Origin of the sequence: Rhodovulum steppense (assembly GCF_004339675.1) — a bacterium.
Taxonomy (GTDB): domain Bacteria; phylum Pseudomonadota; class Alphaproteobacteria; order Rhodobacterales; family Rhodobacteraceae; genus Rhodovulum; species Rhodovulum steppense.
In genome coordinates this window covers 109,620-165,989 of record NZ_SLVM01000001.1, presented here as the reverse complement: position 1 = coordinate 165,989, position 56,370 = coordinate 109,620, and the positions used below count along the sequence as shown (strand labels likewise).

Here is a 56,370-nt window from a genome sequence, read left to right as displayed (position 1 = left end):
GTGGGCATAGCCCATCTCGTTGTCATACCAGGCATAGACCTTGAGCTGGGTGCCGTTGACCACCATCGTCGATGGCCCGTCCACGATGCCCGACCGCGTGTCGTTGACGTAATCGGCCGAGACCAGCGGCCGGTCCTCGTAGCCCAGTATGCCCTTCAGCGGACCCTCGGCGGCGGCCCTGAACAGCGCGTTGACCTCATCGGGCGTGACCGGGCGCTCCACCTCGAACACCGCATCGGTCAGCGAGGCGTTCAAGAGCGGCACCCGAACCGCATGGCCGTTCAGCCGCCCCTTGAGTTCGGGATAGATCAGCGTGATCGCCGTGGCGCTGCCCGTTGTCGTCGGGACCAGCGAGTTCAGCGCCGACCGCGCGCGGCGCAGATCCTTGGCGGGCCGGTCCACCATGGTCTGGGTGTTGGTCACGTCATGGATCGTGGTGATGACCCCGTGCCGGATGCCGATCGCCTCGTGCACCACCTTGACCACCGGGGCCAGGCAGTTCGTCGTGCAACTGGCCGCGGTCACGATCCGGTGCCGGGCGGGGTCATAGGTGGCGTGGTTGACGCCATAGACGATATTCGCCGCATCCCCGTCCTTGACCGGGGCCGAGACCACCACCTTCTGGACGCCCGCCGCGAAATAGGGCGCAAGCGTCGCCTCGGACTTGAAGACCCCGGTGCAGTCGATCACCACATCGACGCCCGCCAGCGGCAGGTCCTCGATCCGCGACGCCCCGACAAAGGGCAGCTGCACGCCGTCCACGCTGACGCTGTCGGCGTCATGGCCGAAACTGGCGGGCCAGCGGCCATGCACCGTGTCGAATTCCAGCAGATGCGCGTGCATCGCCGGATCGCCCACCGCGTCGTTGATCCAGGCGATCCGCGCGCCGCGCTCCAGCAGGGGGCGCAGTGCCAGCTTGCCGATCCGGCCCAGCCCGTTCAGCGCGTAGACCGTCATTCCGACAGCCCCGCCACGTCGCGGGCGATGTCGTCCACCGCCTTTTGCAGCGCGACGCGGTCGAGCGTGGCGAAGGGCAGGGCGGCGAAGGTGACGATACGGTTTCTCAGCGCGCCATAGGCGTGCTGAAAGGCCAGGCTTTTCTGCGCATCCGTCCCCTCGGCCTTGACCGGGTCGGGCATGCCCCAATGGGCGGTCACGGGCTGGCCTTCCCAGGAGGGGCATTCCTCGTTCGCGGCCTGGTCGCAGACGGTGAAGACGAAATCCAGATGCGGGGCGCCCGGCCCGATGAACTCGGCCACGTTCTTGGCGCGCAGCACCGAGACATCGTGCCCCTTGTCGGTCAGCACCTTGACGGCAAAGGGGTTCAGTTCGGAATTGGGGATGGTGCCGGCCGAGAAGGCGGTGAACCGATCACCCGCCTCCTTGCGCAGGATCGACTCGGCAAAGATCGATCGGGCGGAATTGCCGGTGCAGATGAAGAGCACATTGTATTTCCGGTCGGCCATCGGGGCGGCTTCTGTCTGGAGGGGAGAGGCCATGGGCGAACAGAGGTCCGGCCGCCCACGGCAACAGTCGAGGAACAGGTAATCGAAGGTGTGTCGCACTTCGGTGACATTGATGGCGTAGCGCAGCGACGTGCCCTCGCGTGTCTGGGTCACCAGCCGGGCCCGCATGAGGGATGCCAGATAGGCCGACAGCGTCGAGGGCTTCAGCCCCAGGGCCTCGGCAATCTCGCCGGCGGCCACCCGGTCGGGATAGCGCCGCGTCAACAACCGGAAAATCGCCAGGCGATGCGGATGGGCGAGGGCGGCCAGGCGGACGGGAATCTTTTCTTCCATATTTCGAGAATATCAGAAATATAGATTTGGGCAAGCGGCCTCAGTGGCCGCGATCACCGTCGCCTTGCCGGTCGCGCCGACGCCCCTGCGTCAGAACGGGAAGAAGAGCGGGATCACCAGCACCGCGATCACGGCGAAGATCACGTTCAGCGGCAGCCCGACCTTGATGAAATCGCTGAACTTGTAGCCGCCTGCGCCATAGACGAAGGTGTTGGTCTGATAGCCGATGGGCGTGGCGAAGCTGGCCGAGGCGGCGAACATCACCGCCATGACGAAGGGGCGCGGATCAAGCCCCAGCTCGACCGCCAGCGCGATCACGATGGGTCCGATCAGCACCGCCACGGCATTGTTCGACACCATTTCGGTCAGGGCACTTGTCAGCACATAGACCGCGGCCAGGATCGCCAGCGGCCCGAGGCCGCCGACCGCCAGGACCGCGTTCTCGACGATCACCCGTGCCGTGCCGGTTGTTTCCAGCCCCATCGACAGCCCCAGCATGCCGAAGATCAGGAACAGGATGCGCCAGTCGATGGCGTCGAATGCCTCCTCGGGGTCGACGCAGCGGGTCATCATCACGATCACCGCGCCGATCACCGCCAGCCCGGCAATGTCCATCACGTCGAACGCCGCCAGCCCCATCACGCCCAGGATCGTGGCAATGGCAATCGGCGCCTTCGCGCGGCGCGTGGCGCGTTCGGACGGGGCGGACAGGTTGATGATGCCGCCATCCTCCATCAGCCGCTGGATGCCCTCGGGCGGACCTTCCAGCAGCAGCGTGTCGGCGAATTGCAGCCGCAACTCTGGCAGATCTTGCGAGATGTTCTGCTCGGCGCGGTGCACGGCCATCAGGTAGACGCCGTATTTCCGGCGCAGCTTCAGATCCTTGATCGGCCGACCGCGCAGATGCGATTTCGGGCCGACGCTGGCCTCCATGGTGATGGTCTGCTCGGCGGTCACGGGGGCAAGGCCCTGGTCGTCCATGTCGCGGAACTCCACCTGGCCGTTTTCCTTCAGCCCCAGGATCTCGCCCGTGCCGGTCTTGAGAACCACCCGGTCGCCCGGTTCCAGCGCCAGTTCGTTCATCGTGCGCCGCATCGAGACCTCGCCGCGGACCACGTCCAGGATGCGCGTCTCGGACCGGTTGAAGGGCAGATCCTTCAGCGTCTTGCCGACATATTTCGACCCTTGCGGGATCAGCAGGCGCGCCATGAAGCGCCGCTTGCTTTCCTGGCCCAGAACGCTTGACAGCGAGGCGCGGTCAGGCAGCAGCCAGCGCCCGGCAATGACCATGTAAAGCATGCCCACCGAGGCAAAGATCAGCCCCGGCAGCGTCATCTCGAACATGGTGATCGGCGGCTGGCCCGATTGTTCGGCCACCCCGCTCATCAGGATGTTGGTCGAGGTGCCCACCAGCGTCAGCGTGCCGCCGAAGATCGCCGCAAAGGATAGCGGGATCAGCAGCCGCGAGGGTGCCACGCCGACGGACGCCGCGACCGAGATCATCACCGGCGTCAGCAGGATCACGACGGGTGTGTTGTTCATGAAGGCCGAAGCCCCCATCGCCCCCACCATCATCAGCAGCATCGCGCGCAAGAGCGAGCCGCGCGCCTGCCGTTTCAACAGATCGCCCAGCATCGCCACGACGCCCGTGCGTTCCAGCGCGGCCGAGATGATGAACATCATCGCGATGGTGATCGGGGCCGAGGAACTGAACACCTTCAGGAAATCGCGGGTCTCAAGTATCCCCGTCGCAAGCAGCGCCGCAGACGCACCCAGCGCCGTGACCTCGGGCGGGTAGACCTCCTTGACGAAGCTCAGGAATACCACGCCCAGCAGCACAAGGACGAAGATCTGCTCAAGGCCCATCGGCGACTCACTTTTGCGGCAGCGACAATCCCTGCGAATAAGCTACGGGCGCGGCGGCGATTTCAATCGCGAACCGTCGCCATGCCCGGTGCAGCCGCACCGCTGAACCCTACGCTGCTCACTCTGCGGGCGTCACTCGGCCGCCTGTGCCGTTCCCGCGCCCGCCCGGTAGTTCAGCACCGGCGCCAGCCAGCGTTCGGCCTCGGCCACGGGGATGCCCTTGCGGTCGGCATAATCGGCGACCTGGTCGGCCTCGACCTTGCCGACGCCGAAATAGCGCGCTTCGGGATGGCCGATGTAAAGCCCCGAGACCGAGGCACCGGGCCACATCGCCATGCTGTCGGTCAGTTGGATCCCCACCGCGGCCTCGGCATCGAGCAGATCGAACAGCGTGCGCTTCTCGGTATGGTCGGGCTGGGCCGGGTAGCCCGGGGCAGGGCGGATGCCCGCATAGGGCTCGCCGATCAGGTCTTCGGGCGCAAAGGCTTCGTCGGGCGCATAGCCCCAGAATTCGCGCCGCACGCGTTCATGCAGCCGCTCGGCCAGCGCCTCGGCGAAACGGTCGGCCAACGCCTTGACCATGATCGCGCTGTAATCGTCATGCGCCTCTTCGAAGCGTTTCGCGATCCCGATCTCCTCGGCCCCGGCGGTCACGGCAAAGCCGCCCACATAATCGGGTATGCTGCCTTCGGGCGCCACGAAATCGGCAAGCGCGAGGTTCGGCACGCCATCGCGCTTTGCGGTCTGCTGGCGCAGGCTGTGGAAGGTGGCCAGAACGGCGCCCCGCGTTTCATCGGTATAGACCCGGATATCGTCGCCGACGCTGTTGGCAGGCCAAAGCCCCAGCACGGCGCGGGGCCGGAACCAGCCTTCGGCCACGATCCTGGCCAGCATCGCCTGCGCATCGTCGTAAAGCGCACGCGCCGCGGCGCCCTTTTCGGGATCGTCCAGCAGGCGGGGGAATACCCCGCGCAATTCCCAACTGTGGAAGAAGGGCGTCCAGTCGATATAGCGGGCAAGCTCCGCCAGATCCCAGTCGTCCAGAACCCGCGTGCCCAGCATCGCGGGCCGCACCGGCGCATGCCCCGCCCAGTCCAGCCGCAGCGCATTCGCCCGCGCCGCCGCCAGCGGCAGCCGTGCCTTGGTGGCCTCGCCGCGGGCATGTTTCTCGGCGATGTCGCGATATTCCTCTCGGATGCCCGCCACATAACCCTCGCGCTGGCCCTCGGACAGCAGCGACGAGACAACGCCCACCGCGCGGCTGGCATCCGTGACATAGATCGCCTGCCCGCGCCGGTAGGAGGGCGCGATCTTGACGGCCGTATGCACCCGGCTGGTGGTCGCGCCCCCGATCAGCAGCGGAATGTCAAATCCCTCGCGCTCCATCTCGGCGGCCATGTGAACCATCTCGTCCAGCGAGGGCGTGATGAGCCCCGACAGGCCGATCACGTCCACCCCTTCCTCGCGCGCGACCTTGAGGATCTTCTCGGCGGGCACCATCACGCCCAGGTCGATGATCTCGTAATTGTTGCAGGCCAGAACCACGCCGACGATGTTCTTGCCGATATCGTGCACGTCGCCCTTGACGGTCGCCATCAGCACCTTGCCCGCCGCCTGCCGACCGGAGCCCGCCTTTTCGGCCTCCATGTGGGGCAACAGCACGGCGACCGCCTGTTTCATCACGCGGGCCGATTTCACCACCTGCGGCAGGAACATCTTGCCCGCGCCGAACAGGTCGCCCACCACGTTCATCCCCGCCATCAGCGGGCCTTCGATCACGTCCAGCGGGCGCGTGGCGGCCAGCCGCGCCTCCTCGGTGTCGGCCTCGATGAACTCGGTGATGCCGTTGACCAGCGCATGTTCCAGCCGCTTGTCCACGGGCAGTTCGCGCCAGCGCAGATCCTTTTCTCGCGCCGCGCCGCCGCCCTGGCCGCGGTAGCGTTCCGCGATCTCCAGCAGCCGCTCGGTCCCGTCCTTGCGGCGGTTCAGAACCACATCCTCGCAGGCTTCGCGCAATTCGGGGTTGATCGATTCATAGACCGCCAGCTGACCGGCATTGACGATGCCCATATCCATCCCCGCCTTGATGGCATGGAACAGGAAGACCGCATGCATCGCCTCGCGCACGGGCTCGTTGCCGCGGAAGCTGAAGGACAGGTTCGACACGCCGCCCGAGACATGCACATGCGGGCAATCGGCGCGGATGCGGCGCGCGGCCTCGATGAAATCGACGCCGTAATTGTCATGCTCCTCGATGCCGGTGGCCACCGCGAAGATGTTGGGGTCAAAGATGATGTCCTCGGGCGCAAGCCCCGCGACCTCGGTCAGCAGCCGATAGGCGCGGGCGCAGATCTCGACCTTGCGATCCTCGGTATCGGCCTGGCCCGCCTCGTCAAAGGCCATCACGACGACCGCCGCGCCATAGGCTCGGCACAGCCGCGCCTGTTCCAGGAATGCCGCCTCCCCCTCCTTCAGCGAGATCGAGTTGACCACGGGCTTGCCCTGAACGCATTTCAGGCCGGCCTCGATCACCTCCCATTTGGAACTGTCGATCATAACCGGCACCCGCGCGATATCGGGTTCGGCGGCGACGAGGTTCAGGAAATCGACCATCGCGGCCTTGGAGTCGATCAGCCCCTCGTCCATGTTCACGTCGATGATCTGGGCGCCGTTCTCGACCTGATCGCGCGCGACATCCAGCGCGGCGGCGTAGTCCTTTTCCTTGATGAGCTTGCGGAACCGGGCCGAGCCGGTGACGTTGGTCCGCTCGCCCACATTCACGAAGGGGATGTCGGGGGTCAGCGTGAAGGGCTCCAGCCCCGACAGCCGCATCCGCGGCGCGATCTGCGGCACGGTCCGGGGAGCAAGGCCCTGCACCGCCCGCGCGATCGCGGCGATATGGTCATAGGTCGAGCCGCAGCAGCCGCCCACTACATTGACCAGCCCTTCGCGCGCGAAATCCGCGACCAGCGCCGCCATTTCCTCGGGCGTCTGGTCGTATTCGCCCATCTCGTTGGGCAGCCCGGCATTGGGATAGGCGCAGATCAGCGTGTCGGCGATGCCCGCCAGTTCCGCCAGATGCGGGCGCATCGCATCCGCCCCCAGCGCGCAGTTCAGCCCCACGGTCAGCGGCCGGGCATGGCGCACCGAATGCCAGAAGGCGGTGGGCGTCTGGCCCGACAGCGTGCGCCCCGACAGATCCGTGATCGTGCCCGAGATCATCACCGGCAGCCGCAGGCCGGTTTCGGCAAAGACCTCCTCGCAGGCGAAGATCGCGGCCTTGGCGTTGAGCGTGTCGAAGATCGTCTCGATCAGGATCAGATCGACGCCCCCCGCGATCAGCCCGCGGATCTGCTCGCCATAGGCCACCCGCAGATCGTCGAAGGTGACGGCGCGATAGCCCGGATCGTTCACATCCGGGCTGATGGATGCCGTGCGGTTCGTCGGACCCAGCGCGCCCGCCACGAACCGCCGCCGCCCGTCCTCGGCCGCGGCGCGGTCCATCGCGGCCCGCGCCAGCCGCGCGCCCGCCTCGTTCAGCGCAAAGACCCTGTCCTCCAGCCCGTAATCGGCCTGTGCGATGGTGGTCGAGGAAAAGGTGTTGGTCTCGACGATATCCGCCCCGGCCATCGCATAGCGGTAATGGATGTCCTCGATCACGTCGGGCCGGGTCAGGTTCAGAAGGTCGTTATTGCCCTTCTGCGGCTTGTCGCTGTGGACATGACAGGCGCAGCCGCCGCCGCAGCCGGTGAAATCGCCCTCGCTCAGGCCAAGCTTCTGGATCTGGGTGCCCATCGCCCCGTCCAGGATCAGGATCCGTTCGCGCGCGGCATCGCGGATCGCGTCGAAGACGGGCGACAGGACAGGACGGGCGGGGGAGGGTGCGATCTGCGTCATGGCTGGCATCTAGAGCCTTGTTGGACCCGAGTCCAATTCATCTTCGTCACGATGATTATGAACGCGCCGCAAGTTCGCGCCCGTACGCGTGATCGCAGCCGGACCCGCTGGCGCATGCCGATGCCGTGCATTGCCCCGTGTTGCGGTATCCTGGCCCACGGGCGACGCGAACCGGGGAAGGCGCCGCCCCACGACGCGCCCCTTGGCTTTGGTCATTCTGGCCGGGACCCATGCGGCATTTCGGGATGTGAGCGGCAGGGTCGCCCCCCTGTCTTCAACGCCGTGTCCCGGATCGACGAAGACAGGACTGCGGCTCGGCACGACATGACCCTAGAGCCGTCGCCCGCGTCATCGAGACGCCCAAGGCCCGGCCGGGCGCCTGGTTCGGCCTTCATGCGTTTTTTTGCTTGATCTCGCCCCGCCACTTTCATAGAGACTGCCGGGCGGTGCCGAAGGGTGCCGCAAGGTCGGGGCCATAGCTCAGCTGGGAGAGCGCTTGCATGGCATGCAAGAGGTCAGGGGTTCGATCCCCCTTGGCTCCACCATACCGCATTTTCGGCATTGCGGATCAGTAACTTACAGGAAAAGAAGGCGTCTTGTCCAAGGCAATCGTGCTGAGGTGTTGCAGTGGAGCGCCTCAAGAAGATGCCCGTACATACCCGACTCTTCTGTCGCGGAGCTGCCTACTACCACTGCGCAGTGCTCCCCCAAGACATGGCTGACACCAACGGAAAAGCGGAGGAAACCTTCTCGCTGAGGACTCGCGACGAAGCCGAGGCCGTGCGCCGGGTGCGCGTCGCCACCTTAGAGGTGGACAGGAAGTTCGATGACTGCCGGCTCAGGCTGGCGCATCGGCAGGGACCGATGCTGAGGGTTCTGACCCCCGACCGTTCAGTCGCTAACCCTATGATTTAGAATAAAATGGAGGCGAGTGCCGGAATCGAACCGGCGTACACGGATTTGCAATCCGCTGCGTAACCACTCCGCCAACTCGCCAAGCCAGCAACTTGCTTAGTTTTGTGCTTGGCGGGCGTCAAGCGGTTATCGCTCGGGTCACCGCTTTCGCGCCCGGGTTCGGAGTCTGGAGCGGCTGACCGAAGCCGGGCCGCGCGCTTTCGACCGCTGACGGGGTTACTTCACCTTCAGCGGCAGGCCCGAGACCACGAATTCCACCTCGTCCGCTGCCTCCGCAACGCGCTGGTTCAGCCAGCCCTGCGCATCGCGGAAGGCGCGTGCCAGCGCGTTCTCGGGCACGATCCCCATGCCCACCTCGTTCGAGACCAGCACCACCGGGCCTTGCTGGCGCGCCAGCGCCGCGACCAGCGCCGCGGCCTCGGGCTCCCAGTCGCGGCCCGCGAACATCAGGTTGGCCAGCCACAGCGTCAGGCAATCGACCAGCCGCGGCCCGCGCCCGTCGCTGCGCGCCAGCGCACCGACCAGGTCCAGCGGTTCTTCGACCGTGACCCACCCCGCGCCGCGCCGGGCGGCATGGCGGGCGATGCGCTCGCGCATCTCGGCATCATCGGGCCGGGCGGTGGCGATATAGACCCGCTCGCCCGGCAGGGCAGAGACCCGCGCCTCGGCCCGGGTGCTCTTGCCCGACCGTGCGCCCCCCGTCACCAGAACGATATGACCCATGGTCCCCTCCGCATGTTCGGGCCGTCCGTTAGCCCGCCCCGCCGCGCCCCGCAACCGGCTATCCGCCGACCACCCGCGGCAGCCACAGCACCAGCGCCGGAAAGGCCAGCAACAGCCCGACCCGCAACAACTCCGCCCCGAAGAACGGCGCAACGCCCTTGAAGGTGTCGATCATCGGCGTGCCCCGCGCCATGGCCGAGATCACGAAGACATTCATCCCCACCGGCGGCGTGATGAGGCCAAGTTCCACCACGACCAGCGCGAGGATGCCGAACCAGATCTTCAGATCCTCGGTGCTCATCCCGAAGCCCGCCCCTTCGGCGCCCTGCCACGGCCCGCCATTGATCTCGACCAGCACCGGCCAGAAGAACGGCACCACCAGAAGAATCATGGACAGGCTGTCCATCAGGCAGCCCAGCAGGATCAGCGCCAGCAGCACCAGTACCAGAACGGTCATCGGCGCCATGCCCGTTGCCAGAATCCACTCGGCCGCGGCCTGCGGCAGGCCCGCGCGGGACAGGAAGATCTTCATCAGTTCCGCGCCCAGCAGGATCAGGTAGATCATCCCGGTGATCGAGGCGGTCTCAAGCAGCGCGGCGCGCATCTCGCCCAGCCGCAGCCGCCCGCGCAGCGCGCCGTAAAGCCAGACCAGCGCCACCCCGACCGCGGCCCCCGGGGTCGGGTTATAGAACCCCGCATAGATCCCCCCCAGCACCAGCGCAAAGATCCCCAGCACCGGCAGGACGCCCAGCGTGGCCGCGCGGAACTCGGCCCGATCCGCCGCCCCCGCCGCAGGCCCCGCGCCGGGGCGGATCGCGACATAGGCGGCGATGGTCAGCAGGAACAGCACAACCGCCAGCGCGGCGGGCAGCATCGCGGCCAGGAACATCGTGACGATATTCGCCTCGACGAGGATCGCATAGACGATCAGCACCACCGAAGGCGGGATCAGGATGCCCAGAACGCCCCCCGCCGCCAGCGTGCCGGTCGCCAGCGCGCCCGAATAGCCCGAGCGCTTCAACTCGGGCAGCGCGACCTTGCCCATGGTGGAGGCGGTCGCCAGCGACGAGCCGCAGACCGCCCCGAAGCCCGCGCAGGCCGCGATCGCCGCCATCGCCGTGCCGCCGCGCATCCAGCCAAGCCAGGCATTGCCCGCCCGGAACAGCGCCGCCGACAGCCCCGCGCGGGCCGCCAGCGCGCCCATCAGCACGAACATCGGCACCACCGACAGGTCGTAGATCGAGAACTGTCCCCAGGCCAGCGTCTTGAGCTGGTTCAGCATCAGCGCAGGCCCGTTCAGCGCCACGATCCCGACACCGCCCACCAGGATCATCGCATAGGCGATGGGCATGCGCAGCGCGATCAGCACGACCAGCGCCGCAAGCCCCGTCAGCCCCAGCGACAGCGCCTCAGCCATCGGCGCCCCGGCGCGCGGCGCGTGCATCCTCGAACAGCGTCACAAGGCTTGCCAGCGCCAGAAGCGCCAGCGAGACCAGCACCGGCACGAAGGCGATCCAGACCGGGAATTGCAGGATCGTGGTGGTGCTGCCATAGGCGCGCTGGTCGGCCATGCCCTGCGACATCCGCCACAGCAGCAGCGCGGCAAAGACCAGCGCAACGGCAGAGGCCACCAGCCCCAGCCGCGCCACCCAGCGCGGCGAAGCGCGCATGGTGAAGATGTCGGCGCTGACATTGGCGCGGGTCAACTGGCACCAGGGCAGGAAGGCAAAGACCGCAACCGCAACGCCAACCTGCGTCATCTCGAAATCGCCGGCAAAGGGCTTCCAGACCACGCCGCCGACCACCGAGACCACGTTCATCGCGATCACCGCGACCAGCACCAGCCCGCCGATCAGCGCCCAGCCGGTGACCAGCGCCGCGACCAGCGCGGCGAAGCCCCGCCGCCCGGCCAGCGCGGCGTCGCTCATCACTCGGTCCCGTGCTTCGCGATCAGGTCCCGCGCCCGGTCGACCAGCGCCGTCCCGTCGATGCCCCTGGCCGAGACATCCGCGATCCAGCGCTCCACCACCGGCTCCAGCACCGTGCGGAAGGCGGCGGTTTCCTCGTCGGTCAGGGTGACATGGCTCCTGCCCGCAGCCTCGGCCATGGCGATGCCGCCATCCTCGGTGCCGCGCCAGATGCGCCCCAGTTCGGCCAGCCAGTCCGGCCCCGAGGCATCGCGGAATGCCTGCTGGATCTCGGGCGGCAGGCTGTCCCAGCGTGCCTTGTTCATCGACATCTGGAAGGACAGGGTGCCCAGCCGGGTGCGGTCGGCCAGTTCGACATATTGCCCGGCCTGTTCCTGCAATTTCAGCGCGGGCACGATCTCGAACGGGATCAGCGCGCCCTCGACAACGCCCTTGGACATCGCCTGCGGCAGGTCGGGCACCGGCATCGCCACCGGTACCGCGCCCAGCGCCTCCAGCACCCAGGCGCCGGTGCGGGTGGGGATGCGCATCTTGCGGCCCGCGAAATCGGCCGGGCTGCGGATCTCGGCATCGCGCATCACGATCGCATGGCCGGCATGGACATGCAGGAACATCACCTCGACACCGGGGAAATCGGGTTTCAGATCGGTCTCGAACATCTCGTGCAGGGCAAGGTTCGCCGCGCCGGGATCGTTGAGATAAACGAACGGCAATTCAATGACTTCGGTCCGCGGGAACAGCCCCGGCGTATAGCCGTTCGCGGTCCAGACCAGATCCACCACCCCGTCGCGCACCTGGTTGATAAGTTCCGGCGGGCGCCCGCCCAGCGTCATGGCGGGGTAGATCTCGATCTTCACCTTGCCGCCGGAATTTTCCTCGACCGCGCGGGCCCAGGGTTCCAGCGTCTCGGTCTGGGTGGGGGAGTTGGCGCCGAGGAAATGGTGCAGCTTGAACCTGTAGTCCTGCGCAAGGGCCGCTCCGGTCGCCCAGAGCGTGGCGGCGCTCGCGATCAGCGCTGCGACCAAGTGATTGAGTTTCATGGATATCCCCCCTGTCCGAAGCACGGTTCGGCGCGGGCCAGGCCGTCCGCGCGCGGTCCCCTCGGGCGTCCCCTGTCACCCCGCTCTCGCCTACACCGAGTCCGGTTTCCGGTCAACGCGGGCTGCGGGACAATGCGAAAAGGGCACCCCCGAGGGGCGCCCTTTTGCTGAATTCTCAATGCCTTGGCGATCAGGCCAGCGAGATGTTCGTCGCGCTTTCGCGGCCGTCGCGGCCGGATTCGATGTCGAACGTCACTTTCTGGTTGTCGGCCAGGGTGCGCAGGCCGGCGCGTTCCAGGGCGGTGATGTGGACGAACACGTCCTTCTTGCCGCCATCGGGAGCGATGAAGCCGTAACCCTTTGTTTCGTTGAACCATTTCACGGTGCCAGTGGCCATCCGTCTGTCTCCTGTCATCTGCCGCTCGCGGGAATGCAGCGGTTCGGCACGTCAGTCGTCGATCGAGGTACTGACAGCCGTGATCGGAAGACAGTGGTCGAAAGTCGTAACGTCGCCAGTGTGTTATGGGCCAAGAGGCGAGTCGATGCAAGGAAATTAACACCGCAGCCCCGCATATCGGATTTCCATATGAATTCCATATGAATTCCATATGACCCCCGCACGGTCCCGCCGCCCGGCGTTAACCCTTTGCGGGCAGTCTGGCCCGAAGGAAAGGACCCGCCATGACCGACACCGACGACCCGCTTTTCGAGCAGGACCATTTTCTGGACCCGCACCCGATCCGCCCGCGCGACGACCGCAGGCTGGGCAAGCGCGAGCTGCGCGACCTGGCCGCCGCACAAGAGGCGGTGATGCGGCTGCACATGTTCGTCTATGGCCGCGAGATGGAGGCGCTGCACGTCCCCGACGCCTGGCACATGCTGCCCGAGATCTACCCGAAACAGCCGAAGAAGGTGAAGGTCACCCTGCTGCTGGAGGAACCGGTGGCCAAGTTCTACCGCGCCAACGGGCGGGGCTACCAGGGGCTGATCAACGACGTGCTGAAGGCCTATGCGCAATTGCGGCTGGCCAAGGTGATCGAGGGGATCGAGGACAAGGGGCCGAGCGGGGAGCCGGTGTGAGGTGTTGCTCACGCCGTTTTTAAATCACTCAAGGATTTCTGATGGAACATCCTGCTCTTGACGTCTGGATTTTTCTTGCCGGGCGTCACAGATTTCCAACGGGAGAGAGCGAGTGTATAGGTGCAAGAGGCGCCGAGATTTGCAGACCTCTCTGGCGCTTGGAATAAAGCGCATGCCTCTGTCCAAGAACGACCCATCGTCATCGTTATGCCAGATTCGTTCGCCCAAATATCTAATGAGGTCCGATTCGATGAATCTTCGCTCCCCGTCGATGAGAGTTTGTCCTACTCCGTAAGCAAATATGTCCGCCAAAAATAGAAGTGGTTCATCCTCTTTGGATTTTTGCTTTATTTCGCAGCATGGGAGGCCTTTTAACTGCCCAACTTTTTGGTTTAATGGCTTTTTCCTGCATTTTGAAATATACTCATTAAGCTTTACCATATCGATTTCGGAATGCTGCTCTGCAGTTATTTCCGCTGATGCCATTTTCAGGCGAGCGTCTCTGTCATTCCATGTCATTTCTGTAAAAAACGCGCCAACTCGCTCTAGAAGCATTCGGTGAATTGTTTTCGCATACTCAAAGTGGTCGCTGCGAGATCTTTCCGCCCATGTTTTAGGACCTTGATCGAGAACGCTTGCCTTGCACGATACTGCGGCAAAGAAGTAAATGTCCTCGCTTGCTATAAACTCAGCGACGTCGAGAAGCGTTCTCGTCTTAATGTTCTTCGAGTGAAGCGGCTTTCCATTCGTCTTGAATATCGCACTTTCCCGAAGCTTGCTCCGAAGGCGCTCACAATCAACAAGCGGTACTGCTGCTGCTGATAATACTAAGTAATTGGTCTCGCGTTTAGCTGCCGTATCGACCTTGTAAGTTCCGCTCTCATCAATAAAAATATTAAACATGGCTTCGCTCGTTAGACGCTAGTTCTATTATTCGGCCACTAGACTTAACATCCCGCATGTAGAGGGTTCAAGCCTTATATCCCGCCCGCCCGCCCCCCAAAGCGTGCGCAATACAAGGTGGAGGGGAGGGGGCCCCCGTAGCGATAACCTCGCAAACTTCTTGTACTTCACCCGCTTCGGCTCGACCGAATCCGGCCCCAGACGCCGGATCTTGTCTTCCTCGTAGGCCTGGAAGTTGCCCTCGAACCATTCGACATGGGCCTCGCCCTCATTCCAGCTTTTCCGCGATCCACATCTTGATCAGCGCCTGCCGGGTGATGCCCAGATGGGCGGCGCGGGCGTCGAGGCCGTCGACCATCCAGGCGGGGAAATCGACGTTGACGCGGCGGGGTTCGCGATTGGGGCGGACAGCCTTGCCCCAGTCGACATGTTCGGAGATGTCGCCGCCCTCGTCGAAAAGGCGGTCGAACTCAGCGGCCTTGATAGGCATCGATCTCGTCTCCTCTCGCGCGGCGGACCGAGATGATCCGGACCGTCCCGTTTCGCAGCGTGTAGACCGCCGTCCAGTGTCGGCCGCCGATGCGACCGACGGCGAGCCAGCGCGGTTCATCCTCGGTTCGCGCCGGTGCCGCGATCAGCGCATCGTCCAGCCAGAGCGCCTGGGCCGCTTCGAAGTCGATCCCGTGCTTGGCAAGGTTGGCCGCGCTTTTCGCGGGATCGTATTCGAAGATCATGGGTGATTATGGGGTTGAAACGGTATGGTTTCAACACCGTTTCGCCCCGTCACCGCGCGAATTTCTTGTACTTCACCCGCTTCGGCTCGACCGAATCCGGGCCGAGGCGGCGGATCTTGTCTTCCTCGTAGGCCTGGAAATTGCCCTCGAACCATTCGACATGGGCCTCGCCCTCGAAGGCGAGGATATGGGTGCAGAGCCGGTCGAGGAAGAAGCGGTCGTGGCTGATGATGACGGCGCAGCCGGCGAAATCCTCAAGTGCGGCTTCGAGGGCCTGAAGCGTCTCGACGTCCAGATCGTTGGTGGGCTCGTCCAGCAGCAGCACGTTGCCGCCGGATTTCAGGAGTTTCGCCATGTGGACGCGGTTGCGCTCGCCGCCCGAGAGCAGCCCCACCTTCTTCTGCTGGTCGCCGCCCTTGAAGTTGAAGGAGGAGCAATAGGCGCGGGAGTTCACCTCGGCATCGCCCAGCACCACGATATCCAGCCCGTCCGAGATCTCCTCCCACACTGTCTTGTTCGCATCCAGCGCGTCGCGGGACTGGTCGACATAGCTGAGTTTCACGGTGTCGCCGAAGGTGATGGAGCCCGCGTCGGGCTGTTCCTGGCCGGTGAGCATGCGGAACAGCGTGGACTTGCCCGCGCCGTTGGGGCCGATCACGCCGACGATGCCGCCGGGGGGCAGCGCGAAGGAGAGATCCTCGATCAGCAGGCGGTCGCCATAGCCCTTGCGCAGGCCCTCGACCTCGATCACCTTGCCGCCGAGGCGCGGGCCGTTGGGGATGATGATCTGGGCGCGGGAGAGTTTCTCGCGCTCGGACTGGCTGGCGAGATCCTCATAGGCCTGGATGCGGGCCTTGGACTTGGCCTGGCGGGCCTTCTGGCCTGCGCGGATCCAGTCAAGCTCGCGTTCCAGCGTCTTCTGCCTGGCCTTGTCCTCGCGCGCCTCCTGCGACAGGCGCTTGGCCTTCTGTTCCAGCCAGGCGGAGTAATTGCCCTCGTAGGGGATGCCGCGGCCGCGGTCGAGTTCGAGGATCCAGCCGGTGATGTCGTCCAGGAAATAGCGGTCATGGGTGACGATCAGGATCGTGCCCTTGTACTCGATCAGGTGGTTCTGCAACCAGGCGACGGTTTCGGCGTCGAGGTGGTTGGTGGGCTCGTCCAGCAGCAGCATGTCGGGGGCTTCGAGCAGCAGCTTGCAGAGTGCCACGCGGCGGCGTTCCCCGCCCGACAGCGTGGTGACGTCGGCCTCGTCGGGCGGGCAGCGCAGGGCCTCCATCGCGATGTCGATCTGGCTGTCGAGATCCCACAGGTTCTCCGCGTCGATCTGGTCCTGAAGGGCGGTCATTTCCTCCATCAGCGCGTCGGAATAGTCTTCGGCCACCTGCATGGCGATCTCGTTGAAGCGGTCGAGCTTGGCCTTCTTCTGGGCCACGCCCTCCATCACGTTGCCGCGGACATTCAGCGCGGGGTCAAGCTCGGGCTCCTGCGGCAGATAGCCGACGCGGGCGCCCTTGGCCGCCCAGGCCTCGCCGGTGAAATCCTTGTCCCAGCCGGCCATGATGCGCAGCAGCGTGGATTTCCCCGCGCCGTTGACGCCGACAACCCCGATCTTGACGCCGGGCAGGAAGTTCAAGCGGATGTTCTCAAAGCACTTCTTGCCGCCCGGATAGGTCTTGGAGACGCCGTCCATGTGGTAGACATACTGGTAGGAAGCCATCGCGAACCGTCCTTCGGGTTGGGTGTCTGGGTTGCCCGGTGACATAGCCGGTCCGGGGGGCAAGGGCAATGAGGGGGGGTGGCCGGGTGGTGGGTTGGCACCCACCCTACGCTTGTTGCAAGAAAACGGAAACGGGCGACCGCGAAGGGCCGCCCGCTCTTTCGCATGTCATGTATTTTCAGGCCGCCTTGCGACGGCGCGCGACCAGGCCTGCAACGCCCAGCGCGCCCAGCATGAGGGGCAATGTCGCGGGGACCGGGACGGGATTGACCGGAGTATCCCGAACAGTGATCGCTGCTGCAATCGCCTCCCCCGGTTCAGTGCCAACCTCGGAGGCGATCAGGAACAGGCTCGCGCCAACCGGAACCACCGGGGTGAAGTTGGCCGTGAGCGACCCGCCATCGCCGAGCGAGATCGACCCGGCGCCGAAGAAGATCGCGTCGACGGCGTTGAGGGTGGCGAAGGCCTCGTTGACAGTACCATCCGCGTTCGAGCCGTTGAGCGCGCCCGAGGTGTTCGACGCCGGGGCAGACCCCGCGCGCACCGTCCCGGCGTTGAAGATGAAGGACGACGCATAGATCTGGTCGGCGACGGTGGTGTAGTCGCCATCAAGGTCGATGAAGAGCGCGTCGATGTCGAAGCCGGAATATGCGCCCGCCGACCCGCCGGTGCCGCTGTTGCTGTCGGTGACGGTGATCGATCCGATCTGCGTCAGTTCCGGAAAACCGGTCAGGTCCGCCTTGTAAACAGAAGAAGATTGCGCGTTCGTCGTGTCCACGGTCACCAGCGAAAAGGTCGGGTTCACGGTGGCAGCCAAGGCTGGCATAGCCACCATGGCGATCGCCAACGAACCGAGTGCAGAGAGAACTTTCATTGATACCCCCAAATATTGTGCTGTTGAGAAACTCTGGACCAAATTGAACCACCCACCGCCGCAAGGTATCACGGCCGCGTGAGATTCCAAAGCGTGGAAGGATGCGAGCCCTGCTTGCATCGAATCCGCACGGGTCAGGAATGTTGGCCTGTGCGGTGCGGCTATTCCCGCTGCCCCTCATGTCCGCCTTACCGCCGCGCGCTGCTTCTGATGGCGCCGTGGCCCCCCTACGCCGCCTTCGCCGTGCCGCGCGACTGGTCCACGAGGTAGTCGGTGGCCACGCCGCCGACCCACATCGCGACCAGCGCGACCCACATGGTGGCGACGAAGATCGAGGCTCCGGTGACGCCTGCGCCGATGGAGCAGCCGCCGGCCAGCATGCCGCCGAAGCCCATGAGGGCGGCTCCGATCATGGCCTTGCGCATGTTCACCTCGCTTTCGAAGCCCTGCAATTGCAGGTCGCGCCCGATCCAGGCGGCGAGGAACGAGCCGAGGAAGACGCCGGGCACCAGCCCGATATCGAAGGACAGAAGCGCGGGGCGTTCGAGGAAGAACATCAGCGTGTTGGCGGAGGGGCCGGTGAAGGTCAGGCTTTGCACCTGCACCGGGTCGAAGCTGATCTGTGCCAGTCCGAAGGTCAGCACCCAGCCCACCGCCACGGCAAAGCCCACCCCCGCCCCGAAGAACAGCGTGCGGAACGAGATGCGGTTGCGCCTGGCCAGCCACAGCGCCAGCACCGCGAAGCCCGCGCCCAGCATCAGGCCGGTGGCCTGGGGCAGGCGAAACGCCTCGATCAGGTTGATGTTGCGCCCGCCGGGTGTCACCCAGAGCGCGGCGAGCCATTCGCGCAGCGGCGAGAGCCAGCCATGCAGGCTCATCTGCGCGAGCACGGCGAAGATCAGGCCCGACACGATCGAGCGCAGGTTGCCGGTCGCCGCCAGCACCAGCAGCCGCCCCGGACAGCCGCGCGCCAGCACCATGCCCGCGCCCATCATCAGCCCGCCGATGATCGCGCCCGACCAGGACCCGGTGACCGCCATGATCCGCGCCTCGTCCGCGCGCATCAACCCGATCAGGTCCGCGCCCTGCACCCAGACCAGCGCGGTCGAGAAGCACAGAAGCCAGACCGCCATGCGCGGGCCCAGCGCGCCGCGGGCGAATTCCACCGTCGCCGCGCGCAGGCAGAAGCCCGAGCGCTGCGCCGCGATGCCGAAGATCATGCCCGTCATCAGGCCGAACAGCGCCGCTGTCGGCGCCTCGTCGAAACGCTCCACGACCGCCAGAATGTCCATGGCGTGTGTCTCCCGTGCTCCCTCGACCGGGTCTGCCCGGGAACGGGGGGGGCTGCCTTGATCTGGATCAGCCCTGTGGCGGGGGGCGGGGGGCGATTCCCCCCTCGCCAAGGCCGGGGCGGGGGGCTATGGCAGGGCGATGATGCCTGCAGTCCGACCCTCCCCGATGCCCCTGGCCGAGGCCGCCGCGCTGCCGCTGTGGCGGCGGCCGGTCAGCCTGCTGTTCGTGATGGCCTTTGCGATGCCGGTGGCGTTCGCGACCTGGTCGGCCTTGCTGAACAATTTCGTCATCGAGGCGGCGGGATTCACCGGGGTCGAGATCGGCTGGCTGCATACGGTGCGCGAGATCCCGGGTTTCCTGGCGGTGGGTGTGATCGCGCTGATCCTGTTCATCCGCGAGCAGGTGCTGGGGATCGTGTCGCTGGTGATGCTGGGGGTGGCGACGGCGGTCACCGCCTGGTTCCCCTCGCTGGGCGGGCTGCTGGCGGTGACGCTGATCAGTTCGATCGGGTTTCACTATTTCGAGACGGTCAACCAGTCGCTGCAATTGCAATGGATCGCCAAGGAGCGCGCGCCGCAGGTGCTGGGCTGGCTGGTGGCGGCGGGGTCGGCGGCGTCGCTGCTGGCCTACGGGTTGCTGGTGGTGACGTGGAAGGCGTTCGATCTGTCCTACAATTTCGTCTACCTGACGGCGGGGGGATTTACCGCCGCCGTGGCGCTGTTCTGCCTGCTGGCCTATCCGCAATTCGAGGCGCCGAACCCGCAGGTGAAACGGCTGGTGCTGCGGCGGCGTTACTGGCTTTACTATGCGCTGCAATTCATGTCGGGGGCGCGGCGGCAGATCTTTGTCGTCTTCGCGGCCTTCATGATGGTCGAGAAATTCGGCTTCGAGGTGCATGAGCTGACGGCGCTGTTCCTCATCAATTTCCTGGCCAACATGGCCGCCGCGCCGCTGATGGGGCGGGCGGTGGCGAAATGGGGGGAACGGCGTGCGCTGGCCTTCGAATATGTCGGGCTGACGGGGGTGTTCCTGGCCTATGGCGGGATCTACTGGTTCGGCTGGGGGGTGATGCTGGCGGCGGCGCTTTACGTTCTGGATCACCTGTTCTTTGCGCTGGCCTTTGCGCTGAAGACCTATTTCCAGAAGATCGCGGATCCGGGCGACATTGCGCCCACGGCGGCGGTGGCCTTTACCATCAACCATATCGCGGCGGTCTTCCTGCCCGCGGCGCTGGGCTATCTGTGGATCACCTCGCCCGATGGCGTGTTCGTGCTGGCGGCCTGCATGGCGGCGGTCTCGCTGGGCCTGGCGCTGCTGATCCCGCGCCATCCCGAGAAGGGGAACGAGACGATCCTGTCGGGGCTGATCGCGACGCCCGCGGAATAGGGCCTATTCGCCGCGGCGGCGCAGCCAGTCCATCACCGCGGGGCGGACCGATTGCGCGCCGGTGGCGCGCGCGGCGTCGATCACGGCGCGGGCCTCGGACAGGTCGCTCTTGCGCAGCAGGTGCTTGACCGGCCCGATCGAGGCGGGCCGCATCGACAGCGCGCGAAAGCCGATCGCGGCGAAGCACAGCGCCTCGACCGGGCGGCCGGCATCCTCGCCGCAGAAGGACAGCGGCGTGCCGGTTTCCTCGCAGCGCCGGACGATCAGTTCCAGGAAGGTCAGGAAGCTGACATTCAGCGTGTCATAGCGGCGCCGGACGCGCTCGTTCTCGCGGTCGGCGGCGAAGAAGAACTGTTTCAGGTCATTGCCGCCGATCGAGATGAAATCGGCCTCCTCGAAAAACTGGCGCGGGGCAAAGGCCATCGAGGGGGTTTCCAGCATCGCGCCGATCTCGACCTTCTCGGGCAGGACGCGGCCCAGCCGTTCCTCGCGGTCCAGCTCGCGCAGCAGGTGGTCGCGCGCGGCGCGGAACTCGTCGAGCTGGGCGATGAAGGGGAACATCACCGTCAGCGGCCGCCCGTTCGCGGCCCGGATCAGCGCCTGCAACTGCATCCGCATCATGCCGGGACGGTCCAGCCCCACCCGGATCGCCCGCCAGCCCAGCGCCGGGTTGGGCTCCTCCTGCGGCTTCATGTAGGACAGCACCTTGTCCGAGCCGATATCGAGCGTGCGGAAGGCCACGCGCTTGCCCCTGGCGGCGTCCATCACGCGGGCATAGAGTGCCGCCAGTTCGCTGCGCCGCGGCACCTTGGAGCGGACGAGGAACTGCAATTCGGTGCGAAACAGCCCGACCCCCTCGGCGCCGGAACTGTCCAGCGAGGGCAGTTCGGCCATCAGCCCCGCATTCATGGTCAGCGCGATGCGCTGGCCGCAAAGCGAGACCGCGGGTTCGCGGCGGATCGCGGCATAGCGTTTCTGCGCCTTGGCCTGCATCGCCATCTTGTCGCGGAAGGCGGCGGCGACGGTTTCCTCGGGGCGCAGATGGACGACGCCCTGCTCGCCGTCCAGCAGGATCGGATCGCCGTTCAGCGCCTCGGTGGTGATGCGGGCGGCATTGATGACCAGCGGGATCGCGAAGGCGCGGGCCACGATGGCGGCATGGCTGCCGACCGAGCCCTCTTCGAGCACGATGCCCTTGAGCGCGCGGCCATATTCCAGCAACTCGCCCGGCCCGATATTGCGCGCGATCAGGATCGGATCGGCCGGGCGCTCGGCGCCGGTGCGCTCGCCCTGGCCGGTCAGGATGCGCAGCAGGCGGTTGGACAGGTCGTCCAGATCGTGCAGCCTTTCGCGCAGATAGGCGTCGGGCACGGTCTGCATGCGCGCGCGGGCGGCGGATTGTTCCTTTTCCACCGCCGCCTCGGCCGACAGGCCGCGGGCGATGTCCTCTTCCATCCGGCGTTTCCAGCCGCGGGAATTGGCGAACATCCGGTAGGCTTCGAGCACCTGCAACTGGTCCTTGTCGCCCAGGGGCGCGGAACTCAGCATCTCGTCCACGGTCACGCGCAGCCGGTCCACCGCCTCGCGCAGGCGGGTCAGTTCCTTTTCGGGGTCGTCGGCGATGGGGTTGGTGACGACGACGCGCGGCTCGTGCAGCCAGACATGGCCGACCGCGACGCCCTCCTGCCCGACGGTGCCCTGGAACATGACCGGGCGCTGGTGCAGCGCGGCCAGCGCCTCGCCCTCGCCGATGAAGGCGCCCAGTTCGGTCATCTCGGCCAGCACCATGGCCACGACTTCGAGGGCATAGACCTCGTCCTCGGAATATTGCCGCCCCTCGCGGGACTGCACGACCAGCACCCCCAGCCGTTCGCCCAGCCGCTGGATCGGCACGCCCAGGAAGGAGGACAGCACCTCCTCGCCGGTTTCGGGCATGTAGCGAAAGCCGCGTTCCTGGGGCGCGTTGCCGGTATTGATCGGCTGCGCGGTCTTGGCGACACGGCCCACCAGCCCCTCGCCCACGCGCAGGCGGGTCTGGTGCACCGCCTCGGCTTTCAGCCCCTCGGTGGCGCACAGCTCCAGCGTGTCGGCATCGCGGAACAGGTAGATCGAGCAGACATCGGTGCCCATCTGCTCGGCGATGATCGTGGTGATGCGGTCAAGCCGTTCCTGCCCCGCGCCGGGTTCGGCCAGGGCACCGCGCAGGCGGCCGAGCAGCCTGCGACTTGCGCTGTCGGTCTGTCCGGGCATCTGCCCCCGCGTCAGGCTGCTTTGTCCAGTCCGAACGCATCATGGAGGGCTTGCACGGCAAGTTCCATATATTTCCGGTCGATCAGAACGGAAATCTTGATCTCGGAGGTTGCAATGACCTTGATGTTGATCCCCTCGGCGGCGAGCGACTCGAACATGCGCGCGGCAACGCCGGCATGGCTGCGCATGCCGATCCCCACGACCGAGACCTTGGCCACGTCGGTATCGGCGACCAGCCCGTGGAAATTGATCTCGCCGGAGGCGCGGGCCTTTTCCATCGCGTCCTCGGCGCGGGGCACCTGGTTGACCGGGCAGGAAAAGGTCATGTCGGTGCGCCCCTCTTCCGAGATGTTCTGCACGATCATGTCCACGTTGACACCGGCCTTGGCCAGCGGGCCGAAGATCGCGGCCGCGATGCCGGGGCGGTCGGCGACCGAGATCAGCGTCATCTTGGCCTCGTCGCGGGAATAGGCGACGCCGGAAACCACGTTCTGTTCCACAATATCCTCCTCGTCGCAGACGAGCGTGCCGGAATTCTCGTCGGTCTCCTCGAAGCTCGACAAGACCCTCAGTTTCACCTTGTAGCGCATCGCCAGTTCGACCGAGCGCGTCTGAAGCACCTTGGCGCCGAGGCTGGCCAGTTCCAGCATCTCCTCGAAGGCGATGCGGTCAAGCTTGCGCGCCTTGCCCTCGATCCTTGGATCGGTGGTATAGACCCCGTCGACATCGGTATAGATGTCGCAGCGCACCGCGTCGAAGGCGGCGGCAAAGGCCACGGCGGTCGTGTCGGACCCGCCCCGGCCCAGCGTGGTGATCCGGCCCTCGGGGCTGATGCCCTGAAAGCCCGCGACCACCGCGACCTTCATGCCTTCGGCGAATTTCTGGTCGATATTGGCGCGCGGGATGTCCTCGATCCGGGCGGCGGAATGGGCCGACGTCGTCTTCAGCGGCACCTGCCAGCCCTGCCAGCTGCGGGCGGGCACGTCCATTTCCTGAAGCATCAGCGCCATCAGCCCGGCGGTCACGTTCTCGCCGGAACTGACCACGGCATCATATTCGCGCGCATCGAACAGCGGCGAGGTCTGTTCGACCCAGCCGACCAGTTCATTGGTCTTGCCCGACATCGCCGAGACCACGACGATCACGTCGAACCCGCGCTCGACCTCGCGCTTGACCTTTTCGGCAGCGTTCCGGATGCGGGCCAGATCGCCCACCGAGGTGCCCCCGAATTTCATCACCAAAAGCGGCATCTGGCGCCCTTCGCCCGAATTATTCCGCGACGCTCTAGGGCAAGGTCCGGCCAAGGGCAAGATCAATAGGGATGCGGGCGGCCGTCCCAGGTCTCGAAACAGCCCGTGGTGGCCAGGCTCAGCGCCTCGAACCGCGCGCGCAGCCCGGCGCTGGCCTCGGCCACGTCGATCTCGGCGGCGGCCCCGCCCATGTCGGTCCTGACCCAGCCCGGGTGGTAGATGCCGACCGCGATGCCCATCGGCCGCAGATCGGTGGCGAGGTTGAGGCCGAGATTCAGCGCCGCGGCCTTGGACGCGCGGTAGATATAGGACCCGCCCGGCGCCCGCGCGCTTGAGCCCATCGCCGAGGACAGGATCGCGATCCGCGGCCGCGCGGCACGCCGGAGATTGGGCAGCAGCGTCTGGACCGTCAGGAACACGCCGGTCACGTTGGCGGCGAACATCTGCGCCCATATCGCGGGCGGAAAGCCGGTCTCCAGCCTCTCGTGCCTGTCGAGATATTGCCCGGCATTGCAGACCAGCAGGCTGATCGGCTGGCCGTTCAGGCGGTCGGCCAGCGCCCTGTGCTGCGCCGCGTCGGTGACGTCCAGCGCCTCCCACCGGGCGCCCGGGACGGCGGGCGTGTCGGACCGGGTCGTGCCGATCGGGGCCAGCCCCCCGGCGGCGTAGTCCTGCAAGAGCCTGAGCCCGATGCCGCGATTGGCGCCGGTGATCAGCGGGGTCATCGGCGCTCCCTCAATTGGCCTTGCGGCCCGGCACGAAGGGCAGGGGCGCGATGGGCACGCCCTCCTCGATCAGCTTCTTTGCCTCGTCCAGCCGCGCCTCGCCCCGGATCGCGCGCCGGGGCGTCAGGCCATCATGCATGTCGCGCGCCTCCTTCACGAAGCGCAGCCCCACATCCTCGGATTCCGCCTCGATCCGGCGGCGCAGCTCGGCCAGCGCCTGTTCGGCGGGGCTGGCCGGTTGCGACAGGGGGCGCGCGGGCGGGGCGCGGTCCGGGGCGACGGCGGGCGCCATCAGCCCCTTGGCGACATCGCTGCCGCCGCAGATCGCGCAGGCGACCAGTCCTGCGGCATGCAGCTTGTCGAAGGCATCGGCCGACTGGAACCAGCTTTCGAAGCGGTGTCCCTCGGCGCAGTCGAGCGAATAGCGGATCATCCGTCGATCATCCCTGCGGATCCTTGCCAAGAGATAACCACTGGGCCGGGGAATGCAATCGGGGCAGGCTTGACCGGGCGGCGCGGCGCGATACCTCCCCGCCATGCCTTTTCGCAGCCATGGACCTGTCCGATGCGCCCGCTTGCCCTGCTTTTCTCGCTTGGTCTGACCGCTGCCGCCGCCCCCTCTGCCGAGGCGGCGCAGGGGTTTTCCTTTGCCTCGATCGACGGCGGCGAAATTGCGCTGGACGCCTATCGCGGCCGCCCGGTGCTGGTGGTCAACACCGCCTCGCAATGCGGGTTCACGCCGCAATATGACGGGTTGCAGCGGCTGCATGAACGCTATGGCCCGCGCGGGCTGGTGGTGCTGGCGGTGCCGTCGAACGATTTCAACCAGGAACTGGCCTCCGAGGCGAAGGTCAAGGAATTCTGCGACGTCAATTTCGGCCTGACCCTGCCGATGACCGAGATCACCCATGTCAGGGGCAGCAACGCGCATCCGTTCTACCGCTGGCTGGCGACCGAGCACGGCTTTGCCCCGCGCTGGAATTTCAACAAGGTGCTGATCGGCCCGGCGGGCGAGGTGGTGGCGACCTGGGGTTCGATGACCAAGCCCACGTCCGGCACCGTGACGCGCCAGATCGAGGCGCTGCTGGCCCGATAGGGCGCGGCCGGGCTTGACCTTTTCGAACATGCGGCCTGCCGGTTGCGGCCCAGGATGGGCGTGTGGATGCCGCAGGCTTGCATGGTCGCGACAATCCCGCGATCCTTGGCGCATCCGCCGCGCCGGGGCAGAGGGAGGTCCGAAATGATCCGCGCCTTCGCCGCCATCGACCTGCCCGACGAGATCCGCGCCGCGCTGGTGCGGGTGCAGGAACGCCTGCCGGTGAAGCGCCCGGTCCCGCCGGAGAACCTGCACCTGACGCTGGTCTTCCTGGGAGAGTTGCCCGAGCCGGTGCTGGACGAGGTGCATCTGGCCCTTTCGGCCCTGCATGCGCCGGGCTTCGATCTGACGCTGACGGGGCTGGGGCTGTTCGGCGGGACGCGGCCGCGGGTCGCCTATGCGGGGGTGGCCGACTGCGCGGGGCTGCGGCATCTGCAGGCCAAGGTCGAACAGGCCGCGCGCGGGGCGGGGGTGCGGGTCGAGCATCGCCGCTTTGTCCCGCATGTCACGCTGGCCTATCTGAACCCGGCCGCGCCGGGGCGCGACCGGCTGGAACGCGCGGTCGCCGCCGCCTGGGATTTCCGCGCCGGACCTTTCGCGGTGACCGGATTCGGGCTTTACCGCTCGGATCTCGGGCAGGGGGCCGCCTGCCATGCCGAGCTGGCCCATTACCCCCTTCCCGCACCGCATCCCGATCCCTATGTTCCCTGAAGCAGGCGAGGAGGAGGGGGGAGACCATGGTCTGGAGCATCGCGCCCGGGGAGGGGTTGGGACCCCTGCGGCTGGGCATGTCGCGCGCAGAGGTCGAGGCGCTGCCGCTGATGGGGCGGCCGCAGCATGTCTATCGCGGCGCGGGCGGGCGGCAGATGGAATATCGCGGCCTGGGCCTGCCGATCTGCGAATACCGCGAGGATGCGCTGGTGCGCATCGTCTCCAGCCGCCATGTCCAGGGGGTGCTGTTCGAGGGCGAGGATTTCTTCGCCGCCGACCCGTCCGAGATCGTCCGCCGCCTGGAGGAACGACTGGGCAATGTGGCGCTTTGTCAGGAACAATTGTGTTTTCCCGAGGCGGGACTGACGCTTGGCGGGTTCTACGAACCCCATGACCGGCGCTTTTTCCAGCCCGAGATCGAATATCACGACGAGCGCAGCGTGACGCTCTACCGCCCCGGCTCCTGTCCCGGCACCTGCGAGAATTCGGACGCGATGAGTTTCCTGTAGCGCCGCTAGACCCGCGGCACGCCGCCCGACAGGACCGTTTCGAACCAGTCGCTGTCGATATTGCCGCCGCAGAGGATCACGCCCACGCGCCTGCCCGCCATGATGTCGCGTTCGGCCATCAGCGCGGCCAGCGCCGCCGCGCCCGCGCCTTCGGCCAGGTTATGCGTGGCGCGGAAATAGAGGCGGATCGCCTCGGCCATCTCGGCATCCGAGACCGAGACGATTCGTTCCGCGCCGCGGGCAAAGATGTCGAACGCCTCGGGCACCGGCACGCGCACCGCGATGCCATCGGCAAAGGTGCGGGCGGTCTCGGTCTCGACATAATCGCCCGCCGCCATCGAGCGCAGCACGCAATCGGCGTTTTCCGACACGACGCCGACGATCCGCGTGTCCAGCCCCAGCGCATCGCGCGCCGCGATCGTGCCGCAGATGCCCGAGCCGCAGCCGATCGGCACATAGACCGTGTGCAGGTCGGGGACGGCGGTGAACAGTTCCAGCCCGTAGGTCGCGACCCCGCGCACCAGTTCGCGGTGAAAGGGCGGCACGAAGGCCAGCCCCTCGGCCTCGGCCACGCGCTGGGCCTCTTGCCGCGCGGCGTCGAAATCGGCGCCATGCACGATCAGATCGGCCCCGAAGGCGCGCATCGCGGCGTTCTTTTCCACCGAATTGCCCTCGGGGACATAGATCTTCGCCACCATCCCGGCGGCCCGCGCGGCCAGCGCCTGGCCCTGCCCGTGATTGCCGCGCGTCGCGGTGACGATGCCGGGACAGTCGGGCTGCGTGCGCTTCAGCCAGTCGATGAAGCTATGCGCCCCGCGGATCTTGAAGGCGCCGGTGGGGGTGTGGTTCTCGTGCTTGACCCAGGTCTCGGCGCCGGTGGCCTCGGCCAGCAGGGGCCAGGCATATTGCGGGGTGGGCGGCATGCGGCTGTGCACGAAGGCTGCAGCCGCCTGCAATTCGTCGAGGGTGAACATCGGCTCAGCCATGGTCGGGATCTCCGTTCGGGGTGTCGATCAGCCGGATCAGCGCGTCCAGCAGCGGGTCCAGCCCCGCGCCATCGGCGCTCAGGCGGGCGGCGATGTCGCTTGCGCGGGCTGCCATCGCCGCCTGGGCCGGGCCATCCAGCCCGGCCAGCGCGCGGGCCAGTTCGTCCGGTCCGGTGACCCTGCGCGCCGCGCCTGCGGCGTCCAGCGCGGCATAGACGCGCGCGAAATTCGCGACATGCGGCCCATGCAGGATGGCGGTTCCCTGGGCGGCGGGCTCCCACGGGGTATGGCCGCCGCGGTCGACCAGCGAGCCGCCGATGAACCCGATCCCCGCCAGCGCATACCACAGCCCCATCTCGCCCATCGTGTCGGCCAGGTAGACCGGCATGTCCGGCCCCGGCGCCTCGCCCCTGGACCGGGTGGCGAAGGGCAGGCCGGTCCGCGCGATCTCGGCCGCGATCTCGGGGCTGCGGCGGGGATGGCGGGGGGCGAGGATCAGGCGCAGCCCGGGCCGGGTGGCGCGGGCCGCGGCAAAGGCCGCCAGCACCGCGCGTTCCTCGCCCTCATGGGTCGAGGCGGCCAGCAGCGTGTCGCCGCGCGGGAAAAGCGGCGCAAGGCGGGCCAGCGCCTCGGGGTCGGGCGGGGCAGGGGCCGCGCCGCCCGATTTCAGGTCCACCACCGGCCCCAGCCGCGCGGGATCGAGGCCCAGCGCCACGAAACGCGCGCCCGATCCCGCATCCTGCGCCGAGAGATAGCACACCCGCGCCAGCATCGCGCCGACCAGCCCCGGCAGCCGCCCCCAGCGCGCGGCGCTGCGCGCCGACATCCGCGCGCCCACCACCAGCACCGGCCGCCCGCGCGCCGCCATCGCCGCCAGCCGGTTCGGCCACAGCTCGCTTTCGATCAGCATCAGCGCGGCGGGCTGCCAGCGCGACAGGAACCGGCCCAGCGCCCAGCGGTAATCCAGCGGCGCCAGCCGCACCGCGACACGGTCCAGCCCCCAGCCCCGCACCAGCGCGCGCCCGGTCGCGCTGTTGCAGGTGACCACCAGCCGCGCCCCGGGCCGCCTGTCCAGCAGCCGGTCCACCAGCCCCCGCGCCGAGGCGAGTTCGCCGTTCGAGGCGCCATGCAGCCAGATCACCGGCCCCGCGCCCCGCGCAGCGCCTGCGCCGCCGCCCAGACGTTCGGCGGCCAGCCGCCCGTCACGGATCAGGCGCAGCGCGAAGACCGGCGCGGCAAGGCTCAGCAAGAGGCGATAGGACAGCACGACCGCTCCGGGTAACGGGAGGGTTCAGGGTTACGCAAGCGCGCGCAGGCTGACAAGCGGCGGGTCAGGGACAGATGACGATCTCGGTGCCCCAGTCGGCGCAGCGGGCGGCCAGGTCGGGCGGCAGCGGGCGGTCGGTGAAGAAGGCGTCGATCTCGGCCAGCGAGCCGATGCGTGCAGGCGCCGAGCGTTTGAACTTGGACTGGTCCGCCACCAGATAGGTGCGGCGCGACTGGCGCAGGATCGCGCGGCTGACGCCGACCTCCTGGATGTCGAAATCGAGGATGTCGCCGTCCCCGTCCAGCGCCGAGCAGCCGATCACCGCCAGGTCGAACTTGAACTGCCGGATCGTCTCGGTCGCCAGCGCGCCGATCAGCCCGCCATCGGCGCGGCGCAGCGTGCCGCCGGTGACGATGATCTGGCAGTCGCGATTGGCCAGCAGGATATTGGCCACGTTCATGTTGTTGGTGACCACCATCAGGTTGGCATGGTGCAGGAGTTCCTGGGCCACCGCCTCGGTCGTGGTGCCGATATTGAGAAACAGCGAGATGTCGCCGGGCAGGCGGGCGGCGCAGGCGCGCGCGATGGCACGCTTGGCGTCCTGGTTGAGGGCGCGGCGATCCTGATAGCCGATATTCGTGGTGCCCGAGGGCAGGATCGCGCCGCCATGGACACGCTCCAGCCGCCCGGCCCCGGCCAGGTCGGCGAGGTCGCGGCGGATCGTCTGAAGCGTGACGCCGAAATGCGCGGCCAGGGTCTCGACGCTGACCTTGCCCTCGCGCCGGGCGATTTCCAGGATCTCGGGGTGGCGGATGGAGTGCGACATGCGCGCGGTCCTTTTCGCGAATGGTCGCATGGCGCGGCTGCGGGTGCAATGTCGGACGGAACGCGGCGTTCTGGCGAGGGGTCACGCAAAAGCGAAATAAAACGAAATCAAATATCTTTCCTTTGGGCCTGTCTTGCGCCATGCTGGGCGCAGGCGCGTCGGAGGATGGCAGGATGGCACAGGGCGATGGCGGCCCGGTCGATCTGTTCGTGATCGGCGGCGGGGTCAATGGCTGCGGCATTGCCCGCGACGCCGCGGGGCGGGGGCTTTCGGTCTGTCTGGCCGAGATGGGCGATCTGGCCTCGGCGACCTCTTCGGCCTCGACCAAGCTGTTCCACGGGGGCTTGCGCTATCTCGACTACTTCGAGTTCCGGCTGGTGCGCGAGGCGCTGGTCGAACGCGAGACGCTTTTGCGCGCGATGCCGCATATCAGCTGGCCGATGCGATTCGTCCTTCCTTATCATCGGGATATGCGTTTCGAGGCGGCGACGCCCGCGGCCCGGTTGCTGGCCCGCGCGATGCCCTGGGCGAAGGGGCGGCGTCCGGCCTGGCTGATCCGGCTGGGGCTGGGGCTGTATGACGGCCTCGCGCCGCGGCGCATCCTGCCGGGCACGCGCAGCCTCGACCTGGCGCAGGGGGCCGAGGGCGCGGCGTTGCAGCCGCAATTCCGCAGGGCGTTCGAATATTCCGATTGCTGGGTCGAGGATTCACGGCTGGTGGTGCTGAATGCGCGCGATGCCGCGGCGCGCGGGGCCACGATCCTGACCCGCACGCGGGTCGTTTCGGCGCGGCGCGAGGACGGGCTGTGGCGCATCGAAACGCAAGATACCGAAAGCGGTGCGCGCCGCATCCACCGCGCCCGCGCGCTGGTCAACGCCGCCGGACCCTGGGCGGGGGCGGTGATCGAGGGCGTGCTGGGCCGGACGACAGGCGACCGGGTGCGGCTGGTGCGGGGCAGCCATATCGTCACGCGCAGGCTGTTTGCGCATGACAGATGCTACCTGTTTCAGGGCCGTGACGGGCGCGTTGTCTTCGCGATCCCCTACGAGACCGATTTCACCCTGATCGGCACCACGGATATCGACCATCCCGACCCCGACACGCCGCCGGTCTGCACCGAGGCGGAGCGCGATTACCTGATCGGCTTCGTCAACCGCTACCTGCGCCGACCGGTCACGCCCGGCGATGTGGTCCGGAGCTTTTCCGGCCTGCGTCCGCTGCACGATGACGGGGCGGCCAGTGCGACCGCGGCGAGCCGGGACTACACGCTGCGGCTGGAGGCCGAAGGCGCGCCGGTGCTGCATGTCTTCGGCGGCAAGATCACCACCTATCGGCGGCTGGCCGAGGCCGCGCTGGCGCGCCTGTCGCCGCATCTGCCGGGCATGGCCGGGTCCTGGACCGCCGGTGTGGCGCTGCCCGGCGGCGATTTCCCGGTGGACGGGGTCGCGGCGCTGGTGGCGGGGCTTCGGGCCGATTGCCCGTTCCTGACGCAGGCCCATGCCGTGCGCCTGGTCCGCGCCTATGGCACCGAGGCCCGGGCGCTGGTGGCGGGGGCGCAGGCCCCGGGTGATCTGGGTCGCGCATTCGGCGCGACCCTCACCGCGCGCGAGGTCGACTGGCTGATGCGCCGCGAATATGCCCGCACCGCCGAGGATGTGATCTGGCGGCGCAGCAAGCTGGGGCTGCGGCTGACCGCCGATGAGGTCGCCGAACTGGAGCGCTGGATGGCCGACAGGCGCCGGGGCGTGCAGGACGCGGCCTGAGCGCGCGCCGGGGCTGGTCAGGGCGCCTGCGCCGGGGCAAGACTGGGGCGACGGACCCCGACCGCAGGAGCGTTGCCATGACCCATGTCCTTGCCATCGACCAGGGCACCACCTCGTCCCGGGCGATCCTGTTCGGTCCCGATCTGGGCGTGGTCTCGGTCGCGCAGGAAGAGTTTCCCCAGCACTATCCCGCCAGCGGCTGGGTCGAGCATGACCCTTCGGATCTGTGGTCCACCACCGCCGCGACCGCGCGCGCCGCGATCGAGAAGGCGGGCGCAAGGGCCGCCGACATCGCCGCCATCGGCATCACCAACCAGCGCGAGACGACGCTGGTCTGGGACCGCGCGACCGGCCGGCCGATCCACCGCGCCATCGTCTGGCAGGACCGCCGCACCGCCCCGGCCTGCCATGATCTGCGCGCGGCCGGGCAGGAGGCGCGCGTCACCGAAACCACGGGTCTGCTGCTCGATCCCTATTTCTCGGGGACGAAGCTGAAATGGATCCTCGATCATGTCGAGGGGGCAAGGGCGCGGGCCGAGCGGGGCGAACTGGCCTTCGGCACGGTGGATAGCTGGCTGGTGTGGAACCTCACCGGCGGGAAGGTGCATGTCACCGATGCCACCAATGCCGCGCGCACGATGCTGTACGATATCCGCCGGGGCCGCTGGTCGGAGGAGATGTGCGCCATGCTGGAGGTGCCCATGGCGCTTTTGCCCGAGGTGCGCGATTGCGCGGCCGAGTTCGGCGTGACGCGGGCCGACCTGTTCGGGCGGGAGATCCCGATCCTGGGCATCGCGGGCGACCAGCAGGCGGCGACCATCGGGCAGGCCTGTTTCGCGCCCGGCATGATGAAATCGACCTATGGCACGGGCTGTTTCGCGCTGCTGAACACGGGCGGCGATCCTGTCGCCTCGAAGAACCGGCTGCTGACCACCATCGCCTATCAGATGGAGGGCAAGGTCACCTATGCGCTGGAAGGCTCGATCTTCGTCGCGGGCGCGGTGGTGCAATGGCTGCGCGACGGGCTGAGGATGATCCGCAGCGCGACCGAAACCCAGCCGCTGGCGGAAGCCGCCGATCCGGGGCAGGACGTGGTCCTGGTGCCCGCCTTCACCGGGCTGGGCGCGCCCTACTGGAACGCGGAATGTCGCGGCGCGATCTTCGGGCTGACGCGCAATTCCGGCCCCGAGGAACTGGCCCGCGCCGCGCTGGAAAGCGTGGGCTTCCAGACCCGCGACCTGCTGGAGGCGATGCGCGCCGACTGGGCCGGGCCGGGCGATACCGCGCTGCGCGTCGATGGCGGCATGAGCGCGTCGGACTGGACGATGCAGTTCCTGTCCGACATCCTGGGCGCGCGCGTGGATCGGCCGCGCGTGGTCGAGACGACGGCGATGGGCGCGGCCTGGCTGGCCGGGCAGCGGGCGGGGATCTATCCCGGCATGGAGGAATTCGCGCTTGGATGGGCGCTGGAGCGCAGCTTTGCGCCCATGATGGATCCCGACGCGCGCGCGGCGCGCTATGCCCGTTGGCAGCGCGCGGTCGCCGCGGCGCAGGCGTTCTAGGCGGGGGCGTTCGCGGGCGCCCTCAGCGCCGCGCGCCCGCGAACTGCGCCTGCCAGCCCTCGCGTTCCTCGTCGGCGATCTTGCGGAACAGGATGTCGGGCGTGGCAAAGGCATGGCCCGGCGCCAGCCGGTTCAGCGCGGCGGGCAGGTCGTCGGGCCAGTCGTCCCCGCTGTCCAGCGCCTTCAGCAGGGCCGCGCTGGCATCGGGGATGAAGGGCGCGGACAGCACCGCGTAAAGCCGGATCAGGTTCAGCGAGAAGCGGATCTGCATCGCGGCCGTCTCGGGGTCGGTCTTGATCGCGGTCCAGGGCGCGGCCGCTTGCAGATATTCGTTGCCCGCCACCCAGATCGCACGCAACTCGCCCGCGGCCTTGCGGATCTCGATCGCCTCCATATGCGCCTGATAGGCGCGCAGCCGGATATAGAGATCGTCGGTCAGCTCGGTCTCGCGGTCGCCGGGGCTGCCGCCCTCGGGCACCACCTCGCCGAATTTCGCACGGCAGAACTTGGTCACGCGGCTGACGAAATTGCCCAGCACATCGGCCAGATCCTTGTTCACGCTGGCCTGGAAATTCTCCCAGGTGAATTCACTATCCGAACTTTCGGGGGCATGGGACAAAAGCCACCAGCGCCAGTAGTCCGAGGGCAGGATCGCCAGCGCCTGATCCATGAACACGCCGCGGCCCTGGCTGGTCGAGAACTGCCCGCCGTCGTAATTCAGGTAGTTGAACGACTTGATGTAATCCACCAGCTTCCACGGATCGCGCGAGCCCATGATCGTGGCCGGGAAGGACAGGGTGTGGAAGGGCACGTTGTCCTTGCCCATGAATTGCACATATCGAACATCTGCCGCACCCTCGTCGGTGCGCCACCAGCGCCGCCAGTCGGCCTCGGGCCGCCCCTGTGCCTCGGCCCATTCGGCGGCGGCGGCGATATATTCGATGGGCGCGTCGAACCAGACATAGAAGACCTTGCCCTCCATCCCCGGCCAGTCGTCTTCGCCGCGCTTGACCGGGATGCCCCAGTCCAGATCGCGGGTGATGCCGCGATCCTGCAACCCGTCGCCATCGTTCAGCCATTTCCGGGCAATGGATGTGGTCAGGATCGGCCAGTCGGTTTTCGAGTCGATCCAGGCGGCCAGTTCTTCCTTCATCAGGGATTGCCGCAGATACAGGTGCTTGGTCTCGCGCACCTCCAGGTCGGTCGAGCCGGAAATCGCGCTGCGCGGCTCGATCAGGTCGGTCGGGTCGAGCTGCTTGGTGCAGTTCTCGCACTGGTCGCCGCGGGCCTTGTCATAGCCGCAATTCGGGCAGGTGCCCTCGATATAGCGGTCGGGCAGGAACCGCTTGTCGGCGTTGGAATAGACCTGTTTCTCGGCGACTTCCTCGATATAGCCGTTCTCGGCCAGGCGGCCGGCGAAATACTGCGTCAGCCGGTGGTTCTGGGGCGAGGAGGACCGCCCGAAATGGTCGAAGGACAGCCGGAAGCCGCGCGCCAGGTCCGCCTGGACCCCGTGCATCCGCGCGCAGTAGTCGGCCACCGGCTCGCCGGTTTTGGCGGCGGCCAGTTCGGCGGGCGTGCCATGCTCGTCGGTGGCGCAGAGGAACATCACCTCATGGCCGCGGGCGCGCATGTAGCGGGCGTAAAGGTCGGCGGGCAACTGGCTGCCGACGAGATTGCCCAGATGCTTGATCCCGTTGATATAGGGGATCGCCGAGGTGATGAGGATGCGTGCCATTCGGGGGCTGCCTTCTTGCCGAGCGTCGGCGCCCCGTTTAGCCCAAGCCCCGCCCCTTGGCCAGCGTCCGTGGGGTCCGCCCCCTAGTCCATCGCGGCGCGCGACAGCACCAGCCGCCCGCCCGTCTCGCACAACCGCCAGGCCGCGGGCGGGGCGTTGCGGGCGCGACGGCGTTCCAGGCGCCATTCGCTGCGGCCGGGGGCAGGGCAGGGGCACGGCGCCATGTGCCAGCGCGTCTCGACGCCCGCCGCCCCGCCCGGCCCCGGCGTCAGGATCAGCCCCAGCGGCAGGCAACGCCCGATGGCCGCCCCCGCCTCGGCCGCCAGATGCAGGCGGCGCACCGGGGTCAGCGGCGGCGGTTCGGGCAGGTCGGCCACCACCAGCGGCACCACGCCCGCGCGCAGCGCCTCTTCCATCGAGCAGAGCAGATCCGCGGCCCGTTTCCGCGTCATCAGGATCAGCCGCCCCGACGCCATGCGTTCGGCCAGCCTGTCGGGATAGGGCCGCCCCGGCGCCCAGGCGGGCCGGAGCCAGATCACCGGCCCGCTGGCCGCGCCCGCCAGCACCAGCGCCAGCATGTGCCGCGCCGGGCCGCATAGTTCATGCGCGCGCACCAGCGGCAGCGCGATCTCGCCCAGCGCGGTCAGCATCGGGTGGCCGCGATGGGGCGCGCGGGTCAGGGGCGGGTTCGGACTCATGGGCGCAGGATAGAATGTTCACTTTATGTTCTCAAGCATTTCCGTCCTCAACACCTCGGCAGGCAAGGGTTTTGTCAACCCTTGCGTGCGACAGGGGTTGCACCGGGGGCGCGTGCCGATCACTCTGCGCCGAACGAAAGGACAGGGGAATGCCATGAGGAAAGTCGCACTGGGCCGGACCGGTCTGCGGGTATCCTGCCTGTGCCTGGGCAGCATGACCTGGGGCAGCCAGAACACCCAGGAAGAGGGCCATGCCCAGATCGACCTGGCGATCGACCGGGGTGTGAATTTCATCGACACCGCGGAAATGTATCCGGTGGCCCCGGTCCGCGAGGAGACCGTCGGCCGGACCGAGCGGATCATCGGCAACTGGCTGAAAACCTCGCGTCGGCGCCATGAACTGGTCCTTGCCACCAAGGTCACCGGCGAAGGCCAGCGCGCGGTGCGTGAGGGCGCGCCGATCTCGCCCGAGACGATCCGCCAGGCGGTCGAAGGTTCGCTCAGGCGGCTGCGCACCGATTATATCGACCTCTACCAGTTCCACTGGCCCAATCGCGGCTCCTATCATTTCCGCAAGTCCTGGGTCTATGACCCTTCGGGGCAGGACCGCGATGCGACGCTGGCCGACATGCAGAATTGCCTGGAGACGCTGGCCGACCTGGTGCAGGAGGGCAAGATCCGCCATTTCGGCCTGTCGAACGAAACCGCCTGGGGCATCTGCCAGTGGCTGGGCCTGGCCGAGACGCATGGCCTGCCGCGGGCGCAGACGATCCAGAACGAATATTCGCTGCTCTGCCGCCAGTTCGACACCGACCTTGCCGAACTGGGCGTGAACGAGGACATGACGCTGCTGGCCTATTCGCCGCTGGCCGCGGGACTTCTGACCGGCAAATATGCGGGCGATGTCACCCCCGAGGGCACGCGCCGCGCACGCCAGCCCGACCTGAACGGCCGGGTCACTCCCCGGGTCTGGGAGGCCGTCTCGGCCTATCTGGGCATCGCGCATGCCCACGGGCTGGACCCGGTGCAGATGGCGCTGGCCTTCATCGCGCAGCGGCCGTTTCCGGCAGTGCCGATCCTTGGCGCGACCTCGACCGCGCAGCTTGACACCGCGCTGGGCGCGGCGGAGTTGACGCTGTCGGATGCGGCGCTGACCGATATCGCCGCGGCCCACAAGGTCCATCCGATGCCCTATTGATCCCGCGCCGAGACCGGGGGACGGGCGTTGCATCCGCGGCACGCTTGTCCCCTTGCGCGTCTGCGTTCCGCGTCCGGGGCTTGCCACGCCCTGCGGCGGCGCCATCATCATGCTTGCGGACAGGGGGGAAGATCATGCCGCGTCAGACGAACCGCATGGGGGGTGGTCGCGCCGCCGGCCCCCGGAGCGCGGACCGCCGCGCATGAACCATGTCGCGGCCATTCTCGGGGCGGGTGTGATCGGCGCGGGCTGGGCGGCGCGGTTCGCGCTGATGGGCTGGCAGGTGCGGGTCTTCGACCCCGACCCGGTTGCCGCCGAGCGGGTCGGGACCGCGCTGGAGAATGCCCGTCGCGCCTTGCCGGGGCTGCATGACAGCCCGCTGCCGCCCGAGGGCGCGGTGGCGATCACCGACCGGATCTCGCGGGCGGTGCAGGGCGCGGACTGGATCCAGGAAAGCGTGCCCGAGCGGCTGGAGCTCAAGCGCACGCTCTATCAGAAGGTGCAGGAGCATTGCGCCCGTGACGTGATCCTGGCCTCGTCCTCGGCCGGGTTCACGCCGTCCGCCCTGCAGGGGCCGGGGGCGCGGCGCTGCCCGGTGCTGGTCGCCCGGCCCGCCGATCCGGTCTATCTGCTGCCGCTGGTCGAACTGGCCGCCGCCCCCGACGCGCCGCCCGGAACGCTGGCGCGCGCCCGCGATCTGCTGGCCGGGATCGGCATGGCGCCCCTGCTGCTGCGGGCCGGGACCGAGGGTCAGATCGCGGGCCGGCTGACCGGGGCGCTGTGGCGCGAGGCGCTGTGGCTGGTGCAGGACGGCATCGCCACCACCGCCGAGATCGACCGCGCGATCCGCCTTGGCCCGGGCCTGTCCTGGGCGCAGGCGGGGCCGTTCGGGGCGCGGCTTCTGGCGGGCGGCGAGGAGGGGCTGGCCCCCGCGCTGGCCCGGCTGGGCGCCGAGACGCGGCTGGCCGACCTGCCCGAGGCGAGCGAGGCGCTGGCCCGGACCCTGGCCGAGCAATCCGATGCGGCCACGGGCGGGGTGCCTGTGGCCGATCTGCTGCGCGCGCGCGATACCGACCTGGTGGCGCTGCTGCGCGCGCTGCGCGGCACCGGCGCGGAGGCGGGGGCGCATCTGGCCGGGTTCGACGCGGCCCGCCATCCGCCGCCCGGTGACGATGCCCGCCCGCTGCTGACCCAGGACCGCGCGGTGCCGCTGGACTGGACCGATTACAACGGCCACATGAACGAGGCGCGCTATCTGCATGCCTTCGGCGATGCCACCGACCGGTTCATGGAGGTCATCGGCTGCGATGCCGATTACATCGCCGCGGGGGCCAGCTTCTTCACCGTCGAGACGCATATCCGCCACCTCGCCGAATTGCACGCGGGCGCGCGGTTCCGGGTCGAGACGACGCTGCTGGAGGCCGGGGGGGCGAAGATGCACCTGTTTCACCGGATGCTGGCGGGCGAGACCCTGGCCGCGACCGGCGAGCATCTGCTGCTGCATGTCAGCCTGGCCACCCGCCGCAGCACCCCCCCCGGCCCCGGGATCGCCCGCCGCCTGGCCGGGATCGCCGGGGCCCATGCCGCGCTGCCGCGTCCCGATGGCGCGGGCCGCGCCGTGGGCCAGCGGCCGGGCTAGGCGGCGCGCGGGGCAAGGGGGGCGCTGCCCCCCGTCCTTGCGGACTCCCCCCGGGGTATTTCCGGCCAAGAAGAAGGAGGGCGGCGGGTCAGGGGCCTCAGGTCGTGGCCACGATGGCGTCGGGCCGGATCCCGGACCGGGCGATGAAGGGGGCGACGTCGTGGCCCGCGAAAAGCCCGTGACCGGCCACCAGCACCGTTCTTACCCCCGCCGCCCGCCCGCCCAGGATGTCGGTATGCAGCGTGTCGCCCACCATCGCATGCCGCCCCGGCCCCAGCCGGATCCGCGCGGCGGTGAAGGCATCGCCATAGGGTTTGCCGAAGAAATGCGGCATCTGCCCGGTGCGGTCGGCCAGGTCGTGCCCCCACCAGCCCGGTTCGATCGTGAGCCGCCCCTCGCGCGGGGCGACGAGATCGGGATTGGCGATCACCACCGGACGCGGCAGGGCCTCGATCGCCGAGACCAGCCGGTCCTGCCAGGCCTCGGTCCAGCGTGCCGCGGACAGGAACAGGATCGCGTCGGCGCGCACCAGCAGTTCGGGCGCGGCCATCGCATCGGCCACAAGGGCCGGGATGTCGGCGAAGTCGTCGCCCTCGGCGCAGATCGCGGCCCAGAGCGCGCCCGGCGCGATCGCGTGCAGTTGTGCCGCGGCGATGTCGCGGCTCGAGACCACCTCATCGGCGGCGAAGTCGAAGCCGAGGCGGCGAAGCCTGGCCTCGGCTGCCGCGCGCGGATAGCTGGCGGCATTGGTCAGCACGCAGAGCCGCTTGCCCATGGCGCGCAGCCGCGCCATGCGCGCGACCGCGCCCCGGATCGGGGTCTCGCCCAGATTCAGCACCCCGAACGCATCCAGCACGAAGCCGTCGAAGCGGTCGGCCACATCCTCCAGCGTGGCCGCAAGCTGCGGCTCGGTATCGAACGCCGCCCCGGGCAGCCGGTCGCGCAATGCCTCGTAGCGGGCGAAGACCGTTTCCAGGTCGGGGCCGGGGTCGGGGGGATCGGTCATCGGGAGGGGGGCCTTTCGGGGCAGGGGCGCGGCCAGACTAGCCCGCCCGCCCCGTCAAGGTCGAGCGCGAACTTCCACCCGGATCAGCCCGTCAGCGCCTGCATCACCGAGAGAAACCGTGCGACCTCGGCTTCGGTGTTGTAATGGCTGAAGGAGAGCCGCACGCAATCGGTCATGCCCAGCGGGACCAGCACATTGCCCGAATAGTGATCCGCCTTGCGCGTATGCACCCGGATGCCGTTCTGCCGCAGATGCTCGACCAGCGCGGGCGAGTCCCGGCCCGCCGCCCGGAAGGACACCACCCCCTCGCGCCCCTCGACCCGGTTGCCGCCGATCAGCGTGATCCCCGCCATCGCGCCCAGACCGGGCAGGTTGCCGGTGCCGCCGATCACCGCCCGGGCCAGCCGCCCCTCCTGCGCCGCGATGGCGCGGCCTGCCGCCTCCAGCCGGGCGCGGCGGTCCGGGCTGTCGCAGACCTGCCCGCCCAGCCAGTCGAGATAGGAAACCACGTCGGAAAAGGTCGCATAGGCGCCCGCATCCCGCGTGCCCAGTTCCCAGTTTTCCGCGGGCCCGCCCGCCAGGTTGTCCTTGGCGCAGGCGCCCAGCCGGTCCGAGGCCCAGGCCACGCCATAGCCGTGGCGCGCGAACATCTTGTAGGGCGAGACCGCATAGCCATCGACGCCCAGCGCGGCCACGTCCACCGCGCCATGGCTGGCATGCTGGATGCCGTCCACCACGATCAGCGCCGCGGGCGCGACCTCGCGGATCGCGGCGGCGATGGCGGCCACATCGACGGCCATGCCGGTGACGGGCGAGGTGTGCAGGATCGTCGCGACCCGGATATCGGGCGTCAGATGCGCGCGATAGGCCTCGACCCCGACCGTCCCCGTCGCATCGTCATGCGGCACCTCGATCACCGCGCGCCCGGTGATCCCGGCCCAGCGCGCCCGCGCGCTGGCGGTTGCGGGATGTTCCAGCGTCGAGCCGATCATCGCGCCGCCCGCCTCGGTGCCCAGCGCGGCGGCGCGCACCAGCCGGAACAGCAGTTCCGTCCCGCTTTCGCCGACGAAGACCCGGCCATCCTGCGCGTTGAAGAACAGCCGCATATCGGCCTTGCCGGTCTCGATGATCTGCTGCAGCCGCGTGCCGGCCGCGTTCACCCGCCCGGGATTGTCCGGGATCGCGGCGTGGAACGCGCTTGTCTCGACCACCGATTTCAGATGCAGCGCGCCGCCCGCATTCTCGAAGAAGATGCGCCTGCCCTCGAAGGGGCAGGTCTCGACATGGGCGAAGCGGCTGCGGATCTCGTCCATCAGGCCGGGGGTGTCTGCGATCATTCTCGGACTCCGGTTCGGTGACGGGGGCAACTCGACCTTCCCCCGCGCCCGGATACGCCAGCATGCGGGCCTTGCCCAGCCCCGATGCGGGGCGCGGCTCTGGGCCGGTCCGCCGGAACGCGGGGGGATTTCCGGTCGCCGGATCCCGACCTGCGGGCTGCCTTCGTCTTTCGCTGGAAAATCCCTCCCGCCTCGCGTATCTGGGCCTCGATCCGGACAACAGGAGGCACGCCCGGCATGGCGAAGATCACCTATATCGAGTTCAACGGCACCCAGCATGTGGTCGAGGTCGCCAATGGCCTGACCGTCATGGAAGGCGCGCGCGACAACGCCATTCCCGGCATCGACGCCGATTGCGGCGGCGCCTGCGCCTGCTCGACCTGCCATGCCTATATCCATCCCGACTGGGTCGCCCGGCTGCCCCCGATCGAGGAGATGGAGGCCGACATGCTTGATTTCGCGTATGAAACCGACCCGAAACGCTCGCGCCTGACCTGCCAGCTCAAGGTCACCGACGCGCTTGACGGGCTGATCGTGCAGATGCCCGAAAAGCAGATCTGATGGGCTGGGCGGCCCTTCTTGCGGCCGCCCTTCTCGCCGCGCCCGCCGCGGCCCAGGTCGTTTCGGCCCGCTATGACCAGCCCACGACGCGCCACGATCACGGCGTCCTGGGCGATGCGGTGGAATGGGGCGCGCTGGAACTGCGCCTGGCCGACGGCACGATCCGCCGCCTGGTCCTGCCCGGGACCCGCGTCTTCGAGGACACCGCCCCGCGCCTGGCCGACCTCGACGGCGACGGCGCCCCCGAGGTGATCGTCGTGGAAAGCGACCTCGCCCTCGGCGCAAGGCTGTCGATCTACGGCGAAAACGGGCTGATCGCCGCCACCCCCTTCATCGGCACGCGCCACCGCTGGCTCGCCCCCGTGGGCGCGGCCGATCTGGACGGCGACGGGCGGATCGAGATCGCCCTGATCGACCGCCCCCACCTTGCCCGCATCCTGCGGATCTGGCGCTTCGAGGCGCGCCGCCTGACCGAAATCGCCTCGATCCCGGGCCTGACCAATCACCGCATCGGCGACCGATCCATCTCGGGTGGCCTGCGCGATTGCGGCCAAAGCCCCGAACTGGTGCTCGCCAGCCCCGACTGGTCGCGGATCGTCCTCGCCCGGCTCACGACCGACCGGATCGAGACCCGGCCCACGGATCTGCCCGCCACGCCGACGGGCTTTCGCAGGGCGCTGGGCTGCCGGGACTGACAGGGTGGCAAGGGCCTGTGTTTCTTCTTGGCGGAAATACCCTCGGGGGGTGAATTGGCCGTCAGGCCAAGAGGGGGGCAGACGGCCCCCCTGACCCCGCCGACCTCAAAGCGCCCGCCAGCCGATATCGCGGCGGTAGAACCCGCCGGGCCAGTCGATCCGGTCGACCATGCCATAGGCCCGCTCCCGCGCCTCGGCCAGGCTCGCGCCCCGCGCGGTGACGTTCAGCACCCGCCCGCCCGTGGCCACCACCTGACCACCGGCTTCGGCGGTCCCGGCATGGAAGACCATATGCGCACTGTCCTCGGACAGCGCGTCCAGCCCGCCGATGACCGAACCCTTCTCATAGGCCCCGGGATAGCCCCTGGCGGCCATCACCACCGTCATCGCGTGATCGTCCGACCAGTTCACCCGCGCCTCGGCCAGCCGCCCCTCGGCGCAGGCCAGCAGCAGGTCCAGCACCTGGCCCCCCAGCCGCATCATCAGCACCTGGCATTCGGGATCGCCGAAGCGGACATTGTATTCCACCAGCCGCGGGCGGCCGTCCGCGATCATCAGCCCGGCATAAAGCACGCCCCGATAGGGCGTGCCGCGCCGGGCCATCTCGGCCATGGTGGGGCGCACGATCTCGTCCAGCGCGCGGGCGCAGACGGCATCGGTCATCACCGGGGCGGGGGAATAGGCGCCCATGCCGCCGGTGTTGGGGCCGGTATCGCCCTCGCCCACGCGCTTGTGGTCCTGCGCGGTGCCGATCGGCAGCACGGTCTCGCCGTCGCAGAGCACGAAGAACGAGGCTTCCTCGCCCTCCATGAATTCCTCGATCACCACCTCGGCGCCGGCGCCGCCGAAACTGCCGCCGAACATCTCGTCGATGGCCGCCTCGGCCTCGGCCAGGGTTCCGGCCACGATCACGCCCTTGCCGGCCGCCAGCCCGTCGGCCTTGACCACGATGGGGGCGCCCTGCGCGCGGACATAGGCCCTGGCCGCCTCGGCCTCGGTGAAATGGCCATAGGCGGCGGTGGGTGCGCCGCTTGCGTCGCAGATGGCCTTGGTGAACGCCTTCGAGCTTTCCAGCGCGGCGGCGGCCTGCGAGGGGCCGAAGCACAGGATGCCCGCCGCCGCCAGCCGGTCGGCCACGCCTGCGGCCAGCGGTGCCTCGGGGCCGATCACCACGAAATCGACGGCGTTCTCCTCGGCGAAGACCGCGACCGCGCCGCCATCCTCGATATTCAGGGCGGCGCATTCCGCCATCGCGGCGATCCCGGCATTGCCCGGCGCCACGATCAGGCGGTCGCATTTGGGGTTCTGCTGGATCGCCCAGGCCAGCGCATGTTCGCGCCCGCCGCCGCCGAGGATCAGGATATTCATGGGGCTCTCCGCTTGGCCTTCGACCCGGGGCGTTCTAGGCTCGCCGCGCGGCAGAGGCAACTCGGATTCCCCGGGCGGAGGCGCAACGACGGATGGCATGGGCAGAGCTTTTCGGACCGGCGATGCTGGGCGATCTGGTCGTCGCGCTGGCGGCGATCGGGCTGGGCATCTGGCTGCCCGGCCTTGTTGCGCTGCGCCGCTTGCGCAGCCGGCAGTGGTGGGAGAAGAAGGCGGGATTCTACCAGGACCTTGTCGCCACGCTGGGCCGGTTGAAGCAGATCGAGGATGCCGCCTTGCAGGACGAGAGCGAGGGTGGGGCGCAGGATGCGGAGGCGGCCATGCGCACCGCCTGGGACCACGAGGAAGCGCGCCAGCGGTTGCGCGGCCTCGCCAATGAGGGGCTGGTGCTGATGTCGCCCGAGATCCAGGAGGCGATCCGGCGCTATTTCCGCGGCATGGATCTGGCCCGCGGCAAGGACAGCGCCGTGGAACGGCAGATCGAGCGCGCGACCGTCACCAATGATGCGCTGGTCGAGGTGATCGCGGCGGCACGGAAGGATCTGGGGGTGCGCGGATGATGTCCGACCTGATCGAGGACGAGGGGCCGGGCGGCAATGCGCCGGAATTCACCGTTTCGGAAATCTCGGGCGCGGTGAAGCGCACGATCGAGGGCGCGTTCACCCATATCCGCGTGCGCGGCGAGGTGGGCCGCGTCAGCCGTCCGCGTTCGGGCCATGTCTATCTGGACCTCAAGGACGACCGCAACGTGCTGGCAAGCGTGATCTGGAAGGGCGCCGCGGCGCGGCTCGCCACCCAGCCCGAGGAGGGGATGGAGGTGATCGCCACGGGGCGGTTGACCACGTTCGGCGGGCAGTCGCGCTATCAGATGGTGATCGAGGATATCCAGCCCGCGGGGCTGGGCGCGCTGATGGCGATGCTGGAAAAGCGCAAGGCCGCCTTGGCCGCCGAGGGGCTGTTCGCCGCCGAGCGCAAGCGGGCGCTGCCCTATCTTCCGCAGGTGATCGGGGTGGTGACCTCGCCCTCGGGCGCGGTGATCCGCGACATCCTGCACCGTTTGCGCGACCGCTTTCCGCGCCGGGTGCTGATCTGGCCCGTGGCGGTGCAGGGGGCGGCCTGTGCGCCGGAAGTGGCGCGCGCGATCCGCGGCTTCAACGCGCTGGCCCCGGGCGGTCCGATCCCGCGGCCCGATCTGCTGATCGTCGCCCGCGGCGGCGGCAGCCTGGAGGATCTGTGGGGGTTCAACGAGGAAATCGTGGTGCGCGCCGCGGCCGCGTCCGAGATCCCGCTGATCTCGGCCGTGGGGCACGAGACCGACACCACGCTGATCGACCTTGCCGCCGACCGCCGCGCGCCCACGCCCACGGCCGCCGCCGAGATGGCGGTGCCGGTGCGGCTGGACCTGCTGGCCGGGATCGACGGGTTCGAGGCGCGGCGTTCGCAGGCGATTGCCCGGGCGCTGGGCCAGCGCCGTCAGCGGCTGGCCGATCTGTCGCGCGCGCTGCCGCGGCCCGAAACATTGGTGCAGGCGGCGGCGCAGCGGCTGGACCGCGCGTCGGAGCGGCTGCCCATGGCGATCCGCGCCCGCGTCAGCCGCGAGCGGCTGCGCCTGTCCGAGGCTGCCGCGGCCTTGCGCCCCGCGACGCTGAGGCGGCGGATCGCGCAGGAGGCCTGGCGGCTTGAGGACCGGGCGGGGCGGGTGGCGCCCGCGCTGGAGCGGCTGATCGCCCTGCGCCGACAGCAGCTTGACGCCCGCGCCGCGCGGCTGCGGCCCGAGGCGGTGGGGCGCCAGATCGCGGCGCGCGGGCAGGTGCTGGCCGCGCTGGACCGGCGGCTGGCCGCGGCCATGGAGGCGGGGATCGAGCGGCGCCGCACCAGGCTGGATGCGCTTGACCGGGTGCGTCTGGGGCTTGGCTATGAGGAAACGCTGAAGCGCGGATTCGCGGTGGTGCGGGGCGATGGCCGCGTCGTGACCACGAAAACCGCCGCCGAAACCGCCGGGGCGCTGGAGATCGAGTTCCGGGATGGCAGGCTTGCCATCGGTGCCCCGGCCGACAAGGCGCCGAAGCGGCCGCGCAAGCCCGGCGATCCACCGGATCAGGGCACGCTGTTCTGAGCCGGTCGGCTCAGACGCCGACCTCGGGGCCGGTGCAGATCAGCGGCTCGCGGCTTTGTTCGACCTCGATCAGTTCGGTCTGCATCGGGTCGTTCTCGAACCGCGCCATCAGCCCCGTGGGCGAGCGGTAGAAGCTCCAGCATTGCGGATCGTCGGGCCGGTGGTCGTAGACAAAGCAGATCTGGCCCTGCTGCTCGTACCAGGTGCCTTCGGTGCATTCGCCGTCGAGAAAGGTCCAGATCACCCGACGCCCGCTGAGATATTGCTCGGCCCCGTAGGCAAGGCCGCGGGAGGCGTAGAACAGGGTCTTGCCGGTGGCGTAGCGCTCGAACTCCTCGCCGCTCATCGCCTGGGGTTCGGCTGCAAGGGCAGGCGTGGCGAGGGCGGCGACCAGGGGCAGGGCGGTCAGGAGGGCGCGCATTCCGTTTCCTTCTCTTGTCATGGTTGAAGTCTGCCAGAGCGGCGCGGGAATGGCCAGTGGCCGGGGTGCGGCGGCAGGCGGCATCGTCCGCGTGCCGGTCAGCGGGCAGGATGGGGCGGCCGTGACCCTGGGGGCGGGGTGGCCCTCTTCCAATGGGGCGCGTTTGCGCATAGGTCAGGGCAGGCGCGGACGCGGGGGCGCAGGAGGCGAGATGGCGTTCTTCAAGAAGCTCAGGGACAGGCTGCGGGGCTCGTCCTCGAAGATCGAGGAGGGGCTTGAGGCCATCGTGCGCGAGGGCGGCCGGGAAGAGGAGATCGAGGTCGAGGAGCCCGGTCCCGAGCAATCCGGCCCCGGCGCGGCAAGCGAGGCCGAGGCGCCCGGATCCGAGGCGACGGATGCGCCGCTGCTGCTGGGGGCCGCGCTTGCGGTCCCGCCCGAGCCGGTGCAGCGCGCGGCCCTGCCCGCCGCCCCGCCCCGGGCCGAGGCCGAAGCCGCGCCCGAACCGGAGCCCTTGCCGGAGCCGGAACATCCGCCCGTGCCCATGGTCGAACCGGAGCCGGAGCCCGAGCCGGAACCTGAAGCTGCGCCCGAACCCGAGCCGGAACCTCTGCCCACACCGCCGGTCGAACCCGAACCCGAGCCGGAACCGGAACCTCTGCCCGAGCCTCCGGTCGAACCGGAACGCGAGCCCGAGCCTGAACCGCAGCCCGAACCGGCGACCGGCTGGGCGCCCGCGCCTGCCTGGCCGCCTGCGCCCGAGCCTGTGACGGGATGGGCGCCTGCGCCCGCCTGGCCGCCTGCGCCCGAACCCGAAGCCGGGCAGGCGGGCGAGATGCCCGCGCCGGACGCGGTCGCGGAACAGGCGCCGACCGAATCGGCCGAGGCCGAACCGGCGGGCGCGCTGGCCGAGGAACCGGACGAGGCCGCCGCCGACACCGCCGCCGCCCCCGAAATCGGGGCCGAGCCAGCCGCGCCCATGCGCGAGGCCGAAGCCATTCCCCCGACGCCGGAGCCGGAACCTGTCCTGACGGTCGAGCCGGAGCCCGAACCCGGGGAAGACCCCGAGCCGTCGCCGGAGCCCGAAGCGGAACGGGAGGTGCCGGTCGAGCCCGAAGCGGAGCCGGAGCCGGAACGGGAAGAACCGGTCGAGCCGGAGCCGCAGTCCGAAGCCGAAGAAGAGCCGGAGCCGCTGCCCGAGACGGAACGACAGGTGCCGGTCGAGCCTGAACCGTTGCCGGAGCCGGAGGTTCTGGCCGAGGCCGAACCGGAGCCGCTGTCCGAAGTCGCGCAAGAGCCTGAGCCGGAACGGGAACCCGTCCTGACGGACGAGCTACCGGCCGAGCCGGAGCCGCTGCCCGAACCCGAGCCGGAACCCGAACCTCTGCCGGTGCCGCCGGTCGAGCCGGAGCCGCTGCCCGAGCCGGAGCCGGAGCTGCCGCCCGAGCCTGAGCCTTTGCCCGAACCCGAGCCCGAGCCGGAACCCGCGCCCGAACCGGAGCCGGAACCGCTGCCGCTGCCCGAGCCCGAACCGGAACCGGCGCCGGTGGAATTGCCGCCCGCGCCGTCCGAGACCCCGCCGCCACCGCCCGTCGAACTGCCCGCGCCGCCCGTCGAACTGCCCGACTGGACGCCGCAGGAGGTGCCGCCGCCCGAAGGCCCGGTCGAGATGCCCTATGAGCGCGGCGTCTCGGCGCTGGAGGCGCTGGAGCGGGGCGGGGTCGTCGAGGAGGTCGAGGAAGAGGAGGAGGCGCCGCGCCGCGGGTTCCTTGGCCGCGTCCTGGGCCGCACGATCCGCAAGAAGACGGTGATCCGGCGCGAGCTGGACGACGACATGCTGGAAAGCCTTGAGGAATTGCTGATCACCTCGGATCTGGGGGTGGACACCGCGATGCGGGTGACGGCGAACATGGCCGAGGGCCGGTTCGGCAAGCGGCTGTCGGTCGAGGAGATCAAGGAGCTTCTGGCGCACGAGATCACCCGGATCATGGAGCCCGTGGCAAGGCCGATGCCGCTTTACCCGAAGAAACCGCAGGTGGTGCTGGTCGTGGGCGTCAACGGCTCGGGCAAGACCACGACGATCGGCAAGCTGGCCAGCCAGTTCCGCGCGGCGGGCAAGTCGGTGATCATCGCCGCGGGCGACACGTTCCGCGCGGCCGCGGTCGAGCAGTTGCAGGTCTGGGGCAAGCGCGCGGGCGTGCCGGTGATGACGGCGGCGCAGGGCACGGACCCGGCCTCGCTGGCCTTTGACGCGATGGCGCGGGCCGAGGCGGAGGGCGCGGACCTGCTGCTGATCGACACGGCGGGGCGGTTGCAGAACCGGCAGGACCTGATGGCGGAACTGGAAAAGATCGTCCGCGTGATCCGCAAGCGTGACGAGACCGCGCCGCATAACACGCTGCTGGTGCTGGATGCGACCACGGGGCAGAACGCGGTTACCCAGGTCGAGATCTTCCGCAAGCTGGCGGATGTTTCGGGGCTGGTGATGACCAAGCTGGACGGCACCGCCAAGGGCGGCGTTCTGGTCGCGCTGGCCGACAAGTTCGGCCTGCCGATCCATGCCATCGGGGTGGGCGAGCAGATCGACGACCTGGCCCCCTTCGAGCCCGAGGATTTCGCGCGCGCGCTGGCGGGGCTGGATGCCTAGGGGTCGTCAGGGCCGGCGATGACCGACTGGCTGATCTCGATCGAGGGGACCGCGACCGGGCATCGGGTCGCGGTGATGCTGGCGCTGATGGCGGCGGTGCTGCATGCGGTCTTTGGTGCGTTGCAGAAGGGGCGGCACGATCCCTGGCTGTCGCGCGGGGCGATCGATTTCTGCTATGGCGCGATTGCGGCGCCGCTGGCGCTGTTCGTGGTGCCCTGGCCCGAGCCGCATATGTGGCCGATCTTTGCCTGGGTCTTCGTGATCCATCTGGGCTACAAGATCGCGCAGGGCCATGCCTATTCGCGCGGTGCCTATACGGTGGTCTATCCGGTGGTGCGCGGGACCGGGCCGCTGTTCACGGTGATCGGGGCCTATCTGCTGTTCGGCGAGGTGTTCACGCCGGTCCAGTGGCTGGGGGTGGCGGTGCTGCTGGCGGGGATCTTCGGGCTGGCGGCCTATAACCTGATCCACTGGCAACTGGACCGCGAGACGCTGAAACCCGCGCTGATGCTGGCGCTGCTGACCGGCGGGTTCGTGGCGCTTTACACCACCTATGACGCCTATGGCATAAGGGCCACGGCGGATCCGTTCACCTTTCTGGCGTGGTTCTTCTTCATCGACGGGTTGACGGTGATGCCCTGGCTGGCCGCCGCGCGCTGGGCACGGATGGCGCATCGGCCTGAACTGGGGCCCTTGATGCTGCGCGGGCTGGCGGGGGGCGTGGTGGCGTTCTTCAGCTTTGGCGCGGTCATGCTGGCGACGCGGCTGGACAAGGTGGGGCAGGCGGCGGTACTGCGCGAGACCTCGACCGTGTTTGCGGCGCTGATCGGCTGGCTGGTCCTGCGCGAGACGGTCGGGCCGCGGCGGCTGGCGCTGATGGCATTGATCGCGGCAGGCGCCGTGATCGTCGAGATGGGAGGCTGACGCCCGATGGATGACAGGAAACCGATCAATCCCGGCCTGAAACTGGCGCTGGAGCTTGGCCCGATCGCGGCCTTCTTCGTCGCGTATCTGATGCTGCGCGAGAAGGTCTTTACCATCGCGGGCACGGACTATGACGGCTTCGTGCTGGCGACCGCGGGGTTCATCCCGCTGATCCTGCTGACCACGGGTCTGTTGTGGCGGCTGACGGGCCATATCTCGAAGATGCAGGTCACGACGGCGGTGCTGGTCGTGGTGTTCGGCGGGCTGACGGTCTGGCTGAACGACGAACGCTTCTTCAAGATGAAGCCGACGATCATCTATCTGCTGTTCGCGGGGGTGCTGGGCGTGGGGCTGTTGCGCGGGCAGTCCTACCTGCAATTCGTGATGGAGGAGGTGGTGCCGATGCAGCGGGCGGGCTGGATGATCCTGACCCGGCGGCTGACCGCGTTCTTCGCCGGGCTTGCGGTGCTGAACGAGGTGATCTGGCGCACGATGTCCACCGATATGTGGGTCAATTTCAAGACCTTCGGCCTGACCATCGCGATCTTTGTCTTCTTCATGACGCAGGGCAAGCTGTTCGAGAGATACGGGACCGAGGGCAAGAAGAAGGACGGCGCCTGAGCGGGTGCCGCCCGGCTTGACGCATCCTGCGCGACGGCCTATCAGATACGCCATCGTGGCGATTTGTTCACCGGATTGCGGGCCACGTTAAACATCCCGCTAAAGAGGTCAGGGCCCAGCCCCCGACGTCTTGGACGGTGGGGGTTTTTCTTTGCGCGGAGGGCGCGGGCGATGGCGGGCAAGTGGTCGAAGCGGACGCAAGGCGTGCATGGCGGGGCGCGGCGCAGCCAGTATGGCGAGTTGTCCGAGGCGCTGTTCCTGACCCAGGGCTTCGACTATCCCAGCGCGGGCGCGGCCGAGGCGCGGTTCATCGAGGCGGGCCCGGACGAGTTCATCTATGCCCGCTACGGCAATCCCACCGTGGCGATGTTCGAGGACCGGTTGGCCGGGATCGAGGGGGCCGAGGCGGGCTTTGCCACCGCGTCCGGCATGGCGGCGGTCAATGGCGCGCTGATGGCGAGCGTGCGGGCGGGCGACCGGGTGGTGGCGGCGCGCGCGCTGTTCGGATCCTGTCTGCATATCCTCGAAGAGATCCTGCCGCGGTTCGGGGTCGAGGTGGCCCTTGTCGACGGCACCGACCTGGACCAGTGGCGCGACGCGATCACGCCGGGCACCCGCGTGGTGTTCTTCGAGGCGGTCTCGAACCCCACGCTGGAGGTGATCGACATTGCGGCGGTGGCGGCGCTGGCCCATGCGGCGGGGGCCCGGGTGATCGTGGACAATGTCTTTGCCACGCCGGTCTTTTCGCGCGCCATCGAGCAGGGCGCCGATCTGGTGGTCTATTCCACCACCAAGCATGTGGACGGGCAGGGGCGCTGCCTGGGCGGCATGATCCTGGGCCCGCGCGACATCGTGCGCGGGCCGGTCGAGACCTACATGAAGCATACCGGCGGCGCGATCAGCCCGTTCAACGCCTGGGTGATGCTGAAGGGGCTGGAGACGCTCGACCTGCGGGTGCGGGCGCAGGCGGCGGGCGCGCTGGCGATTGCCGAGGCGCTGGAAGGCGATGCGCGGCTGTCGCGGGTGATCTTTCCGGGGCTGCAAAGCCATCCGCAGCACGCGCTGTTCCCCGAGGGCGGCACGGTGCTGGCGATCGAGCTTGCGGGCGGCAAGGAGGCGGCATTCGCGCTGCTCGACCGGCTGGAGATCTGGCGGATCTCGAACAATCTGGGCGACGCGAAGAGCATCGCGACCCATCCCGCCACCACGACGCATCAGCGTCTGCCCGAGGATCGCAAGGCCGCGCTGGGCATCTCGCCGGGTCTGCTGCGGCTGAGTGTCGGGCTGGAAGACCCGGGCGACCTGATTTCCGACCTGAAATCCGCGCTGGATGCGGTCTGATCGGGGCGCGCGGCAAAAAACCGCCATTTGCCGTGGACATTTGGCCGCGGGCGCCCATCTTTAGCCTCCGTCGGATACGATGGATGCGAAAGGGAGGGGCCGAAGATGAATGTCCATAACCGCGAGATCGACGCAAGGCCCGGGCGCGAGGAGGCCGAGCGCGCGCTGGAGATCCTGCGCCGCTGGGCGGATGCGGCATCCGAGTCGGACCTGGCCACGGCCGATCCCGCGCTGGCCGCGCTGGTCGCGGGGCGTCCGGCCGGGGGCTATCCGGCCTTCAGCCGCGCCTATCCCCATGGCTTTCAGGCCGACGACGCCTACAAGGCGACCATGCCCGATTTGCAGAACGGCCCCGCCAGCCTGATCCGCGGCGCGAAGCGGCCGATCCAGCATGTCGGCATCTCGAATTTCCGCCTGCCGATCCGCTTCCATACCCGCGACAATGGCGATCTGACGCTGGAAACCTCGGTCACGGGCACGGTCAGCCTGGAGGCCGAGAAGAAGGGCATCAACATGTCCCGCATCATGCGCAGCTTTTATGCGCATGCCGAACGGACCTTCAGCTTCGAGGTGATCGAGGCGGCGCTGGACAGTTACAAGAGCGATCTGGACAGCTTTGACGCGCGCATCATGATGCGGTTTTCCTTCCCGATGAAGGTCCGCTCGCTGCGCTCGGGGCTTGAAGGATTCCAATATTACGACTTCGCGCTGGAACTGGTGGAACAGGCCGGTGTGGTCAAGAAGATCATGCACATGGACTATGTGTATTCCTCGACCTGCCCCTGCTCGCTTGAACTTTCCGAACATGCGCGTCGCGAGCGGGGCCAATTGGCGACGCCGCATTCGCAACGCTCGGTGGCGCGGATCTCGGTGGTGCTGGATGCGGATGCGCCCTGCCTGTGGTTCGAGGATCTGATCGAGCTGTGCCGCTCGGCGGTGCCGACCGAGACCCAGGTCATGGTCAAGCGCGAGGACGAACAGGCATTCGCGGAACTGAACGCGGCCCATCCCATCTTTGTCGAGGATGCCGCGCGGCTGTTCTGCGAGGCGCTGGAGCGCGATCCGCGGATCGGCGATTTCCGCGTGGTGGCCAGCCATCAGGAAAGCCTGCACAGCCATGACGCGGTCAGCGTCCTGACCGAGGGGCCGACCTTTGCCGCCGAAAGCCTGGACCCCAAGCTGTTCGCCACGCTGATCCATCACGGCTGAGGCGCCGCTTGACAGCCACGACGCGCCCGGCCAAGCCTGCGCGTCATGTTTGACCCGCGTCCTGTCGGATATGTGATCGGCCTGCTGGTCGCCGTTCTGGGCGCGACCATGCTGTTGCCGATGGTTGTGGACATGGCGGCGGGGAACCCGAACTGGCGGGCCTTCCTTGAATCGGCGATCATCACCGGGCTGACCGGCGGTCTGGTCGCGCTGGCCTGCGCCAACGGGGTCGGGGACCGGCTGACGCTGCAACAGACCTTTCTGCTGACCTCGGGGGTGTGGCTGGTGCTGCCGGTCTTCGGCGCGCTGCCCTTCGTGCTGGGCGTGCCGGATGCCCGGCCGGTGGATGCCTTTTTCGAGGCGATGTCGGGACTGACCACCACCGGGTCCACGGTGTTTTCCGGACTCGACACGATGCCGCGCGGCACGCTGTTATGGCGCTCGATGCTGCAATGGTTCGGCGGCATCGGGATCATCGTCGTGGCGATGGCCTTCCTGCCGGAATTGCGGGTCGGGGGGATGCAGATCTTCCGCTCGGAGGCGTTCGAGACCTCGGGCAAGGTGCTGCCGCGCGCGGCGCAGATCGCCTCGCAGATCTGGTGGATCTATGTCGCGCTGACCATTGCCTGCGGCTTTGCCTATGGCGCGACGGGGATGGATCCGTTCGATGCGCTGAACCATGCGCTCACCACGATGTCGACCGGCGGATTCTCGACCCGCGATGCCTCGTTCGGGGCGTTCCAGGGGGCGGCGGAATATGTCGCGGCGGTGTTCATGGTCCTCGCCAGCCTGCCCTTCGTGCGCTATGTGCAGTTCGTGGCGGGCGAGCCGCGGCCGCTGTGGCGCGACAGCCAGATCCGGACCTTTCTGGTGCTTGTCGTGGGGCTGGTGCTGCTGATGTCGGCCTATCGCGTGCTGGGCAACGGCGATGCGCTGGCGCCTGCCTTCCGGGAGGGCGTGTTCAACGTCACCTCGATCATCACGGGCACCGGCTATTCCAGCACCGATTACCAGCTCTGGGGCAGCTTTCCGATGATCCTGTTCTTCTTCGTCGGGCTGGTCGGGGGCTGTTCGGCCTCGACCACCTGTTCGATCAAGGTCTTCCGCTACCAGATCCTGTTCTCGGCGATCCGGGTGCGGATCAAGGCGATCCACGCCCCGCACGGTCTGTTCCAGCCGCGGTTCGAGGGGCAGCCGGTGGATGACGACGTGCTGTCCTCGGTGATGTCGTTCTTCGTGTTCTTCGTGGTCACGCTGGGGCTGACCGCGGTGCTGCTGAGTGCGACGGGGCTGGATGCGACCACGTCGCTGTCGGGGGCGGCGACGGCGCTGGCCAATATCGGGCCGGGGCTGGGCGAGCATATCGGGCCGGCGGGCAATTTCGCCGGGCTGAACGCCCCGGCGAAATGGATCCTGTCGGTGGCCATGCTGATCGGGCGGCTGGAACTGCTGGTGGTCTTCGCGATCCTGACCACGCAGTTCTGGCGCGCCTGATACCCCCTAGTTCCAGCAGGACACGGGCACCGTCATGTCGGCGGCGCGGCGGGAGAGCAGCGCGGGCGGCAGCGCGCCCTCGGCCTCGGAGGCGCGCATCTCGATGCCGTTCCCGGACAGGAAGGCGCCGACCGAGGCGATATCGGCCAGGTAGCGCACATTGGCGGGCAGTTGGCGCGCGCCCTCGGCGGGAGGCAGCAACACGCCGAGAACCGCGCCCGCGGCATCGAAGACCGGCCCGCCGGTATCGCCGGGCAGCGCCTCGATCTCCAGCCGGGCGATGCCGTCCTCGCCGTTCAGCCCCCGCAGATCGGCCAGCATGCCCTGGGTCAGCACCGGCAGGTCCAGCACCTCGCCATAGGAAAAGCCGGCCACCGCCACGTCCGAGCGCAGCCGCGGCACCCGTGCCTGGAAGCTTGCAAAGTCGATCGGAGCCAGCGCCACGATGGGCTTCAGCACGGCCAGTCCCAGCGCGGACTCGCTGGCCGTCAGGCGCATCTCGACATCGTGGCCGATGGTGATGCGGTTGCAGGACTCAAGCCCCTTGACGGCGGTCAGGACCGTGCCCTTGCCATCGACGAAGAAGCCCGAATGGGTCTCGTCCGGTTTGCGGATTTCCAGCCCGGCCAGCATGTCGGCGCGTTGCTCCGGGCTGGCCTCGCCCATGGTCTGGTCGAGCGCGGCATTGGGCACGGATTCAAGCGTCTCGCGCATGGTCATCGCGGCGCGCATCATCAGCCGTTCATCCTCGGCCGCGGGCCAGACCAGGGCAAAGCCCTTGACCGCCCCGCCGATCAGCCGGGCAAAGGTGTAGGATTGCAGGCGGTCGTTCCGGCCGGTCAGCGTGAAGGAGGTGGCATCGCGGTCGCGCGTGCCCGAAAGCGGCACGATTTCCAGCGATTGCATGATGTCGTAGAGCCCGTAAAGCGTTGCCTGATCGCCACGCTGGCTGATCAGCAGCACCCGCACCCCGCTGTCGCCGCGCGGGCGGAAATGGACGAAGGGCGGTTCGTAGCGGTCGAACTCGACCAGGCCCAGCGGCATCTCGATCCGGATGCCCGCCTCGCGTTCATCGAGCGCGGCCATGCCCAGGCGGCCGATCTCGGCCTGATAGGCGGCGATCAGCGCGGCGCGCTGCCGGGTGGTCAGGACGCCGGTGGGGTCAAACCCCTCGGCGGCCTGCCAGGCGGCCATGGCGTTGCGCGTGCCCGGCCCGAAAGAGGCGTCGATCGCCTGGGTGTAGTGGCCCTTCCATTGCAGCGCCGTCTGGATCAGCGCGCGACCGTCGCGGTCGAGCGCGCGTTCGGATTGCAGCGCCTCGGCCCGGGTCTCGTCGGGCAGGTCCGTCGGTGCGGGGGGGGCGGCGGGTTCGGGTGCGGCGGCGGGTTCGGCGGGCGGTTGCGGGCTTTGCAAGGCGGCGCCCACGGGCCATACCTGCTGGCTGAAATCGCCCCCGTCCGACACGAAGCTGTCGCGCGGGATCGACCCGATGCCGCGCAACTGGCGCAGCGCCGCCTCGGCCTCGGGCCGGTCATAGGGGCCAAGCGCGATCCCGTACCAACCCGATGTCAGCCGGAAGGCGCCGACATTTCCGAAACTGCCGGCATAGCTCCGGGCGCGATCCTCGGCCTCGTTCAGCGTGGGGTGGGCCTCGATCTGGACCCAGACAGGATCCTGCGCCCAGCCGGGCAGGGCGGTGGCGATCATCAGCATCAGAACGGCAGCAAATCTCTTCATAAGTCCCGGAAACTCCATCAGTCCCACGGCCACACCCCCGTGTGCGAATCACCCGGGGACCGTAGCAAAGCGGCCGGGCGATGCACGACAAACCTCTGTCAGGCGCGCAGGTTCGATTGACCCTGTTGCACCTGTTGCCTATTGAGGCCCCGTCTTCACCGGCAAAGGGGCCCATGCGCCATGAGCGACGGCAAACCGCGCAGTTTCCAGGAGATCATCCTGCGGCTTCAGGATTACTGGGCGGCCAAGGGCTGCGCCATCCTGCAACCCTATGACATGGAGGTGGGCGCGGGCACGTTTCACCCGGCCACCACGCTGCGCGCGCTGGGCAGCCGCCCCTGGGCCGCGGCCTATGTCCAGCCCTCGCGCCGGCCGACCGACGGGCGCTATGGCGAGAACCCGAACCGGTTGCAGCATTACTATCAATATCAGGTGCTTATCAAACCCTCGCCCCCCGATCTGCAAGAGCTTTATCTCGGCTCGCTGGCCGCCATCGGGATCGACT

General features: G+C 68.3%; 50 protein-coding genes, 2 tRNA genes and 1 riboswitch (2 of these 53 running past the window's edge). Of the genes, 22 read left to right on the top strand and 30 right to left on the bottom strand.

What is annotated here, in order from left to right:
- The 4 genes from EV216_RS00820 to metH form a co-directional block, all read right to left on the bottom strand.
- Positions 1 to 957, bottom strand: the 5' portion of a protein-coding gene (locus tag EV216_RS00820) for an ArsJ-associated glyceraldehyde-3-phosphate dehydrogenase (protein ID WP_132693159.1). It extends 42 nt beyond the left edge of the window; the window shows 957 of its 999 coding nt (coding positions 1-957); its start codon is at positions 955 to 957; the stop codon falls past the left edge of the window.
- On the bottom strand, positions 954 to 1,799 hold the full coding sequence (locus EV216_RS00815; protein ID WP_132693158.1) for a metalloregulator ArsR/SmtB family transcription factor: 846 nt from the start codon (positions 1,797 to 1,799) through the stop codon (positions 954 to 956). The genes EV216_RS00820 and EV216_RS00815 overlap by 4 nt, the downstream gene beginning before the upstream one ends.
- 90 nt (positions 1,800 to 1,889) lie before the next feature.
- Positions 1,890 to 3,665, bottom strand: a complete 1,776-nt coding sequence (locus EV216_RS00810; protein WP_132693157.1) for an SLC13 family permease — start codon at positions 3,663 to 3,665, stop codon at positions 1,890 to 1,892.
- Positions 3,666 to 3,797: 132 nt separating this feature from the next.
- Positions 3,798 to 7,562: a methionine synthase gene (metH, locus tag EV216_RS00805; protein WP_132693156.1), complete on the bottom strand. Its 3,765-nt coding sequence runs from the start codon at positions 7,560 to 7,562 to the stop codon at positions 3,798 to 3,800.
- Between the two features lie 469 nt (positions 7,563 to 8,031).
- Between metH and EV216_RS00800 the strand changes: the two genes are divergently transcribed.
- Both EV216_RS00800 and EV216_RS00795 read left to right on the top strand, forming a co-directional pair.
- Positions 8,032 to 8,107: transfer RNA gene (locus EV216_RS00800), tRNA-Ala, on the top strand.
- A gap of 100 nt (positions 8,108 to 8,207) precedes the next feature.
- A complete protein-coding gene (locus EV216_RS00795) occupies positions 8,208 to 8,477 on the top strand; it encodes a DUF6538 domain-containing protein (protein WP_341539349.1) in 270 nt (89 codons plus the stop codon).
- A gap of 7 nt (positions 8,478 to 8,484) precedes the next feature.
- Here EV216_RS00795 and EV216_RS00790 read toward each other — a convergent pair.
- From EV216_RS00790 to EV216_RS00765, 6 genes are all read right to left on the bottom strand, one after another.
- Positions 8,485 to 8,558: transfer RNA gene (locus EV216_RS00790), tRNA-Cys, on the bottom strand.
- A 135-nt stretch (positions 8,559 to 8,693) separates the two neighbouring features.
- Positions 8,694 to 9,200, bottom strand: coding sequence for a bifunctional adenosylcobinamide kinase/adenosylcobinamide-phosphate guanylyltransferase (cobU, locus tag EV216_RS00785; protein ID WP_132693154.1), 507 nt, complete (start codon positions 9,198 to 9,200; stop codon positions 8,694 to 8,696).
- Positions 9,201 to 9,258: 58 nt separating this feature from the next.
- A complete protein-coding gene (locus tag EV216_RS00780) occupies positions 9,259 to 10,617 on the bottom strand; it encodes a TRAP transporter large permease (RefSeq protein ID WP_132693153.1) in 1,359 nt (452 codons plus the stop codon).
- Positions 10,610 to 11,128 carry a TRAP transporter small permease gene (locus EV216_RS00775; RefSeq protein WP_132693152.1) on the bottom strand — a complete coding sequence of 173 codons (519 nt, stop codon included), beginning with the start codon at positions 11,126 to 11,128 and terminating at the stop codon, positions 10,610 to 10,612. Before EV216_RS00775 ends, EV216_RS00780 begins: the two co-directional genes overlap by 8 nt.
- Positions 11,128 to 12,168, bottom strand: a complete 1,041-nt coding sequence (locus EV216_RS00770) for a TRAP transporter substrate-binding protein (RefSeq protein WP_132693151.1) — start codon at positions 12,166 to 12,168, stop codon at positions 11,128 to 11,130. Before EV216_RS00770 ends, EV216_RS00775 begins: the two co-directional genes overlap by 1 nt.
- Before the next feature lie 190 nt (positions 12,169 to 12,358).
- Positions 12,359 to 12,565: a cold-shock protein gene (locus EV216_RS00765; RefSeq protein WP_132693150.1), complete on the bottom strand. Its 207-nt coding sequence runs from the start codon at positions 12,563 to 12,565 to the stop codon at positions 12,359 to 12,361.
- A gap of 284 nt (positions 12,566 to 12,849) precedes the next feature.
- Between EV216_RS00765 and EV216_RS00760 the strand changes: the two genes are divergently transcribed.
- A complete protein-coding gene (locus EV216_RS00760; RefSeq protein ID WP_132693149.1) occupies positions 12,850 to 13,248 on the top strand; it encodes a BrnA antitoxin family protein in 399 nt (132 codons plus the stop codon).
- A gap of 24 nt (positions 13,249 to 13,272) precedes the next feature.
- Here the strand turns inward: EV216_RS00760 and EV216_RS00755 are convergent, their stop codons facing one another.
- The 6 genes from EV216_RS00755 to EV216_RS00730 form a co-directional block, all read right to left on the bottom strand.
- Complete coding sequence (locus tag EV216_RS00755; protein ID WP_132693148.1) at positions 13,273 to 14,151, bottom strand: DUF3800 domain-containing protein; 879 nt, start codon at positions 14,149 to 14,151, stop codon at positions 13,273 to 13,275.
- A gap of 268 nt (positions 14,152 to 14,419) precedes the next feature.
- Entirely contained in the window at positions 14,420 to 14,641 is a 222-nt protein-coding gene (gene brnA, locus EV216_RS00750) for a type II toxin-antitoxin system BrnA family antitoxin (RefSeq protein ID WP_153747448.1), read from the bottom strand.
- On the bottom strand, positions 14,622 to 14,885 hold the full coding sequence (locus EV216_RS00745; protein ID WP_132693147.1) for a BrnT family toxin: 264 nt from the start codon (positions 14,883 to 14,885) through the stop codon (positions 14,622 to 14,624). The genes brnA and EV216_RS00745 overlap by 20 nt, the downstream gene beginning before the upstream one ends.
- A 49-nt stretch (positions 14,886 to 14,934) precedes the next feature.
- Entirely contained in the window at positions 14,935 to 16,602 is a 1,668-nt protein-coding gene (gene ettA / locus EV216_RS00740) for an energy-dependent translational throttle protein EttA (protein ID WP_132693146.1), read from the bottom strand.
- A 178-nt stretch (positions 16,603 to 16,780) separates the two neighbouring features.
- Complete coding sequence (locus EV216_RS00735; protein WP_165899100.1) at positions 16,781 to 17,476, bottom strand: VPLPA-CTERM sorting domain-containing protein; 696 nt, start codon at positions 17,474 to 17,476, stop codon at positions 16,781 to 16,783.
- A 227-nt stretch (positions 17,477 to 17,703) separates the two neighbouring features.
- On the bottom strand, positions 17,704 to 18,768 hold the full coding sequence (locus EV216_RS00730; RefSeq protein ID WP_132693144.1) for a YeeE/YedE family protein: 1,065 nt from the start codon (positions 18,766 to 18,768) through the stop codon (positions 17,704 to 17,706).
- Between the two features lie 139 nt (positions 18,769 to 18,907).
- On the opposite strand from EV216_RS00730, the gene EV216_RS00725 reads away from it, so the two are divergent.
- Positions 18,908 to 20,155 carry an MFS transporter gene (locus EV216_RS00725; RefSeq protein WP_243641921.1) on the top strand — a complete coding sequence of 416 codons (1,248 nt, stop codon included), beginning with the start codon at positions 18,908 to 18,910 and terminating at the stop codon, positions 20,153 to 20,155.
- A gap of 3 nt (positions 20,156 to 20,158) precedes the next feature.
- Here the strand turns inward: EV216_RS00725 and ptsP are convergent, their stop codons facing one another.
- The 4 genes from ptsP to EV216_RS00705 all read right to left on the bottom strand — a co-directional run bounded on the left by ptsP (position 20,159) and on the right by EV216_RS00705 (position 24,813).
- The gene (gene ptsP / locus EV216_RS00720) at positions 20,159 to 22,405 is read right to left on the bottom strand and encodes a phosphoenolpyruvate--protein phosphotransferase (protein ID WP_132693142.1); all 2,247 of its coding nucleotides are present in this window, start codon (positions 22,403 to 22,405) and stop codon (positions 20,159 to 20,161) included.
- A gap of 11 nt (positions 22,406 to 22,416) precedes the next feature.
- Positions 22,417 to 23,655 (bottom strand): aspartate kinase, encoded by a 1,239-nt coding sequence (locus EV216_RS00715; RefSeq protein WP_132693141.1) that lies wholly within the window; start codon positions 23,653 to 23,655, stop codon positions 22,417 to 22,419.
- A 62-nt stretch (positions 23,656 to 23,717) separates the two neighbouring features.
- A complete protein-coding gene (locus EV216_RS00710) occupies positions 23,718 to 24,380 on the bottom strand; it encodes an SDR family NAD(P)-dependent oxidoreductase (RefSeq protein WP_132693140.1) in 663 nt (220 codons plus the stop codon).
- A 10-nt stretch (positions 24,381 to 24,390) separates the two neighbouring features.
- On the bottom strand, positions 24,391 to 24,813 hold the full coding sequence (locus tag EV216_RS00705; RefSeq protein ID WP_132693139.1) for a DUF1178 family protein: 423 nt from the start codon (positions 24,811 to 24,813) through the stop codon (positions 24,391 to 24,393).
- A 132-nt stretch (positions 24,814 to 24,945) separates the two neighbouring features.
- Here EV216_RS00705 and EV216_RS00700 point away from each other — a divergent pair, with 132 nt between their 5' ends.
- The 3 genes from EV216_RS00700 to EV216_RS00690 all read left to right on the top strand — a co-directional run bounded on the left by EV216_RS00700 (position 24,946) and on the right by EV216_RS00690 (position 26,696).
- Complete coding sequence (locus EV216_RS00700) at positions 24,946 to 25,476, top strand: glutathione peroxidase (RefSeq protein WP_132693138.1); 531 nt, start codon at positions 24,946 to 24,948, stop codon at positions 25,474 to 25,476.
- Positions 25,477 to 25,620: 144 nt separating this feature from the next.
- On the top strand, positions 25,621 to 26,187 hold the full coding sequence (thpR, locus tag EV216_RS00695) for an RNA 2',3'-cyclic phosphodiesterase (protein WP_132693137.1): 567 nt from the start codon (positions 25,621 to 25,623) through the stop codon (positions 26,185 to 26,187).
- Positions 26,188 to 26,213: 26 nt separating this feature from the next.
- Positions 26,214 to 26,696 (top strand): hypothetical protein, encoded by a 483-nt coding sequence (locus EV216_RS00690; protein WP_132693136.1) that lies wholly within the window; start codon positions 26,214 to 26,216, stop codon positions 26,694 to 26,696.
- A 5-nt stretch (positions 26,697 to 26,701) separates the two neighbouring features.
- On the opposite strand, the gene EV216_RS00685 is transcribed toward EV216_RS00690, so the two are convergent.
- The 3 genes from EV216_RS00685 to EV216_RS00675 all read right to left on the bottom strand — a co-directional run bounded on the left by EV216_RS00685 (position 26,702) and on the right by EV216_RS00675 (position 29,775).
- Positions 26,702 to 27,682, bottom strand: a complete 981-nt coding sequence (locus tag EV216_RS00685) for a threonine dehydratase (RefSeq protein WP_132693135.1) — start codon at positions 27,680 to 27,682, stop codon at positions 26,702 to 26,704.
- Positions 27,675 to 28,949, bottom strand: coding sequence for a 3-deoxy-D-manno-octulosonic acid transferase (locus tag EV216_RS00680; protein WP_132693134.1), 1,275 nt, complete (start codon positions 28,947 to 28,949; stop codon positions 27,675 to 27,677). Before EV216_RS00680 ends, EV216_RS00685 begins: the two co-directional genes overlap by 8 nt.
- Positions 28,950 to 29,013: 64 nt before the next feature.
- Complete coding sequence (locus tag EV216_RS00675; protein ID WP_132693133.1) at positions 29,014 to 29,775, bottom strand: DeoR/GlpR family DNA-binding transcription regulator; 762 nt, start codon at positions 29,773 to 29,775, stop codon at positions 29,014 to 29,016.
- 173 nt (positions 29,776 to 29,948) lie between these two features.
- Here EV216_RS00675 and glpD point away from each other — a divergent pair, with 173 nt between their 5' ends.
- Positions 29,949 to 31,538, top strand: a complete 1,590-nt coding sequence (gene glpD, locus EV216_RS00670; protein ID WP_132693132.1) for a glycerol-3-phosphate dehydrogenase — start codon at positions 29,949 to 29,951, stop codon at positions 31,536 to 31,538.
- Positions 31,539 to 31,615: 77 nt separating this feature from the next.
- Positions 31,616 to 33,100: a glycerol kinase GlpK gene (gene glpK, locus EV216_RS00665; RefSeq protein ID WP_132693131.1), complete on the top strand. Its 1,485-nt coding sequence runs from the start codon at positions 31,616 to 31,618 to the stop codon at positions 33,098 to 33,100.
- Between the two features lie 22 nt (positions 33,101 to 33,122).
- Here glpK and metG read toward each other — a convergent pair whose 3' ends face one another.
- Together metG and EV216_RS00655 are read right to left on the bottom strand one after the other, a co-directional pair.
- Entirely contained in the window at positions 33,123 to 34,838 is a 1,716-nt protein-coding gene (metG, locus tag EV216_RS00660; RefSeq protein WP_132693130.1) for a methionine--tRNA ligase, read from the bottom strand.
- Between the two features lie 83 nt (positions 34,839 to 34,921).
- Positions 34,922 to 35,536 carry an ImuA family protein gene (locus EV216_RS00655; protein ID WP_165899099.1) on the bottom strand — a complete coding sequence of 205 codons (615 nt, stop codon included), beginning with the start codon at positions 35,534 to 35,536 and terminating at the stop codon, positions 34,922 to 34,924.
- 154 nt (positions 35,537 to 35,690) lie between these two features.
- Between EV216_RS00655 and EV216_RS00650 the strand changes: the two genes are divergently transcribed.
- A complete protein-coding gene (locus EV216_RS00650) occupies positions 35,691 to 36,734 on the top strand; it encodes an aldo/keto reductase (protein ID WP_132693129.1) in 1,044 nt (347 codons plus the stop codon).
- A 202-nt stretch (positions 36,735 to 36,936) separates the two neighbouring features.
- Complete coding sequence (locus EV216_RS00645; RefSeq protein WP_132693128.1) at positions 36,937 to 38,373, top strand: 3-hydroxyacyl-CoA dehydrogenase NAD-binding domain-containing protein; 1,437 nt, start codon at positions 36,937 to 36,939, stop codon at positions 38,371 to 38,373.
- A 97-nt stretch (positions 38,374 to 38,470) separates the two neighbouring features.
- Here the strand turns inward: EV216_RS00645 and EV216_RS00640 are convergent, their stop codons facing one another.
- Complete coding sequence (locus EV216_RS00640; RefSeq protein WP_132693127.1) at positions 38,471 to 39,379, bottom strand: HAD-IIA family hydrolase; 909 nt, start codon at positions 39,377 to 39,379, stop codon at positions 38,471 to 38,473.
- Between the two features lie 83 nt (positions 39,380 to 39,462).
- Positions 39,463 to 40,716, bottom strand: coding sequence for an aminotransferase class V-fold PLP-dependent enzyme (locus EV216_RS00635; RefSeq protein ID WP_132693126.1), 1,254 nt, complete (start codon positions 40,714 to 40,716; stop codon positions 39,463 to 39,465).
- Positions 40,717 to 40,953: 237 nt separating this feature from the next.
- Here EV216_RS00635 and EV216_RS00630 point away from each other — a divergent pair, with 237 nt between their 5' ends.
- Positions 40,954 to 41,277 carry a 2Fe-2S iron-sulfur cluster-binding protein gene (locus tag EV216_RS00630; protein WP_132693125.1) on the top strand — a complete coding sequence of 108 codons (324 nt, stop codon included), beginning with the start codon at positions 40,954 to 40,956 and terminating at the stop codon, positions 41,275 to 41,277.
- Positions 41,277 to 41,972, top strand: a complete 696-nt coding sequence (locus EV216_RS00625) for an FG-GAP repeat domain-containing protein (protein WP_132693124.1) — start codon at positions 41,277 to 41,279, stop codon at positions 41,970 to 41,972. The genes EV216_RS00630 and EV216_RS00625 overlap by 1 nt, the downstream gene beginning before the upstream one ends.
- Positions 41,973 to 42,077: 105 nt before the next feature.
- Here EV216_RS00625 and purD read toward each other — a convergent pair whose 3' ends face one another.
- Complete coding sequence (gene purD, locus EV216_RS00620; protein ID WP_132693123.1) at positions 42,078 to 43,340, bottom strand: phosphoribosylamine--glycine ligase; 1,263 nt, start codon at positions 43,338 to 43,340, stop codon at positions 42,078 to 42,080.
- Between the two features lie 92 nt (positions 43,341 to 43,432).
- Between purD and EV216_RS00615 the strand changes: the two genes are divergently transcribed.
- The gene (locus EV216_RS00615) at positions 43,433 to 43,918 is read left to right on the top strand and encodes a hypothetical protein (RefSeq protein WP_132693122.1); all 486 of its coding nucleotides are present in this window, start codon (positions 43,433 to 43,435) and stop codon (positions 43,916 to 43,918) included.
- Positions 43,918 to 45,474, top strand: coding sequence for an exodeoxyribonuclease VII large subunit (xseA, locus tag EV216_RS00610; protein ID WP_132693121.1), 1,557 nt, complete (start codon positions 43,918 to 43,920; stop codon positions 45,472 to 45,474). The genes EV216_RS00615 and xseA overlap by 1 nt, the downstream gene beginning before the upstream one ends.
- A 10-nt stretch (positions 45,475 to 45,484) precedes the next feature.
- On the opposite strand, the gene EV216_RS00605 is transcribed toward xseA, so the two are convergent.
- Positions 45,485 to 45,895 (bottom strand): hypothetical protein, encoded by a 411-nt coding sequence (locus EV216_RS00605; RefSeq protein WP_132693120.1) that lies wholly within the window; start codon positions 45,893 to 45,895, stop codon positions 45,485 to 45,487.
- Between the two features lie 1,318 nt (positions 45,896 to 47,213).
- Here EV216_RS00605 and ftsY point away from each other — a divergent pair.
- The 6 genes from ftsY to EV216_RS00575 all read left to right on the top strand — a co-directional run bounded on the left by ftsY (position 47,214) and on the right by EV216_RS00575 (position 54,128).
- Positions 47,214 to 48,539, top strand: a complete 1,326-nt coding sequence (gene ftsY, locus EV216_RS00600) for a signal recognition particle-docking protein FtsY (protein ID WP_243641926.1) — start codon at positions 47,214 to 47,216, stop codon at positions 48,537 to 48,539.
- A gap of 18 nt (positions 48,540 to 48,557) precedes the next feature.
- Positions 48,558 to 49,463, top strand: a complete 906-nt coding sequence (locus tag EV216_RS00595) for an EamA family transporter (RefSeq protein ID WP_132693119.1) — start codon at positions 48,558 to 48,560, stop codon at positions 49,461 to 49,463.
- A 6-nt stretch (positions 49,464 to 49,469) separates the two neighbouring features.
- A complete protein-coding gene (locus EV216_RS00590; protein ID WP_132693118.1) occupies positions 49,470 to 50,084 on the top strand; it encodes an inner membrane-spanning protein YciB in 615 nt (204 codons plus the stop codon).
- 45 nt (positions 50,085 to 50,129) lie between these two features.
- A riboswitch (SAM riboswitch) is annotated at positions 50,130 to 50,208 on the top strand.
- Positions 50,209 to 50,255: 47 nt separating this feature from the next.
- Positions 50,256 to 51,425, top strand: a complete 1,170-nt coding sequence (gene metZ / locus EV216_RS00585) for an O-succinylhomoserine sulfhydrylase (RefSeq protein WP_132693117.1) — start codon at positions 50,256 to 50,258, stop codon at positions 51,423 to 51,425.
- 105 nt (positions 51,426 to 51,530) lie between these two features.
- Positions 51,531 to 52,634, top strand: coding sequence for a GTP cyclohydrolase FolE2 (gene folE2, locus EV216_RS00580; RefSeq protein WP_132693116.1), 1,104 nt, complete (start codon positions 51,531 to 51,533; stop codon positions 52,632 to 52,634).
- 45 nt (positions 52,635 to 52,679) lie between these two features.
- Entirely contained in the window at positions 52,680 to 54,128 is a 1,449-nt protein-coding gene (locus EV216_RS00575) for a TrkH family potassium uptake protein (protein ID WP_132693115.1), read from the top strand.
- 6 nt (positions 54,129 to 54,134) lie between these two features.
- Here the strand turns inward: EV216_RS00575 and EV216_RS00570 are convergent, their stop codons facing one another.
- Positions 54,135 to 55,898, bottom strand: coding sequence for a serine protease (locus tag EV216_RS00570; protein ID WP_243641920.1), 1,764 nt, complete (start codon positions 55,896 to 55,898; stop codon positions 54,135 to 54,137).
- A gap of 147 nt (positions 55,899 to 56,045) precedes the next feature.
- Here EV216_RS00570 and EV216_RS00565 point away from each other — a divergent pair, with 147 nt between their 5' ends.
- Positions 56,046 to 56,370, top strand: partial view of a glycine--tRNA ligase subunit alpha gene (locus EV216_RS00565; RefSeq protein WP_132693114.1) — the 5' end (the start) only. Its footprint extends 620 nt past the window's final position; 325 of the gene's 945 nt are visible here — the first part of the coding sequence; its start codon is at positions 56,046 to 56,048; its stop codon lies off the right edge, out of view.

Coding starts and splice junctions, on each gene's coding strand:
- EV216_RS00815 (WP_132693158.1), bottom strand. CDS start 1,799: ATGGAAGAAAAGATTCCCGTCCGCCTGGCCGCCCTCGCCCATCCGCAT.
- EV216_RS00810 (WP_132693157.1), bottom strand. CDS start 3,665: ATGGGCCTTGAGCAGATCTTCGTCCTTGTGCTGCTGGGCGTGGTATTC.
- metH (WP_132693156.1), bottom strand. CDS start 7,562: ATGACGCAGATCGCACCCTCCCCCGCCCGTCCTGTCCTGTCGCCCGTC.
- EV216_RS00795 (WP_341539349.1), top strand. CDS start 8,208: ATGCCCGTACATACCCGACTCTTCTGTCGCGGAGCTGCCTACTACCAC.
- cobU (WP_132693154.1), bottom strand. CDS start 9,200: ATGGGTCATATCGTTCTGGTGACGGGGGGCGCACGGTCGGGCAAGAGC.
- EV216_RS00780 (WP_132693153.1), bottom strand. CDS start 10,617: ATGGCTGAGGCGCTGTCGCTGGGGCTGACGGGGCTTGCGGCGCTGGTC.
- EV216_RS00775 (WP_132693152.1), bottom strand. CDS start 11,128: ATGAGCGACGCCGCGCTGGCCGGGCGGCGGGGCTTCGCCGCGCTGGTC.
- EV216_RS00770 (WP_132693151.1), bottom strand. CDS start 12,168: ATGAAACTCAATCACTTGGTCGCAGCGCTGATCGCGAGCGCCGCCACG.
- EV216_RS00765 (WP_132693150.1), bottom strand. CDS start 12,565: ATGGCCACTGGCACCGTGAAATGGTTCAACGAAACAAAGGGTTACGGC.
- EV216_RS00760 (WP_132693149.1), top strand. CDS start 12,850: ATGACCGACACCGACGACCCGCTTTTCGAGCAGGACCATTTTCTGGAC.
- EV216_RS00755 (WP_132693148.1), bottom strand. CDS start 14,151: ATGTTTAATATTTTTATTGATGAGAGCGGAACTTACAAGGTCGATACG.
- brnA (WP_153747448.1), bottom strand. CDS start 14,641: ATGCCTATCAAGGCCGCTGAGTTCGACCGCCTTTTCGACGAGGGCGGC.
- EV216_RS00745 (WP_132693147.1), bottom strand. CDS start 14,885: ATGATCTTCGAATACGATCCCGCGAAAAGCGCGGCCAACCTTGCCAAG.
- ettA (WP_132693146.1), bottom strand. CDS start 16,602: ATGGCTTCCTACCAGTATGTCTACCACATGGACGGCGTCTCCAAGACC.
- EV216_RS00735 (WP_165899100.1), bottom strand. CDS start 17,476: ATGAAAGTTCTCTCTGCACTCGGTTCGTTGGCGATCGCCATGGTGGCT.
- EV216_RS00730 (WP_132693144.1), bottom strand. CDS start 18,768: ATGGACATTCTGGCGGTCGTGGAGCGTTTCGACGAGGCGCCGACAGCG.
- EV216_RS00725 (WP_243641921.1), top strand. CDS start 18,908: ATGATGCCTGCAGTCCGACCCTCCCCGATGCCCCTGGCCGAGGCCGCC.
- ptsP (WP_132693142.1), bottom strand. CDS start 22,405: ATGCCCGGACAGACCGACAGCGCAAGTCGCAGGCTGCTCGGCCGCCTG.
- EV216_RS00715 (WP_132693141.1), bottom strand. CDS start 23,655: ATGCCGCTTTTGGTGATGAAATTCGGGGGCACCTCGGTGGGCGATCTG.
- EV216_RS00710 (WP_132693140.1), bottom strand. CDS start 24,380: ATGACCCCGCTGATCACCGGCGCCAATCGCGGCATCGGGCTCAGGCTC.
- EV216_RS00705 (WP_132693139.1), bottom strand. CDS start 24,813: ATGATCCGCTATTCGCTCGACTGCGCCGAGGGACACCGCTTCGAAAGC.
- EV216_RS00700 (WP_132693138.1), top strand. CDS start 24,946: ATGCGCCCGCTTGCCCTGCTTTTCTCGCTTGGTCTGACCGCTGCCGCC.
- thpR (WP_132693137.1), top strand. CDS start 25,621: ATGATCCGCGCCTTCGCCGCCATCGACCTGCCCGACGAGATCCGCGCC.
- EV216_RS00690 (WP_132693136.1), top strand. CDS start 26,214: ATGGTCTGGAGCATCGCGCCCGGGGAGGGGTTGGGACCCCTGCGGCTG.
- EV216_RS00685 (WP_132693135.1), bottom strand. CDS start 27,682: ATGGCTGAGCCGATGTTCACCCTCGACGAATTGCAGGCGGCTGCAGCC.
- EV216_RS00675 (WP_132693133.1), bottom strand. CDS start 29,775: ATGTCGCACTCCATCCGCCACCCCGAGATCCTGGAAATCGCCCGGCGC.
- glpD (WP_132693132.1), top strand. CDS start 29,949: ATGGCACAGGGCGATGGCGGCCCGGTCGATCTGTTCGTGATCGGCGGC.
- glpK (WP_132693131.1), top strand. CDS start 31,616: ATGACCCATGTCCTTGCCATCGACCAGGGCACCACCTCGTCCCGGGCG.
- metG (WP_132693130.1), bottom strand. CDS start 34,838: ATGGCACGCATCCTCATCACCTCGGCGATCCCCTATATCAACGGGATC.
- EV216_RS00655 (WP_165899099.1), bottom strand. CDS start 35,536: ATGAGTCCGAACCCGCCCCTGACCCGCGCGCCCCATCGCGGCCACCCG.
- EV216_RS00650 (WP_132693129.1), top strand. CDS start 35,691: ATGAGGAAAGTCGCACTGGGCCGGACCGGTCTGCGGGTATCCTGCCTG.
- EV216_RS00645 (WP_132693128.1), top strand. CDS start 36,937: ATGAACCATGTCGCGGCCATTCTCGGGGCGGGTGTGATCGGCGCGGGC.
- EV216_RS00640 (WP_132693127.1), bottom strand. CDS start 39,379: ATGACCGATCCCCCCGACCCCGGCCCCGACCTGGAAACGGTCTTCGCC.
- EV216_RS00635 (WP_132693126.1), bottom strand. CDS start 40,716: ATGATCGCAGACACCCCCGGCCTGATGGACGAGATCCGCAGCCGCTTC.
- EV216_RS00630 (WP_132693125.1), top strand. CDS start 40,954: ATGGCGAAGATCACCTATATCGAGTTCAACGGCACCCAGCATGTGGTC.
- EV216_RS00625 (WP_132693124.1), top strand. CDS start 41,277: ATGGGCTGGGCGGCCCTTCTTGCGGCCGCCCTTCTCGCCGCGCCCGCC.
- purD (WP_132693123.1), bottom strand. CDS start 43,340: ATGAATATCCTGATCCTCGGCGGCGGCGGGCGCGAACATGCGCTGGCC.
- EV216_RS00615 (WP_132693122.1), top strand. CDS start 43,433: ATGGCATGGGCAGAGCTTTTCGGACCGGCGATGCTGGGCGATCTGGTC.
- xseA (WP_132693121.1), top strand. CDS start 43,918: ATGTCCGACCTGATCGAGGACGAGGGGCCGGGCGGCAATGCGCCGGAA.
- EV216_RS00605 (WP_132693120.1), bottom strand. CDS start 45,895: ATGCGCGCCCTCCTGACCGCCCTGCCCCTGGTCGCCGCCCTCGCCACG.
- EV216_RS00595 (WP_132693119.1), top strand. CDS start 48,558: ATGACCGACTGGCTGATCTCGATCGAGGGGACCGCGACCGGGCATCGG.
- EV216_RS00590 (WP_132693118.1), top strand. CDS start 49,470: ATGGATGACAGGAAACCGATCAATCCCGGCCTGAAACTGGCGCTGGAG.
- metZ (WP_132693117.1), top strand. CDS start 50,256: ATGGCGGGCAAGTGGTCGAAGCGGACGCAAGGCGTGCATGGCGGGGCG.
- folE2 (WP_132693116.1), top strand. CDS start 51,531: ATGAATGTCCATAACCGCGAGATCGACGCAAGGCCCGGGCGCGAGGAG.
- EV216_RS00575 (WP_132693115.1), top strand. CDS start 52,680: ATGTTTGACCCGCGTCCTGTCGGATATGTGATCGGCCTGCTGGTCGCC.